Annotated in this window: 55 protein-coding genes and 1 other annotated feature (1 of these 56 cut by a window edge); of the genes, 12 read left to right on the forward strand and 43 right to left on the reverse strand. The window is 39.3% G+C overall.

Features of this window, described 5'->3' with window-relative positions:
* The 8 genes from DBT50_RS04960 to DBT50_RS04995 all read right to left on the reverse strand — a co-directional run.
* Positions 1-571: the 5' portion of a 5-methyltetrahydropteroyltriglutamate--homocysteine S-methyltransferase gene (locus DBT50_RS04960; protein ID WP_111853227.1), read on the reverse strand. It extends 566 nt beyond the left edge of the window; only the first 571 of its 1,137 coding nucleotides appear in the window; the start codon lies at positions 569-571; the stop codon falls past the left edge of the window.
* A 66-nt stretch (positions 572-637) separates the two neighbouring features.
* Positions 638-868: a binding site (T-box leader), on the reverse strand.
* 237 nt (positions 869-1,105) lie between these two features.
* Positions 1,106-1,792 (reverse strand): hypothetical protein, encoded by a 687-nt coding sequence (locus DBT50_RS04965; RefSeq protein ID WP_070560158.1) that lies wholly within the window; start codon positions 1,790-1,792, stop codon positions 1,106-1,108.
* Between the two features lie 12 nt (positions 1,793-1,804).
* Positions 1,805-2,539: a DUF5058 family protein gene (locus DBT50_RS04970; protein WP_070560156.1), complete on the reverse strand. Its 735-nt coding sequence runs from the start codon at positions 2,537-2,539 to the stop codon at positions 1,805-1,807.
* Positions 2,540-2,574: 35 nt separating this feature from the next.
* Positions 2,575-3,735 (reverse strand): ArgE/DapE family deacylase, encoded by a 1,161-nt coding sequence (locus DBT50_RS04975; protein WP_070560155.1) that lies wholly within the window; start codon positions 3,733-3,735, stop codon positions 2,575-2,577.
* 192 nt (positions 3,736-3,927) lie between these two features.
* Positions 3,928-4,398, reverse strand: a complete 471-nt coding sequence (locus tag DBT50_RS04980; RefSeq protein ID WP_013669735.1) for a superoxide dismutase family protein — start codon at positions 4,396-4,398, stop codon at positions 3,928-3,930.
* A 75-nt stretch (positions 4,399-4,473) separates the two neighbouring features.
* Positions 4,474-4,935 carry a hypothetical protein gene (locus DBT50_RS04985; protein WP_070560153.1) on the reverse strand — a complete coding sequence of 154 codons (462 nt, stop codon included), beginning with the start codon at positions 4,933-4,935 and terminating at the stop codon, positions 4,474-4,476.
* Between the two features lie 27 nt (positions 4,936-4,962).
* Positions 4,963-6,516, reverse strand: coding sequence for a vWA domain-containing protein (locus DBT50_RS04990; RefSeq protein WP_070560151.1), 1,554 nt, complete (start codon positions 6,514-6,516; stop codon positions 4,963-4,965).
* 40 nt (positions 6,517-6,556) lie between these two features.
* Positions 6,557-7,765: an ATP-binding protein gene (locus DBT50_RS04995; RefSeq protein WP_070560149.1), complete on the reverse strand. Its 1,209-nt coding sequence runs from the start codon at positions 7,763-7,765 to the stop codon at positions 6,557-6,559.
* A 177-nt stretch (positions 7,766-7,942) separates the two neighbouring features.
* On the opposite strand from DBT50_RS04995, the gene DBT50_RS05000 reads away from it, so the two are divergent.
* Positions 7,943-8,764 carry an HAD family hydrolase gene (locus DBT50_RS05000; protein ID WP_070560147.1) on the forward strand — a complete coding sequence of 274 codons (822 nt, stop codon included), beginning with the start codon at positions 7,943-7,945 and terminating at the stop codon, positions 8,762-8,764.
* A gap of 67 nt (positions 8,765-8,831) precedes the next feature.
* Positions 8,832-9,704 (forward strand): fructosamine kinase family protein, encoded by an 873-nt coding sequence (locus DBT50_RS05005; protein ID WP_083300514.1) that lies wholly within the window; start codon positions 8,832-8,834, stop codon positions 9,702-9,704.
* 4 nt (positions 9,705-9,708) lie between these two features.
* On the opposite strand, the gene DBT50_RS05010 is transcribed toward DBT50_RS05005, so the two are convergent.
* Positions 9,709-10,071 (reverse strand): YbaN family protein, encoded by a 363-nt coding sequence (locus tag DBT50_RS05010; RefSeq protein ID WP_070560145.1) that lies wholly within the window; start codon positions 10,069-10,071, stop codon positions 9,709-9,711.
* Positions 10,072-10,303: 232 nt separating this feature from the next.
* Between DBT50_RS05010 and DBT50_RS05015 the strand changes: the two genes are divergently transcribed.
* Both DBT50_RS05015 and DBT50_RS05020 read left to right on the forward strand, forming a co-directional pair.
* Positions 10,304-10,855 (forward strand): NADPH-dependent FMN reductase, encoded by a 552-nt coding sequence (locus DBT50_RS05015; protein ID WP_060778268.1) that lies wholly within the window; start codon positions 10,304-10,306, stop codon positions 10,853-10,855.
* Positions 10,856-10,946: 91 nt separating this feature from the next.
* Positions 10,947-11,585: an MBL fold metallo-hydrolase gene (locus DBT50_RS05020; RefSeq protein WP_070560144.1), complete on the forward strand. Its 639-nt coding sequence runs from the start codon at positions 10,947-10,949 to the stop codon at positions 11,583-11,585.
* A 63-nt stretch (positions 11,586-11,648) separates the two neighbouring features.
* Here the strand turns inward: DBT50_RS05020 and pip are convergent, their stop codons facing one another.
* The 6 genes from pip to pnuC all read right to left on the reverse strand — a co-directional run bounded on the left by pip (position 11,649) and on the right by pnuC (position 19,868).
* Complete coding sequence (gene pip / locus DBT50_RS05025) at positions 11,649-12,587, reverse strand: prolyl aminopeptidase (protein ID WP_070560142.1); 939 nt, start codon at positions 12,585-12,587, stop codon at positions 11,649-11,651.
* Between the two features lie 218 nt (positions 12,588-12,805).
* On the reverse strand, positions 12,806-14,953 hold the full coding sequence (locus tag DBT50_RS05030; protein ID WP_111853228.1) for a PTS transporter subunit IIABC: 2,148 nt from the start codon (positions 14,951-14,953) through the stop codon (positions 12,806-12,808).
* A gap of 181 nt (positions 14,954-15,134) precedes the next feature.
* Positions 15,135-15,578, reverse strand: a complete 444-nt coding sequence (locus DBT50_RS05035; protein ID WP_102722977.1) for a hypothetical protein — start codon at positions 15,576-15,578, stop codon at positions 15,135-15,137.
* A 65-nt stretch (positions 15,579-15,643) separates the two neighbouring features.
* The gene (gene mprF / locus DBT50_RS05040; RefSeq protein ID WP_318602785.1) at positions 15,644-18,127 is read right to left on the reverse strand and encodes a bifunctional lysylphosphatidylglycerol flippase/synthetase MprF; all 2,484 of its coding nucleotides are present in this window, start codon (positions 18,125-18,127) and stop codon (positions 15,644-15,646) included.
* Between the two features lie 122 nt (positions 18,128-18,249).
* Positions 18,250-19,155 (reverse strand): diacylglycerol/lipid kinase family protein, encoded by a 906-nt coding sequence (locus DBT50_RS05045; protein ID WP_224785456.1) that lies wholly within the window; start codon positions 19,153-19,155, stop codon positions 18,250-18,252.
* Between the two features lie 86 nt (positions 19,156-19,241).
* Positions 19,242-19,868 carry a nicotinamide riboside transporter PnuC gene (pnuC, locus tag DBT50_RS05050; protein ID WP_013669740.1) on the reverse strand — a complete coding sequence of 209 codons (627 nt, stop codon included), beginning with the start codon at positions 19,866-19,868 and terminating at the stop codon, positions 19,242-19,244.
* A 178-nt stretch (positions 19,869-20,046) separates the two neighbouring features.
* Between pnuC and DBT50_RS05055 the strand changes: the two genes are divergently transcribed.
* The 4 genes from DBT50_RS05055 (at position 20,047) to DBT50_RS05070 (ending at position 22,252) form a co-directional block, all read left to right on the forward strand.
* Positions 20,047-20,475, forward strand: coding sequence for a universal stress protein (locus tag DBT50_RS05055; RefSeq protein WP_102722974.1), 429 nt, complete (start codon positions 20,047-20,049; stop codon positions 20,473-20,475).
* Positions 20,476-20,490: 15 nt separating this feature from the next.
* On the forward strand, positions 20,491-20,925 hold the full coding sequence (locus tag DBT50_RS05060; RefSeq protein WP_102722973.1) for a universal stress protein: 435 nt from the start codon (positions 20,491-20,493) through the stop codon (positions 20,923-20,925).
* Between the two features lie 87 nt (positions 20,926-21,012).
* Positions 21,013-21,660, forward strand: coding sequence for an endonuclease III (gene nth / locus DBT50_RS05065; RefSeq protein WP_111853229.1), 648 nt, complete (start codon positions 21,013-21,015; stop codon positions 21,658-21,660).
* Positions 21,653-22,252 carry a 5-formyltetrahydrofolate cyclo-ligase gene (locus tag DBT50_RS05070; RefSeq protein ID WP_102722971.1) on the forward strand — a complete coding sequence of 200 codons (600 nt, stop codon included), beginning with the start codon at positions 21,653-21,655 and terminating at the stop codon, positions 22,250-22,252. The genes nth and DBT50_RS05070 overlap by 8 nt, the downstream gene beginning before the upstream one ends.
* On the opposite strand, the gene DBT50_RS05075 is transcribed toward DBT50_RS05070, so the two are convergent.
* From DBT50_RS05075 to DBT50_RS05100, 6 genes are all read right to left on the reverse strand, one after another.
* Positions 22,218-22,676 carry an aminoacyl-tRNA deacylase gene (locus tag DBT50_RS05075; protein ID WP_216403078.1) on the reverse strand — a complete coding sequence of 153 codons (459 nt, stop codon included), beginning with the start codon at positions 22,674-22,676 and terminating at the stop codon, positions 22,218-22,220. The two genes, DBT50_RS05070 and DBT50_RS05075, sit on opposite strands and share 35 nt — an antisense overlap.
* Entirely contained in the window at positions 22,669-23,526 is an 858-nt protein-coding gene (locus tag DBT50_RS05080) for an NAD(P)H-hydrate dehydratase (RefSeq protein WP_102722970.1), read from the reverse strand. The genes DBT50_RS05075 and DBT50_RS05080 overlap by 8 nt, the downstream gene beginning before the upstream one ends.
* Positions 23,527-23,623: 97 nt before the next feature.
* The gene (gdhA, locus tag DBT50_RS05085) at positions 23,624-24,970 is read right to left on the reverse strand and encodes an NADP-specific glutamate dehydrogenase (protein ID WP_102722969.1); all 1,347 of its coding nucleotides are present in this window, start codon (positions 24,968-24,970) and stop codon (positions 23,624-23,626) included.
* Positions 24,971-25,089: 119 nt separating this feature from the next.
* On the reverse strand, positions 25,090-25,602 hold the full coding sequence (locus tag DBT50_RS05090) for a ComE operon protein 2 (protein ID WP_102722968.1): 513 nt from the start codon (positions 25,600-25,602) through the stop codon (positions 25,090-25,092).
* Positions 25,603-25,852: 250 nt separating this feature from the next.
* Entirely contained in the window at positions 25,853-30,262 is a 4,410-nt protein-coding gene (locus DBT50_RS05095; RefSeq protein WP_111853230.1) for a MucBP domain-containing protein, read from the reverse strand.
* Positions 30,263-30,670: 408 nt separating this feature from the next.
* Positions 30,671-31,075, reverse strand: a complete 405-nt coding sequence (locus DBT50_RS05100; protein WP_370664338.1) for a pyridoxamine 5'-phosphate oxidase family protein — start codon at positions 31,073-31,075, stop codon at positions 30,671-30,673.
* A 158-nt stretch (positions 31,076-31,233) separates the two neighbouring features.
* Here DBT50_RS05100 and DBT50_RS05105 point away from each other — a divergent pair, with 158 nt between their 5' ends.
* Together DBT50_RS05105 and lexA are read left to right on the forward strand one after the other, a co-directional pair.
* The gene (locus DBT50_RS05105; protein ID WP_102722966.1) at positions 31,234-32,889 is read left to right on the forward strand and encodes an Rqc2 family fibronectin-binding protein; all 1,656 of its coding nucleotides are present in this window, start codon (positions 31,234-31,236) and stop codon (positions 32,887-32,889) included.
* Between the two features lie 147 nt (positions 32,890-33,036).
* Positions 33,037-33,648: a transcriptional repressor LexA gene (gene lexA, locus DBT50_RS05110; protein WP_013669601.1), complete on the forward strand. Its 612-nt coding sequence runs from the start codon at positions 33,037-33,039 to the stop codon at positions 33,646-33,648.
* Between the two features lie 84 nt (positions 33,649-33,732).
* Here the strand turns inward: lexA and DBT50_RS05115 are convergent, their stop codons facing one another.
* From DBT50_RS05115 to DBT50_RS05205, 19 genes are all read right to left on the reverse strand, one after another.
* Entirely contained in the window at positions 33,733-34,248 is a 516-nt protein-coding gene (locus DBT50_RS05115) for an adenine phosphoribosyltransferase (protein ID WP_102722965.1), read from the reverse strand.
* Positions 34,245-36,563, reverse strand: a complete 2,319-nt coding sequence (gene recJ / locus DBT50_RS05120) for a single-stranded-DNA-specific exonuclease RecJ (RefSeq protein WP_102722964.1) — start codon at positions 36,561-36,563, stop codon at positions 34,245-34,247. Before recJ ends, DBT50_RS05115 begins: the two co-directional genes overlap by 4 nt.
* A 39-nt stretch (positions 36,564-36,602) precedes the next feature.
* Positions 36,603-37,418 carry an SDR family NAD(P)-dependent oxidoreductase gene (locus DBT50_RS05125; RefSeq protein WP_102722963.1) on the reverse strand — a complete coding sequence of 272 codons (816 nt, stop codon included), beginning with the start codon at positions 37,416-37,418 and terminating at the stop codon, positions 36,603-36,605.
* On the reverse strand, positions 37,405-38,328 hold the full coding sequence (gene rnz / locus DBT50_RS05130) for a ribonuclease Z (RefSeq protein ID WP_070560115.1): 924 nt from the start codon (positions 38,326-38,328) through the stop codon (positions 37,405-37,407). Before rnz ends, DBT50_RS05125 begins: the two co-directional genes overlap by 14 nt.
* Before the next feature lie 10 nt (positions 38,329-38,338).
* Entirely contained in the window at positions 38,339-39,673 is a 1,335-nt protein-coding gene (obgE, locus tag DBT50_RS05135; RefSeq protein WP_102722962.1) for a GTPase ObgE, read from the reverse strand.
* 30 nt (positions 39,674-39,703) lie between these two features.
* Positions 39,704-41,797, reverse strand: coding sequence for a glycine--tRNA ligase subunit beta (gene glyS, locus DBT50_RS05140; RefSeq protein WP_102722961.1), 2,094 nt, complete (start codon positions 41,795-41,797; stop codon positions 39,704-39,706).
* The gene (gene glyQ / locus DBT50_RS05145) at positions 41,790-42,716 is read right to left on the reverse strand and encodes a glycine--tRNA ligase subunit alpha (RefSeq protein ID WP_060778291.1); all 927 of its coding nucleotides are present in this window, start codon (positions 42,714-42,716) and stop codon (positions 41,790-41,792) included. Before glyQ ends, glyS begins: the two co-directional genes overlap by 8 nt.
* Positions 42,717-43,020: 304 nt before the next feature.
* A complete protein-coding gene (recO, locus tag DBT50_RS05150; RefSeq protein WP_102722960.1) occupies positions 43,021-43,788 on the reverse strand; it encodes a DNA repair protein RecO in 768 nt (255 codons plus the stop codon).
* A 33-nt stretch (positions 43,789-43,821) separates the two neighbouring features.
* A complete protein-coding gene (gene era / locus DBT50_RS05155) occupies positions 43,822-44,733 on the reverse strand; it encodes a GTPase Era (RefSeq protein ID WP_102722959.1) in 912 nt (303 codons plus the stop codon).
* An 18-nt stretch (positions 44,734-44,751) separates the two neighbouring features.
* On the reverse strand, positions 44,752-45,177 hold the full coding sequence (locus DBT50_RS05160; protein WP_070560105.1) for a diacylglycerol kinase family protein: 426 nt from the start codon (positions 45,175-45,177) through the stop codon (positions 44,752-44,754).
* Positions 45,152-45,628 (reverse strand): rRNA maturation RNase YbeY, encoded by a 477-nt coding sequence (gene ybeY / locus DBT50_RS05165; protein WP_064292488.1) that lies wholly within the window; start codon positions 45,626-45,628, stop codon positions 45,152-45,154. Before ybeY ends, DBT50_RS05160 begins: the two co-directional genes overlap by 26 nt.
* Before the next feature lie 2 nt (positions 45,629-45,630).
* On the reverse strand, positions 45,631-46,620 hold the full coding sequence (locus DBT50_RS05170; protein ID WP_141745219.1) for a PhoH family protein: 990 nt from the start codon (positions 46,618-46,620) through the stop codon (positions 45,631-45,633).
* 155 nt (positions 46,621-46,775) lie between these two features.
* Positions 46,776-47,219 (reverse strand): GatB/YqeY domain-containing protein, encoded by a 444-nt coding sequence (locus DBT50_RS05175; protein ID WP_064292489.1) that lies wholly within the window; start codon positions 47,217-47,219, stop codon positions 46,776-46,778.
* 36 nt (positions 47,220-47,255) lie between these two features.
* Positions 47,256-47,429, reverse strand: a complete 174-nt coding sequence (gene rpsU / locus DBT50_RS05180) for a 30S ribosomal protein S21 (protein WP_060778297.1) — start codon at positions 47,427-47,429, stop codon at positions 47,256-47,258.
* A 157-nt stretch (positions 47,430-47,586) separates the two neighbouring features.
* Entirely contained in the window at positions 47,587-48,519 is a 933-nt protein-coding gene (locus DBT50_RS05185; RefSeq protein WP_102722958.1) for a nucleoside hydrolase, read from the reverse strand.
* A gap of 18 nt (positions 48,520-48,537) precedes the next feature.
* Entirely contained in the window at positions 48,538-49,494 is a 957-nt protein-coding gene (locus DBT50_RS05190) for an ABC transporter permease (RefSeq protein ID WP_111853231.1), read from the reverse strand.
* Between the two features lie 3 nt (positions 49,495-49,497).
* Positions 49,498-50,565: an ABC transporter permease gene (locus tag DBT50_RS05195; RefSeq protein ID WP_224785451.1), complete on the reverse strand. Its 1,068-nt coding sequence runs from the start codon at positions 50,563-50,565 to the stop codon at positions 49,498-49,500.
* Positions 50,558-52,105, reverse strand: coding sequence for an ABC transporter ATP-binding protein (locus DBT50_RS05200; RefSeq protein WP_102722956.1), 1,548 nt, complete (start codon positions 52,103-52,105; stop codon positions 50,558-50,560). Before DBT50_RS05200 ends, DBT50_RS05195 begins: the two co-directional genes overlap by 8 nt.
* A gap of 13 nt (positions 52,106-52,118) precedes the next feature.
* Positions 52,119-53,177, reverse strand: a complete 1,059-nt coding sequence (locus tag DBT50_RS05205; protein WP_102722955.1) for a BMP family lipoprotein — start codon at positions 53,175-53,177, stop codon at positions 52,119-52,121.
* Positions 53,178-53,442: 265 nt separating this feature from the next.
* On the opposite strand from DBT50_RS05205, the gene DBT50_RS05210 reads away from it, so the two are divergent.
* Complete coding sequence (locus DBT50_RS05210) at positions 53,443-54,384, forward strand: 2-keto-3-deoxygluconate permease (RefSeq protein ID WP_102722954.1); 942 nt, start codon at positions 53,443-53,445, stop codon at positions 54,382-54,384.
* Between the two features lie 124 nt (positions 54,385-54,508).
* On the opposite strand, the gene DBT50_RS05215 is transcribed toward DBT50_RS05210, so the two are convergent.
* Positions 54,509-54,952, reverse strand: coding sequence for a Fur family transcriptional regulator (locus DBT50_RS05215; protein ID WP_070560091.1), 444 nt, complete (start codon positions 54,950-54,952; stop codon positions 54,509-54,511).
* A gap of 99 nt (positions 54,953-55,051) precedes the next feature.
* On the opposite strand from DBT50_RS05215, the gene DBT50_RS05220 reads away from it, so the two are divergent.
* Positions 55,052-55,879: a pyruvate, water dikinase regulatory protein gene (locus DBT50_RS05220; protein WP_064292496.1), complete on the forward strand. Its 828-nt coding sequence runs from the start codon at positions 55,052-55,054 to the stop codon at positions 55,877-55,879.
* Between the two features lie 136 nt (positions 55,880-56,015).
* Here DBT50_RS05220 and DBT50_RS05225 read toward each other — a convergent pair whose 3' ends face one another.
* Together DBT50_RS05225 and sppA are read right to left on the reverse strand one after the other, a co-directional pair.
* Positions 56,016-56,630, reverse strand: a complete 615-nt coding sequence (locus DBT50_RS05225) for an RDD family protein (protein ID WP_111853232.1) — start codon at positions 56,628-56,630, stop codon at positions 56,016-56,018.
* A 1-nt stretch (position 56,631) separates the two neighbouring features.
* Entirely contained in the window at positions 56,632-57,657 is a 1,026-nt protein-coding gene (gene sppA / locus DBT50_RS05230; RefSeq protein ID WP_111853233.1) for a signal peptide peptidase SppA, read from the reverse strand.
* Positions 57,658-57,671 lie beyond the last annotated feature (14 nt).

The following is a 57,671-nucleotide window of genomic DNA, read 5'->3' on the forward strand; positions in this document are numbered from 1 at the left end:
AGCCTGCTTGGTAGAGGTCTTCAATGACTTGGCTATAGGCTTGGGTAATATCAGCTAATAAGTCGTCTAATTGGCTATAGATGGCCTGGGTATATTCCTTATTAAAGTCACGTAAAACTTCTTGCAAGAATTGAGCTGGTGCTGGAATAGTTTGCTTAACGTCAACATGATCAGAAGCATGTGATTGGGTAAATTTGAAATGATCCACAAAGGGATGATTATCACCAGTTATTTTATCAACAATTCGACTGGTTACCGCAAAGACTTGTTCTCCGGAGAATTGAGTTCCCGCTTCTACTTCAACACGATCAACGCCATTGAGTCCCCAGAAGAAGTCAAAATGCCAACTTTTACGGCGGAATTCACCATCCGTGATGGTCTTTAAACCAACGGCTTCTTCCTTTTTGATCAGGTCAATAATCGCTTGGTCTTCTAAAGTTTTAAGTTCTGAATATTCAATTTCTCCATTTTCAAATTTCGCTCTTGCCTCAATGAGCTCTTGGGGACGCAGAAAAGATCCCACATGGTCATAACGAAATGGTGATTGTTTTAACTGAGTAAATTCTGACATAATTAGCACTCCTTTTATTTTTAATTGATGTCATAAAAAAATCCCATCCCTGGAACAATAATCTTTCCTAGGGACGGGATAACCGTGGTACCACCCTGATTACTCCTCTATTTCTAGTGGAGTCACTTATACAATCTTTATCAATTGTTGCAAAGTAACGGTTGCTACCGTTTAGAAAGCCAGCACCTTCTAAAACCTCCGAGTTCATCTTCACTGATTCAATCGTTATTAGCTCTCATCCCTACTAATTTTCTGTAAACGCTTTGAATAAGCTACTCTTCTCATCACAGTTAATTTATTTATTTGTTTTATAGCATAGCAAGTCTTTGCCCTAAAGGCAAATCACTTTATCATCATTCTGGAAAGATGGACCGAAAGATCGATCACTATTGATTGGTTAAAAGCTTGATAAGTCAACAAATCATTGATTAAAATTCGGTTAATGATCATTAAACCCTATCTTATCAGATATATTTTTGATATCTATTGGCTATGGATGGTCGCAAGCCAAGAAGCTTATAAAGACATATCAGCTTATGATTGCTTATTCTTATCTAAAAAGTAAGCAACCGCAAATGAAATTACCATCGCAGAAATTAAGATATAAGATTGGTATTGACTATAGGCTGCAGGACCTAAAAATAAGAATAAAGCGGCCGTAAAAATTAAAGGGGCAATAGCTATCTTCTTATTATTCAGTAACTGAGGGACTGTTATGGCGCCAAAAAGGGCTGGCGTAATATGGTCAAAACCCGGTTTAAGGACAGGATGGTTTAAGATAGGCACTAGCCAGGAGCCAATTAAAAATACCCCAGCAGCTAAAACCACAATAGTCACCAGTGAAGAGATCCCCACACAAATGATGGCAATCACATCCCCTTTTTCGCTCCCTGGACTGACCCCAGCAATTTTTTGCCCGGCTACTGTAACTGGCATTTTCATGTTAGTAATGTTTCCGGTAATAGAACTCAAATACATGGCTCCAGAACCAAAAATGGGATAAAAGGACAAGTTCTCTACCACAGCCATGGGTAGAAAAATAGCGATTAAACTACTCCCGGCTGCTAAAGCCTTAGTAAAGGATAAACCTACTCCATACCAATAAGCCGTTCCTATCGGTACCATAAACATGGCAATTAAGGCAATTATACTGGTGAGCTTACCAAGTCGATTGATTTCTTGAGAAAATTCTTTTGAAGTGCGTGTTTTTTTATCATTCATAGGCTAAACTCCTTAAACTATTTGTGCTTGTAGGATGACGGCTCCCATCCCTACTATTAAAGCAACGGGTAGGGAATAATCTTTTAGGCTAGTCCAGCCAAAGCGCTTTGCTAAGAAATCGATGATTAAAGTAGTCAGTCCGGCGGCCAAAAAAGCCACAAGGGATGAGATATTTTCCGTATTAAATACATAAGGTGTCGATAAAGTAATCAACATTGCCGTAAATAAAGCGCCTGATACTAAAGCGACTATATTCGTATTATGGCTTTCTTCCTTAGCTTTTTGGGAGACTTGGTCTAGCTTACCCATAAAGAGGATGTTAAATAGTATCCCCCATATGATCCCAATAGTCATCACAAACATAATAATAATGAAGACTTCTGCTGTTAGGTTAGGGTCTGAAATGTCGGTAAGTCCTTGACTTTGGGCAGCAATATTAGCCGCCATTCCCTCATAGCCAGCTGAACCAACAATCGATAGACGAAGCCAAGGAAAGTATTTTCCTAAAGGCACAGATAAGGCTAGCATCATCACGATAATAGGCAGGGAAGGAACTACAGATAGCATGGCACTATTGGTCATCGCTCTTTTTAAAGTTTTCTTGGTCATTCCCAATTCCAGACCTCGATTATAGGCTTTCTTGATAAACAAGATCGCTTGAACGCTAACAATTAAAATGACTATGGCACACAGGATGAAAACGATCGAGCTGTTAGCAATTTCTAAGTAGTGAACTTCTTCATTCATAGGCAGTCCTCTTTCATTTCGCTAGGATAGGTATTTTATTTAAGGTAGTTTAGGGCTGTTTCTTTATAGATATCGACGAAAGCTAAAAATTTATCTAAGGAAACATATTCATTTTCTTGGTGAGCGACTGAGGGTTCTCCTGGCCCATAAACCGCTAAATCATAGTCTTCACCAATTTGACCGAAATTAGAAGCATCTGTTGCTCCACCGGTAACGGTCAGCTCTAATTCATGACTGACACTGGATTGGATGGCTTTAATTAAATCATTATCTTCTGTTGAGGTTGCTGGTGGATTGTCTTGAAGAAGATTCAATTCTAAATACCCCTCACTCTTAGCATTTAGCTCTTCGATACAGTCATTAATTATCGATAACACTAAATCATTGCCCGCTTCAGGAACTGTTCGGGTATTGGCTTTCATTTTTACTAAACCAGCCACACTATTGATCTGGGTTCCGCCCTCGATCACTGTATTGACATTTAGGGTCTTCCCTAGGTCAGCATTATAAGCAGATTCTGTATTAAAGTTTTCATCAAAACGTTGATTACTTAAGTTGATATAATCAACCATTAACTGCAAGGCATCAATCCCCACTTCTGGCATGGAAGAGTGAACAGTTTTCCCATGGGCAATAATTTCATATTGGATAGATCCTTTATGGGCATATACCACTGACTCACTTCCTGATGGTTCTGCAATTAAAAAGCCATCTGCATCATCTAAATAACCTGCTTCGACTAATTGTTTCGACCCATACATGCCAATTTCTTCACCAACCGTTAGGGCTAAGCGTAGGCAACCTTTAAAATTGGCGCCGGCTTCCTTTAATTCAATGGCAGCCAAAACCAAGTCAACCAAACCAGACTTCATATCTGAAGTCCCCCTGCCATAGATTTTTCCATCATGAATCTCTCCAGCAAAAGGCGGATAGGTCCAGTCACTATGGTCGCCTGCAGATACGACATCAAAATGCCCTGAATAGACCAAGACCTTTCCTTCTCCACCTTCACTACCATAGATATTGGCAATAAGTGAAGAACGTCCAGCTTGGTATTCAATAATTTCGCTCTCAATACCATACTTAGCCAGTAAGCGGCTAAAATATTCAGCGACTTCTGCCTCTTGATCATTTTCACTTTCAATTGCTAATACGTCGCGTAAAATTTGTAATTTTTCCTCATCCGTAAACAGCATAAGAATGCCTCCTTTATTATGTTACAAATTCTTATTCAAAATCGTTTATTTTTTTAATAATACCATAAAAAGGAAAAATTGGTTAGATATTCTTACATAAAAAATAGTTTAAAATGAATAAAATCTAGCTAAAAATAAAAAGAGCCCATGGTCTAACCATGAGCTCACAGTGTCTATAACCTACTTAATCGCTTATTTAGCTGGGAAGATTACGCCACCTAATTGACGACCACCAGCATCCCCTGTAGGTTGGGAAATATAGTCATCTGCACCAGTGTGTACAATTAGGGCTGTCCCGTTACCTTCATTATGAAGGGAATATTTAGCATCCTCTTTTAGAGAAAGGCCTTCAATTTCGTAGACTCCTTTAAAGTCACCACTAGCAGGAACTTCAATGTTTGGTAAGTCACCTAAGTGAGGACCATTTTCTGATTTTTTACCATGGTCAACACCTGTTGGGTTGAAGTGACTTTTTGCATCAGCAAATTCTTCTTCTGGAGATGCAGCACCATATTCGTGAATGTGCATTGCAAATTCACCTTCTGGTAAACCGTGAAAATCTACAGTAACTTTTACCTTACCGTCGCCTTCTTCAAAGGTAGCGGTACCTGAATCTTCACCTTTTTGATTAAGCATGTTAACAACAACTTTTTCATCTGACATATGCAAAACTCCTTTCCTCTTTAACTACTCTCATCATATCATTTTTATTTGATAAAGAACAAATAATATGCTTCATTACCACTCTTGACTGGAAAGATAGCGCTGGCGTTTATTTTCCAGTTCAGGGATATTTTCTGCCATAAAGTGATTCCAAAGTTTTTGGCTGTTACCGTGCCGGGCAATGATATTGTTATCTGACTTATTTTCACTATCACTTGCTTCCATACGAACTTGGTAGTCATCCCACACCACTTCGAGGAATTGGTCCAGATCTTCTACAGTAACATCATTATTTAGGCGATAATTATTGGCTTGACGTATCAAGGTTTCCTTTTGTCGGTCACTATCAAATGCAGCTAAATAGCCATGAATGACCATGTAGAAAGCAATTTCATCATTAATCCCTTTAAAATTGAATGCAATATTAATCCCTGCCTGCGCTAGCTCATCATAATTAATAGTTTTTACAAGTTCCAGATAGTGACCGAATTGACTTTTTAAGATGACTTGCTTTTTTTTACTTGACCCTAATGTCAAATTTCCCTCTCTCCTTTATGCCTAGCGTTAATGCTTTTGTTTAATTATCCGGTGATTATATTTTTCATCTTGGCGTAAGTATAATAATTTTCCTCCGCTATCGGTAGATAGTGGCGAAGGCTCCTTAGGGTCAGCTGTTGTCAGCACCCAGTACATGTTTTGATAACCGTAACGCTCAAAGCCATCATCGCCGTATCCATCAGTAAAATAGACAGACACTGAATTTCTATCATTAAAACCATTGTCGTGTAACCATTCAAAGGCGGGTGCAAAACTGGTTCCTCCCCGACCCTCAAATTGAAACTGGTCAACATTACTTTGATCCAGTTTATTAACACCGACCACCTGGGTATCTACTTGGACCACCCAAATATCAGTCCCTAAAGTTTTATTAATATTAGCAAGCTCTGCTAAGCTGTATGCTAAAGCCTCGGCATTTTGCGAAGCACTGGTATCAATGAAGGCCACTAATTGAGCGGCAGTGTCTAAAGTTCTTCCCGGTAGGTCGATCCGATAGGGTTGGCGGCGATTGACCCGGTTTTTGGAATAGCGATAGGGAATTGGTGCTTGACCTAAACCGCGCATGATAATGTCCTTCCAATTCAGAGAACGTTGCTTAAAGAGAACTTGAACTTTTTCTTTAATATTACCACTGAGGTGTTTACGCATTTCTTCATCCATATTTTCATAAGCCCTACGTACAATACCGTTGATAATTTTTCGGTGTAAGTCATTATTCTTACTCTGGGGAATAACAGGCTGCATGGAATGATTTTTCTTCATTTCATCATTTAATTGTTCTGCCGACTCTATTCGCAATTCCCGAGCTTTTTCAGGATCAAAATTTTTGCTGAGTTGACTATAGGTATCATTCATATCTCCACTGCCCTTCATCTTCTCAAAGGTTGACCATACCCGATCATGGCTATGGTGTTTGGGGTCATCGTGAGCAGCTTTCAACTCTTGATAGTAATATAAAGAACCCTGTTTCTCGTTAAGGGAGTTTTTAGACAGCAAATTCCTCATGCCCTCAAGGCTAGCTGCGTGGTCTGGGAGGTTATCGATGTATTGATTGACCTCAGTATCCATGGCCACGCTCATCATTTTGCCATCTTCTTCATTGAGGAAGGCCCAATCATAGTCAGTCAAATGATTAAAAATAATATGGTAACAAATTTGACGGATGCCAGCTAACATTTGCTTTGGGCCCTGATAGTACATGAAAAACAAGACCGGATTGACTGACAGGGTTAAGCTAGTTCCCTCAACACTGACATTCAGAGGCTTTGCCAGGTCTTCAGACATCCTGCGGTCCATCTGGTATAAAACTCCAGCAAAAAGAACGTCTCCAGCTCCTTGGTAAGAACGATTTGCCATGAGTTTAGCACATAAAAGACCAATAAATTCATCCATTAACTGAGTAAATTTATCATAGTCCTCCGACCATCCGAAATTCATATAGATGATGAAGGCATAATTGAGTTCACGAAAGAGCTGATTGATATCATCATAAAGAAGATCTGACTGCTGGATTTTATCTTCCTTTTCTTCCTGAGTCGGTTCGCTCTGCATTCGATTCATCGCTCTCACCTCTTTTATTCTTTTTCTAGTTCCGGAAATATTAGTCATTATCTTCTAAATCTGATCCACTAGCCATAGTGATGGCATAAGCTTTATCGATAAAGCGTTCGTCTTCACTTAGTCCTGCTCTTAATTCTTCTAAAGCACTCCCTGCTTCAGCTTGCATTAGGCGAGTGACTAAGGAATAGATTAAGTCGGGGTCAGCGAGTAAAAATAAATCAACATAGCGACTAAGCAAATCCGGATCCTTGATGTGCTTCTTATGGTCCAAGAGCGATTGAGTTAAATCTTGAATAATTCTTTTCTTCCTAATCGCAGGCATCTTTAAAAAACGTTCTTTAATTGATTCAGGTAAATCCGGACTATCTAAATCAATAATTTCTTTAGGACTAATGTAGTCCCCTTGGTGATTTTCTAGATAAGACAAGAAGACCTGTCCGGCCTCTTCACCAATACAGCCGTCGATCCCTTCAATTAAGAAGGCGAGTAAGTCATCATCTTCAATTTGTGTTGGATCAATCCCCATGGCTTCATAATCATAGAGCAAGTGGGATAAACGTTCATAGGCACGAGGAGTTGGGTTTTTATCACGGGTCTCATCAATAACAATGAAATATTGACGCCCTTCTGCTTGGAGATAGTCCTTGACTAGCGGATGAATGTTAGCCTGCCCCGACTCATTTTCCTGGTCAGCAAAGCTCTCTACCCAATGGTCTAAATTAGCTCCCATCCGAATGCGCATGGTCCGGTCATTAATAGCTAAATCACGTGCACTCGTTGCATAAGCGTTTCCTTCAAACCCCTCTGTATCGCTAGAAGGATTCTCTGCGGTAATAATAATGACATTATCAGGGAGCTGAATTCCCATTAGATGACGTTGTAATACCAAGTTCATGAGTTCGCTTTGAACCATGGCGATGGGACGGTTAAATTCATCTAAAAATAAGATCACCTTATGGTCAGGGTTTGCTTTGGCTTCATCCACTGCCCCTTGAATTTGGGGGTTGAGATAATATTCAATGCGGTTCTCTTTGGGGATGGGCATGGTTAAGTCCCCCGGTTGCAGTAAGGAACAGGTCATTTCATAAAACCCATAGCCCAAGTCTCGGGCTAAATTTTGTACCAGTTGCGTCTTACCGATTCCGCCGTGTCCAACAATATCTACTACAATATCTGATTCAGCTTTTAATAATAATTTCATTCCTTTGTAAACGGCTTGATAAGTTAGTCCTGGTGTACGATCGGCCATTTAAAAACCTCTTTCTTCTTTAATCTCTAAGGGATATTATAGCTAAAAGCCCTGCTTATTCCTATTGATGTGTTTAGCGAAGTTAACTTAAAGTGACTAAGAATATTTTTTAAGGGCATTGTGTGCTAGAGTTAAGGTAAATAAGAATCTAAGTGAAAGCAAAAGAAAGGAAAAATTATGACTGAAAGCTTTGAAGAAATCAAATTAGTTGCTAGTGACATGGACGGCACCCTCTTAAATGACCAAGGTAAATTGCCTAAGCAACTTGGCTCCTATATGGACGACTTGCAGGACCAAGGGATTATTTTTGGGATTGCTTCAGGGAAACCTTATTATGCTTTAGAAGCAGTCTTTAAAGACCGGATAAAAGAAATGGCCTTAGTCTGCTCTGGTGGGACCTTCGTTAGCTACCAGGAAGAGACTGTTTATAATTCAACCATTTCCAAGGCTGGTTATAGGAATTTAGTTCGTTTAATTAAAAAGGCTTCTAAAGGCATTCCCGCTCTAATTGCTAATGATAAGGCTTATTTTGATTACCAAGCAAAACCTTACTACGATGATTTTAGCGACTATGTAAAGATCGAATTTGTTGAGGATTTAAGTCAAGTAGAAGCTGAAGTGAATAAAGTAACTGCCTACTTCCCTGATTATGACAATAAAGACTACCTCAAAGAGTATCAAGAGCAAATTTCCGGCCCTTATACCGTGATGCCTAGTGGCGCAAAGTGGATTGATATCACTATGGAAGGCCAATCAAAGGGTCACGGCTTAGAAAAATTACTGGAAAAACTTAATTATTCTCCCCGTGAATTAGTCGTTATTGGTGATAGTGGGAACGATACCGAAATGCTCTCCTTAACCCCTCATTCCTTTGCCATGAAGAACGCAACTGACCAGGTCAAATCTTACGCCAACTATACAACCAGCCAAAGCAACAATGATCAAGGCGTTCTTGAGGTCTATAAAAAGGTACTTGCTGCTAAAAATGAAAGCAAGTAGCATAATTAAATATCATATAGACTATCGACTAATTTATGAATAAAATATAGCGAAAGGAGTCCTAATAATGACGAAAATTAACCGTCAATGGATCAGTCAATTACCAGTGAAGGACATTCAAAAGCTCCATCCTGTTGCAGGTGGAGACGTCAACGATGCTTATCGCATCGATAGTAGTAATGGTCCTTACTTCCTCCTGGTCCAAAAAAATACACCAGCTTCCTTTTATGACAGTGAGGTTGCTGGTCTTAAGGCCTTTGAAAAGGCAGGTATCACCGCACCAAAAGTGATCAGTCAGGGCGAAATTAATGGTGACGCCTATCTGCTCTTGACTTATCTTGATGAAGGCTTTTTAGGCGACCAAAAGCGATTGGCTGAATTAATCAGTAACTTACACCATGTCCACAGCGACAAGGGTCAATTTGGCTTTGACCTTGATTATCAAGGGTCCAGCTTAACCTTCTCAAATGCTTGGAATGTCTCTTGGTCTGACTTTTTCATTCAACAAAGGCTAGACCCCCTCCATGACTATCTGATGGACCACCAACTATGGCAAAAGGCCGAAAGTGATGCCTATCAAGAAATTCGCGCTATCATTATAGATAGCTTGAGCCAGCATAAGAGTCACCCTTCCCTCCTACATGGCGACTTATGGTCAGGTAATTTTATGTTTTTAAGCGATGGTCGACCGGCTATCTTTGATCCTGCCCCTTTTTACGGCGATCGGGAGTTTGATATCGGGGTCTCCATGGTCTTTGGCGGATTTAACCAGGATTTTTATCAATCCTATCAAGCCTTCTATCCCATGGCTGAAGGCTATGAATTCCGCTTAGAATTTTATCAGTTATATTTACTTATGCTACATTTGGCTAAGTTTGGAACGGTGTATTATGACAGTGTCGATGCTACTATGAGAAGAATAAAAGTAAAGGCTAAATAGGCCTTTACTCTTTTTTGGTAGGCATTTTGAAAAATAACCATAACCCAAATATTATACCTATGACAATAATTAGTAATCTGACAGGCTTAAGTGGGACAAAATAAATGGATATAGCCATTACGGTATAGGTAATGAGTATAATTTGTGCTTTCTTTTTTAAAGGAATCCCACCACCATCTTCAAAATCTGCTCCATAATATTGGTAGATTTTTGTACTTTTCAGCCATTGATCAAAGCGCTTAGAGCTACGCGCAAAGGCCCAGGCTGCTAATAGCATGAATGGAGTTGTTGGTAATACAGGGATAAAGGTTCCCAAGGCACCTAGAGCGAAGGAAGTCCAACCTAAAATGAGATAAAAATAACGCATTCTACCAGCTCCTTTAAAATATAGGTTATATCTATAATAACAGTAAAAGCGACTGAAGATAAGAAATAATCCATAACTATTATATTCTATTTATTTTCTCAATAGTGTAGACATTTTGCCAAATTCATTTTACAATAATTAAGAAAGCGTTTAATTTTTTAATCACGCTAAATATCAAATAATCAAATTGTTAAACAGGAAATCCCTGGCTTAGCGAAAGGAGTTTTTTTAATTGAAAATTGTCGGTATTATTGGTAACAATGCTTCTAAGTCTCATAACCGTCTTTTAATTGAACATATGGCCAATAAATTCGGTGACGAAGTTGAATTTGAAGTTGCTGAAATTAACGAAATCCCTCTATTTAACGCAGATTACATGGGGCAAGATGTTCCTGACGTGGTCAATGAATTAGCAGACAAAATTGAAGCTGCTGACGGCGTTGTTATTTCAACAGCTGAATATGACCACGCTATTACCGCAGCCCTAAAAAGTGTTATCGAATGGTTATCAAGTGTTCGTAAACCTTTCCAAAACAAACCTGTTATGATTGTGGGGGCTTCATTAGGTACCCTAGGTTCTGTTCGTGCCCAAGATAATTTACGTAACATTTTCACTTCTCCAGGTTTATATGCTAGAGTTTTCCCAGGTGCAGAATTTTTAATGGGACAAGCTGCTAACAAATTTGACGAAACCGGTCGCATGACTGATGAAGGAACAGATAAATTCTTAGATATGCTCTTCCATCAATTCCTTGATTTCGTTAAAGAACAACAAGAAGACTAACAAATTATTCACTTCTGTATGCCATAGCTGTTGGATTCCCAGCAACTATGGCTTTATTTTTATTTTTAGTATATATTCAGGAGGTCAACTTATGCTCATAGTATCTCGAGTCGTTACTGAGGTGTTGGAGGCTAATACCTATCTAGTCTATAACGAGCAAAATCAAGAAGCTCTAATTATTGATCCCGGTTCTTCAGCGGACAAAATTCGTGCGGAAATTCAAAAGCTACAGCTAAAACCCCTTGCTGTCTTAATTACTCATGGTCATTGTGACCATATCGGTGCCCTAGACGATATCCGGCAATACTATCAAATTCCGGTTTACATCAATCAAGCTGAGGCGCCTTGGTTGAGTGACCCCATGTATAATATGAGTCCCTTTATTGGTTTAGGTCACTTGACTTTTCAAGCGGCTGATTCTTACTATCAAGATGACCAAAAACAAAGTATCGGAAGTATTGACTTTACCCCTATCCATACACCGGGACATACTAAGGGAAGTACTTGCTTATTCTTTAATAATGACGACCAGCCTTTCATGATGACTGGTGATACCCTCTTTAAAGGAACGATCGGTCGAACCGACTTTCCGGGTGGAGATAGTCAAGCGATTATGCAAAGTATTCCACAAAAATTGTTTACTCTACCAGACCAGACCCTGGTTTATCCAGGACATTACGGGGCTTCTACCATTGCTGAAGAAAAATTAACAAATCCCTTTTTTAATTAAATAGAAAAGTACCCTTCAACGATCACTTATCCTTCTAAGTCATCTTGAGGAGTGCTTTTTCTTTTATTCCGCTAATTGGTCCATAATAGCAACGATCGTTTTTAACATTTCAGGATCGTAAGGGCTATGGCCACTGGCTTCTACCAGATGTAAATTAGATTTTGGACATGCTTGGTGGAGTTGATGGGCTGAACTTGGTGGGCAAATGACATCATACCGGCCTTGGACAATTTCCATCGGGATATCATTAAAGCGATGAACATTATTTAAAATATAATTATCTTCTTCAAAAAACATATGATTTTCAAAGTAATGCGATTCTAAAACGGCTGTTGCTTCTTCACTTGGACTAAGTTGGTTTTCTTCGGGAAAATGAGGCAATAAGGTCAACAAGGAAGATTCCCACTTGGTCCAATACCTACATGCCGCTTGATGAGCTTCTTTATCTCCCTGATGGATTTTTTGATAATAAGCATGGACGCAATTTTTTTGCTCCTCATCACTCAAGAACGACAGATATTTTTCGTAAGCTTCGGGATAAAATTTTGCTGCCCCACCTTCATACAACCAATCGATCTCTTCTTGACGGCCGAGAAAGATCCCTCTTAGTATCAATTGTTCCACCCGTTCAGGATGTAAAATGGCGTAGACCAAAGCCAAGGTCGATCCGTAAGAGCCCCCAAAAACAAACCAATTGTCATAGCCGTAGTATTCACGGATCAGTTCCATATCGCGAACGCTGTCAAAAGGTGTATTATTCTCGGTAGATAAAAAAGGCTTGCTCTTCCCAGTCCCTCGTTGGTCAAATAAAATAATATGATATTTTTCAGGATCGAAAAATAAGCGGCAACTTGGAGTAATCTCACTCCCAGGACCTCCATGTAGAAAAATAACTGGCTGGCCTTTTGTGTTTCCACAGTCTTCGACATACAACTTATGCTGATCGTCCACTTGTAAGTAAAAGCTTTGATTAACTTTTGTATTTTGATAACCTGCTTCCATTGTCTAACCCCTTTCCTAATAACTGCACTAACTTTCTCTTTATAATATACCCTAAAGTCTGTTCCGTCTATTAAAATAATTAAGTAAATTCATGAAGGAAGTAATGGTTTAAAACTTTTATGCGAAGCTCTGCCGAGCGATTAGTATATAAAAAGGCCTAGCAGTAGACGACTTGTTCCACCACTAGAACCTTTAGTTAAGTATTACTAATTAACACTCTATTCTTTATTCAATAAGGCTTCGCCGACCTTTTCGCCAGCTGTGACTTGTTTTTGATCAAGAACATCGAGGCTATGAACCCTATCACTATTGGTTAAGACAACCATAATGTCACAAGCTTTACCTTTGGCTTCGATACTTGCTAGGTCCATTTGAGCTAACGGCTCCCCAGCTTTGACACTTTGTCCTTCTTCAACCTGAATAGTAAAGCCTTCGCCTTTGAGTTCAACCGTGTCTAAGCCCATGTGAACGAGGATTTCAAGGCCTTCATCACTTTGGATACCAAGGGCATGCTTAGTTGGAAAGATATTTAAGATTTTCCCATTTACTGGCGCGACCACCTGGCCTTGACTAGGTTGGATAGCATAGCCGTCCCCCATCATTTTTTGAGAAAAGACCTCATCTTCAACCTTATCAATGCTAATGACCTCACCATCTGCAACCGCATAAAGTTCTACTGGGATACCATCTAAAATCGCTTGATCATTAATGACTTGAGCTGATCCCTTGAGATCTTCTGCTTGCTTCTCGTTCACGACTGTTGCGGCTGTTTTGGGGGCTTGACCACTTTCGATGAATTCAGTGACTTGGGTCTTAATGGTTGACACCGTAGTTCCATAGATGACTTGGACACTATTACCACGGACTACAACGCCGGCTGCGCCAGTGGCTTGTAGGGCTTCCTTATTAACCTCATCACCGTTTTTGACCGTTACCCGTAGGCGGGTGGCACAATTATCAACATCAACCAGGTTATCGGTACCACCCAATCCGCTAACAATTTGATAAGCTCTTTGGTCAGTTTCACTCAAGCCATTAAGCGCATTTTTGTTTCGGAATTCTTCTTTAGTATGTAATGAAGTATCTGCCTTTCTTCCTGGAGTATCCAAGTCAAATTTCTTAATAATCCAATGGAAGAGGAAGAAATAGACAATGGCGTAGATAATACCGATAATAACCACAGGAATCCAATGTGTTCTTGCATTGCCTGGCAAGACGCCGTAAAGAATAAAGTCAATTAACCCGCCTGAGAAAGTTAGTCCAACCCCTACTCCGGCAATATGAACTAAGACAGTAGATAAAGCAAAGAGAACACAATGTACCCCAAAATAAAGTAAGGGAGAGGCAAATAAAATAGTAAATTCAATCGGCTCCGTAATCCCCGTAACAATTGAGGTTAGGGATGCAGAAAATAATAACCCCTTGACCATGGTCTTCTTATCTGATCTAGCGGCACGATACATGGCGTAGGCAGCAGCTGGTAAGGCAAAAATCATCTCTGGAAATTGGAAGGCAAAGAATCTAGCTGCATCGGGAGAAATAGCTTCTCCAGCCTTTAATTGGGCAAAAATAATATTTTGGGCGCCCACAACAGTGGTCCCATCAACGACAGCAGTCCCTCCTACAGCGGTTTGCCAAAATGGTAAATAAAAAATATGATGCAATCCAAATGGAATTAAGGCACGATAAATATAACCGTAAAGGAAGGTCCCTAAGTGGCCAGTATTAGCGATAATCTGACCGAGATTAGCAATCCCAGCGGCAAAATACGGCCAGATAAAAGATAAAATAAGTCCACTAACGACTCCAGCAACTGCTGAAACAATTGGGACAAAATGAGTACCAGCGAAAAATGACAAGGCATCAGGGAGTTCGATCTTGTAATAACGATTATGTAGCCAAGCCACTAGACAGCCAATAATAATCCCACCAAAAACACCGAGGTTCATGGTATGTTCAAAGCCAAGTAATGATGTGATCAATCCTGGTATTTTTTCCAATTCTTCTAAACCACGGAGGTGGATGATGGAACTAGATAGTGAAGCGTACATCATAAAGTAGCCTACCACGGCTGATAAGGCTGCCACCCCTTTCTCGCTTTTAGCCAAACCTAAGGCAATAGATATAGCAAACAATAAACCTAGGTTATCAAAGACAACGGCTCCGCAGTCTCCTAAAACGCTTAAAATACTATGGAGCGGCATTCCCGGCGAAAGAATATTTTCTAAGTGATACATTTTCACAAATGTTTCACCTGTAAAAGAAGCTGATATACCTAGAAATAAACCAGCTAAGGGTAAAATTGAAATTGGTAACATAAAGGTTTTCCCTAAACGTTGCAAACTTTCAAAAAGTTTCTCTTTCATTGTTTTTTTCCTCCTTCTATCAATTGACAATTAAGAACACCCTAACTACTTTAATCATAAAATTAAGCCTTGTCAATAACCCTTTTGCTATAAAGCGCTTCCAATACCCTTGTTTGGTCAAAAAAAGAGAGTCAAGTTCCTTTTATGAAGATCTGACTCTCTTTTGCCTTTAACTAAAATTTTATTGACCTAATTTTTTGATGAGTTGTCCGCGTTCGTTATAGATATATTGGCGAGCCTTTTGGCTGTCATTCATAGCTACAATCAGGCGGTCACGATAAGGTTCGGCTAACTCATCAAAAAGATAATAATCGTCATCGACATCATATTTGTTTCTTTCCGCCTCAATTTGACCAGCTTTCCTTAGAGTATAGGATTTTTTTGGCAGCTGGCCATCTAATTGTTCCTCCTCAATCCGATAGACATAATTATCATCTTCGTATTGGATTTCTAAGGCTCCGGTATTAGTGCGAATAGTTTGGACATTGTCATATTTGTCCTTTTGTAACTCCCACCAAGCTTTAATCCCTGCTAAAGCCTCTTCTTCACTCGCAAAGGTCCCGTGTTCTTTGCGGACACCATCACGTTTATTTTCCCAGTATACGGTATAAACGGTTTGTGACATGATATCGCTTCCTTTCCTATCGTCGTTTCTATTAAGTGTAATCGAAATTCCTTAAAAAATAAACATTAATCCCTTGTCTTGTGGGTAATATCTAATAAACTAATTAAAATCTTGATTAAAGTGGTTTGATTAGGATAAATAATATAGCGGTTTTCCCACTCAGGACGGAATTTAGATTTATAGGCACGTAATCCTTTAAAGCCATAAAAACGATTACCAAAATCATATACCAGGTGCAAGGTCTTATCCCGTGGGCTAGCATAGGATTTTGTCCCTACATTAGCCAAAGCTGCCATTCCCAAAACAAAGCGGTGGTAGCCAAGGTCTTTGGCCCATTGCAATAACTGCAAAATTAGCATTTGCATGACATCCCCGGCATCATGACTGATATAACGCATTAAATCTATTGAAATCATGTCCTCCGATATCGGCATAATACTTGCAAAAGCATAGATCGCTTCTTCATCTCTTAAAACGGCAATCCGCTCTCTGGCTAGATAGTCCTCATAGAAAGCCCCCATGGAAAAGCTCATTTCTTCTCGCTTATTAAGCCACTGGTCAGAAATTTGCCTCAATTCATGGATAAATTTATCATTATAAGGCGGTTGGTAAACTTCAAAATAGAGCCCGGCCCGGGTCATATCATTGCGAACAGAACGCCGGTTTTTATTCTTCTTCCCTTCAAAAGTAAAGTCATCTAAATCAATAATCGCTGACTCCCCTATTTTCAAGGTAGCGTAGCCTAAACTACAAAAGGCATCCAGGTAATGAGGAGTGACCTCATAAAAGCCGACCGCCATATCCATATGTTCAGCATATTCCAAAAATTCTTCTAAGGCGCTAGGAAAATCCTGACTGTTACCAATAGGGTCACCCAAGGCAATTAAATTATCCGATGAGGGACGGTATAAAATAGCCACAGTTTGTTCAGTGTTAAAAAAGATCATCTTGTCTTTCAAATAGACTAAGTGGCTATATTCGCTCCCCCCATATTCAGCGATAAGCTGTTCGTAAAGATTAATTTCATCAAGGGAAGGTGGTAGGAAGTCCAGTCGTTCACTACGACTAAATAGCACTAAAATAGTCAACAAACTAGCAATCACCAGGTAGAAGAAAATATGTAAAGGATTTAATAAATAGACATGACGAGTGAAAGGCATATGTCTAAAGTGCCCGGTGATTAAAAAAATGATTAACAAAAGACCTGCACAGGCGAAAAAGCTAAGTAAAATATTCTTACGATTCAATGCCAAATGATTGCGAGTAAAGAGAAAACGGGACTGATAAAGTAAATAAGTCGATAGGAGTAAGAAGATCGCTTCCTCATAGTCTAAGCCCTTAATCATACAAGCAATGGCTCCTAGAGGTAAGAGAATAAGTGTCAACCATAATGCCCTTCTGATCCGCTTAAATAGGCCAAAAGATAAAATAAAGGCAGTACACCCGATTAAAAGGACCAAAAGAATGGAGACACTTTGTAAAGATCTGGGAATCAGGTATTTAAGTAAATGAATCCGCTCAGGAACGGCTGGTGAAATCACTGAAGAAATTAAAACCAAGCCGTTAACTGAGAGTAAAAAGGAAACAAAGCGAACGATCCACTTTCCCCATGCCTTTATCTTCATATCTTCTTCGAATAGTTTACTGGTAAACCAGTTATGGAAAACATAGAAACAAGCTAATAACCAGGGAATGACGTAGTAACATACCCGGAGGATAACAATCGCTGCCAAAACTTGATCGGGATTATAACCGGCATTTTGCATCATTAATAATACCGTCAGGTCAAAGGTCCCCAAACCTCCAGGAATAAAACTTAAAATCCCTACGACGTTAGCGAAGCTATAGACCATCATGGCAAATATCGGTGATAAATGCGGCATAAAAATTAACATTACAATATAAAAATAGGTAAAAGAAGCTACCCAGTCACACAGCGAAGCGGATAGGTAAGCAAATTTCTTCTTCCAAGTGATAGCTTCTAGGCCAAATTTTTCACCCAATTTTCTGGCTAAAGGCAACTTATCATAGAAAAAATACAAAGGCAGATAGAGTAAATAAATTACTGGAAGTAATAGTGAATAACCATCAATTTTTCCTGATAATAAGACGATTAATAATAAGACACCTAAGCCCAGAAAACTGGCAAACCAGGTTTCTAAGGAAATTTGTATGGCTTGCTTAGGCTTCAGACCATGCTTTTGATAAAAATTATTTCTGAGAGCAGCACCGGTAAAGCCGCTTAAGCCGATAAATTCATTAAATGCTTGGCTTATCCAGCCCATTTGTAAAATTTTATAGCTATGGGCAGTCACCGTGTAGTTACGGGTAGCGACATAGTCATACCACCCGTTAAAGCTAAAGCCTAATAATCCAAAGATTACTAAGGCCAGGCGTGTAAAGGCAGGTAGATCAGCTAAGGAATCAAAAAACAAGGACCAATTAATTGATCTTAACTCATTTTGAATAAGATAGCCGAAAAATAAGATCAGTAAAATATAAAATACTATTTTAATTATTTTATGATAGCGATTATAAATATCTTTCATAATTATAGGATGTTCCTTTATTTTTTTATAATTAAAATAGGAGTCATACTAGACTCCTATTACTTTTCCTTAGTATACACTAAAGCCTTATTAAATTGTCTTAAATTTATTTAAATTAGCCTTTATTGAACTGCTTGGGTCTTAGGAACGTAGAAATTAATGTGCTTTGGCAATAATTCAATTTCGCATGGGAGATAAGGCCCATCGTTACCATCAATATCGACCTGGGTTTCATTATCATCAGAATTCGTGATGGTTAACTTGGAACAGGCAAAGCTTTTGATCGAGTCATTATCTTCTAATTGACCAAAAAGGATATCCTTAAGGGCAGATAATTTTGACCCGGTTGATTCATCGGTTAAAATATACACTTGAAATTGACCGTCTTGTAAATTACTTTGTTCATTAGAGAAGACCAGATTTCCCACTTGGTTAGTTAATAGGACAAATACATGACTGGCTTTGCCTTCAAAACTTTCACTATCAGATTCAATTTTAATAGGATGGGTGTCATCTTTAGGTAGAGCTGATAAAATATTCTTCAGGTAAGCAAAGGAGCCAAATTGTGATTTCTCTTCGGAGCTGGTTCCTGTGGTTGCTTCAATTAACTTGCCAAAACAAACATAGTAGTTGAAATATTGATCATTACAGCGACCAATATCTAAACGATGGCTTTCTTCTAAATCTAAGTCCTCGATATACTGATCAATATCTTCAGAAATATTAAATAATTGGGCAAAAGTATTGTTGGTTCCTGCTGGGAAGAAACCTAAAGTGGGTCGGTAGTCCTGGCCGGCGAGCCCATTGACCGCTTCATTAATGGTTCCATCACCGCCAACAGTAAATAAAGAATCATAATGGCCTTGACAGGCTTCCTGGGCAAACTTCAAGGCGTCATTATCTCCTTCAGTCTTTTTTATATCGACTTGGTCAAACTTACCGTTGAGAAAATCAGCTAGTCGTTTACCGTATTCCTCGCCTTGGTTATCTCCAGACCCTGGATTGACAATTATCATAACCTTACTCATCATTATCCCCCTCTTTTTAACTATGGTAATTTAATTGTACAGATTATTTTGCCTATTTAACAGTCTAATCCCCTGTCTATGCTGGGCTAATTTTTCCAGTTAATAAAACCGCGGCAGGCATTGAGTGAAAAGACGAAATACATAATGGCCATTTGTGGTACCCCCTGCATGAGGAAAATATAAAGGGAAATAAGATTAGTGATTAACCATAAAATCCAGCTGGCCCGCTTTCTTTGCACCAATTGCATGTATTGAGCAATGATAGCTGTCGCATTATTAAATGCATCCCAGAAGATAAATACGCCACCGAGAAAATAAGAAACGGTTCCCAAACCAAAGAACCCCACTAAAACAGCGAAACCTACTAAACGCCAATTCGTCTTTTCGTCTACAATAAGCTCCCCGGATTCATCTTTATGATGTTGCCATTGTTGAAAACCAAAAATTTGGGTAAATAAATAATAAATGCTGGTAAACATGTCACCAAAGATCCGATTACGGCCAGCTACTATAGCAGCAGAGATATTTTGAATCGCATTAAAAATAAAATTTCCTTGCCACTTCTTTGCTAAACCAATAACCCCAATCAGCCCCATCCATGAAACCAAGTTGGGTAAATTAAACCAACCATTTTGAAAAGACCCCCAGGCTGTGATAGCAACTAATAAAATATCAGTGATTAAATTAAGACTTTGACGATATTCTTTTTTCACTCAATTGATCCTCCTATATATGTATTTTTATCGAATAATAGATAAACCTGTTAAATATCTTACCATGGAAAATTTACTCCTACTAGTCAAAGTTAGAGCCTCAGGCTATTATTGATTATAAGTGTTTAGATTGCTAAAATAATAATAAAGAAAACGTTTATATAAGGGAGGAATATTCATGTCAATAAAAAGAAAAATTTTAGTTGCTGTCGACGACTCTGACCAAGCTCGCGATGCTTTTGTTGAAGCGGTCACTGTCGCCAAGGCTAAGGAGGCCAATTTGTACCTGGTATCTGTTATTGACGAAGATATCTTATCTAACCGTGAAGAAAGTGATTATTCTCACAGCCTCGTCGGCCAACGGCAAGAGTTACTCAATAATTACCGTCAACTTGCCAAGGATCAATTTGACTTTGACCAAGTCAATGCTGAGGTCTTTGTAGGCGAGCCTAAACGACAAATCATTCACCTTTTAAAAGAAGATCCTGCCTTTGAATTGATTGTTGTTGGGGCAACTGGGAAAAATGCTCGAGAACGTCTCTTTATGGGCTCCGTTTCTCAATTCGTTGTTCGCCATTCCCCTGTTTCAGTGCTTATTGTCCGCTAGTAAGGAAGGTTAATTATGCCAAAGAAAAGTATTCAAAAAATAATGGTACCTATTGATGGTTCTGAACCAGCCAAGGCTGCCTTTGAACAAGCCCTTGAATATGCTCATATCTATCAAGCTAAACTCTATATTTTTAGTGTAGCTGCTGATTTCTTACGCTATGATTTTGATGACTTTAATTTAAAAGCCCATGATCATGAATTATGCGCCTACCAAGAATTATTAAAGAATTACCAAAAAGAAGCTCAAGAGGCCGGAATTACAGATATCACCATTGAAGCCCGCCCTGGAGATCCTAGAAAAGAAATTCTTGACTTTGCCGAAGAACATGACATTGATTTAATTATGATGGGGTCGACTGGTAAAGGCGTACTCGATCGTTTACTCATTGGGTCTGTTTCTGAGTATATTATGATCCATGCGGCCTGTGATGTTTTCATTGCTAAATAATTCCTGCTTAATAAAAAGAAGCTGGCCCCCCTGCCAACTTCTTTTTTTCGTAAAATTTACTTATATTTAATAGAAAAGGTGTTTTTATTGCTTTTAACTGATTCAGAAACCTTATCCGTTCTGAAAGAAATTATGGCCCTCTTTCCCGACGCTGGCCCAAGTTTAAACTTCAATTCTGTTTACCAATTACTCATCGCTGTGATGCTCAGCGCCCAATCCACTGATAAAAAGGTCAATGAAGTGACCCCTGATCTTTTTAACGCTTTTCCCACGCCTAAACACCTAGCGGAGGCCAGCCCTCAGGACATTGAACCCTCTATCAATCAGCTAGGCCTCTATCACAGCAAGGCGCGTTATTTGCATGCAATGGGTCAACAATTAATCGACAAGTACGGTGGTCAAGTTCCCGGTCAACGCAAGGATTTAGAAAGTCTAAGTGGTGTGGGGAGAAAAACAGCCAGTGTCGTCCTCAGTCTAGGCTTTGACCAGCCAGCCTTTGCTGTCGATACCCATATCAGTCGCATAGCAAAACATCATCACTTTGTCGATCCAAATGCTACGGTAAGAGAAGTGGAAAAACGAATTACTAAGGTCCTCCCTGCTAGTGAATGGAAGGATGCCCACCATGCTTTAATTGCCTTTGGCAGGACGATTTGTACTGCCCGTAACCCTCAATGCTACCGTTACCCGCAATTATTTCCCCACCAAGAAAAGGAGACAAAGCGAAATGACTGATGAAATCGATAGTAAAAAAAGCAGGCTACGTCAAAAAATCAAAACAAAACGCCAAGCCCTCCCCCAGTCTTATTATCATTGGGCAAATGAAATCATTAGCCATAAATTAGTCAATTTCCCGATTTTTTACCAAGCTAAGCGTATCTTACTTTTTTCCAGTCTGCCCTTTGAATTTAATACCCAAGAGCTGATTCGTTTTTGTTTTAAGCAAGGGATTCAAGTAATCCTCCCCCGAGTTCATGGAAAGTCACTTGATTTGTACTATATTGATGAATCAACCACTTATCAAAAAAGTAGGTATGGTATTTTGGAGCCTCAAGCTAATGGTCCCCAAGCTGACATTAGTATGGTTGATCTCATCATTTTACCCTGCTTAAGTTGTAACCGCCAGGGTCAACGTTTAGGTTACGGTGGAGGCTATTATGACCGCCTCTTGGCTGATTTTAAAGGAATAACTATTGTTCCTTACTTCGATAAACTAATGACCTCAGATATTCCTTACAAAGACTATGACATAAAAGCAGATTACATTATAAGTGAAAGTGGTATCTTTTCGACTAACGAATCAAATGATCAACTTTGCCCTGAGTAACTTCTATTAGAGCCTTAGGATCCAGCCCGATTTGTTTGCCCCGTTCACCGGCACTGACAAATATTTTCTCTTCCTTAAGACAAGAGTCATTGTACCAAGTACGATATTTTTTCTTCATACCTAAAGGCGAACAACCCCCCCGTACATAGCCGGTGAGGTCCAATAGTTCCTTAACATGGACTAATTCAACTCGCTTACTATTAATGACGCGGGCACATTGCTTAAGGTCAAGCTCTTGGTCAAGCGGTATCACAAATACAACGATTTCATGATCATGGCTCCTGGCCACCAAGGTCTTGTAGGACGATTTCCCTGCTTGTGGTTGAAAACTACCATCTCTATATGGAATGGTGGCTTCTTCATAAGGGATCTTGGCCTGGTCTAAGAGGCGCATAGCATTGGTCTTTTTATGTTTCTTACTCACGTTCTGCCTCCATCTCTTTCATGACTCTGGGTAAGAGATTAGCGATTTGACTAGGACGAACAATATATTGCTCTTGGTAAATGCGGTCTGCAATATAACTATGGAGAAAGGTCGCTGCCTTTAAAGCGGCCTCATGATCTGTATATTGGCCCATAAAGCCACAAACCATCCCAGTCAAGGTATCACCCATTCCACCGGTTGCCATACCAGGATTGCCGATAGCTAATTGATAAAATTTTGAATGGTCAGCAAAATATAAACGGCTAGGTGCTCCTTTAAGGACCAAATTCAGTTGATATTGGTTAACGAATGATTGAATTCCTTCATTATTGTGATAGGAAATTTCACCATGCGATAAGCGATCCCACTCCCCATAATGTGGAGTCAAAACGAGATATTTCGCCTGGGATAATTGGTCTAAGCCTTGGTCTTTTTGACTGAGAATAGAAATTGCATCGGCATCAATAACCAATATTTTGTCAGAAATAACTTGTTTAATGAGTAACATAATCTGGTTAAAGCGCGAATGGTCGCGACCAAATCCTGGCCCGATGCCAATCACATCAGCCTTTTCAATGGCCTTCTTCAAGCTATCTTGCCTACGCCAATCACTAACCATCACTTCAGGTAAAACGCTATGGATGGCAGGCCGGTTTACTGGATCGGTAAAGACAGTCGTTAGTCCTGCCCCACTATTGACACAAGCCATCGCGGCCATCTGAATTGCCCCACCCATGGACTGGTTGCCTCCGATCAAAACAATATTGCCGTAGTCACCCTTATATGAATTGGCTTGGCGCTTGGGAAAATGTTGAATAATTTCAGATTTATCAATTTCAACTTTCTCCATTTGCTCATCCCTTTCTCTTTGCCCAGTATAATTTGATTACGAAAAAGAGCGATTTTAATCATCGCTCTTTTTCAACAATATACTCTTTTTAAAAGGATTAAACAAGTCCTTGAGATAACATCGCTTGAGCAACTTTACTAAAACCAGCAATGTTTGCTCCTGCAATTAAGTTATAAGGGTCATTGGTGTATTTTTCAGCGGCTGAGGTCGCTTGTTGATAGATATTATCCATGATATCTTTTAATTTTTGGTCGACTTCTTCAAAGGTCCAAGATAATCTTTGACTATTTTGAGACATTTCTAAGGCTGATACAGCTACCCCACCGGCATTAGCTGCTTTAGCCGGACCAACGAATACACCGGCTTCGAGAAGGGTATCTGTTGCAGCTTTATCTAAAGGCATATTAGCACCTTCAGAGATAAATTTAACCCCATTCTTAACAGCTTGATCGGCACCCGGTTTTTTCAGTTCATTTTGAGTAGCACATGGCATAGCCACATCAACATCAATGGCGTGATCCCAAACTACCCCTTCGTAGTAGCTGGCACTTGGGCGTTCCTCGGCATACACCTTGATACGTTCACGTCTATTTTCTTTGACGTCTTTTAGTAAATCAATATCGATGCCTTCTTCATCTACGACGTAACCATTGGAGTCGGAGACTGTAAGGACAGTAGCGCCAAGTTCTTGAGCCTTTTCAGCAGCATAAATAGCCACATTACCAGCTCCAGAGATCATAATCCGTTTGCCTTCAATGGCTTCTCCCTTGGCAGCTAACATATTATTCAAGAAATAAACCGCACCATAACCCGTGGCTTGGGTACGTGCGAGTGAACCTCCATAAGTTAAAGGTTTTCCGGTAATCACACCATTTTGGAAACCATTTAGACGTTTATATTGGCCGTATAAGTAGCCGACTTCACGGGCACCTACACCAATATCCCCTGCTGGAACGTCCATATCAGGACCGATATATTTTTGTAATTCGGTCATAAAGCTTTGACAAAAGCGCATAATCTCTTGGTCAGATTTCCCCTTAGGATCAAAGTCAGAACCACCCTTACCTCCTCCAATAGGTAAGCCGGTTAAGCTGTTCTTAAAGATTTGTTCAAAACCTAAGAATTTTAAAATACTCTTGTTGACAGTTGGATGGAAACGTAGACCACCTTTGTATGGCCCAATTGCTGAATTAAATTGAACCCGAAAAGCGGTGTTAACTCGAGCCTTACCTTGATCATCCATCCAAGGCACTCTAAACTCAATGATACGTTCTGGAATAGCTAAAATTTGTAATAGGTTAGCCTCAATATATTCGGGATGTTCTTCAAAAACAGGTTCAACACTATCTACAAATTCATGAAGGACTTGTAAAAATTCTGGTTCCTGTTCATACTTCTTATCCCACAATTGACGTGTTTCTTGAAGATATTCTTTTGCGTTCATATTACATTCACACTTTCTATTGAGTATAGATATAAACTGATAAAACCTATTCCTATGGAGAACGATTAAATCATATGAAAATTATAGCAGATAACGGACTAGATGTCAGACAATTCTGATTATGAAAGCGAATTCTTTTCTTTGCTCTGTTTTTCCTTCTCACAATTGAGTAAATTTTGTTGATGAAGTTGATGGAAGAAGTCATCTTCTAACTGCCTTTTCCAGACCGTTACCCCGGTTTTTTGGTAGAGTTCCAGGGCGTAAGGATGATTATGGTAGTCATAGAGATAGGAAACTTTTTTTATTCCAGCTTGAATAATTTGCTTAGTACAAGGCAAGCAAGGAAAATGCGTCACATAGATTTCAGCGCCCTCAGTAGAAACACCAAATTTAGCGCACTGAATAATCGCATTCATTTCAGCGTGGATCGTGCGCACACAATGTCCATCTTCCAAGTAACATCCCCCTTCACTACAATGGGTCTCTCCGCTGACAGAACCATTATAGCCTCCAGCAATAACACGATTATCTCTAACGATCACAGCGCCCACCATCAAACGGTCACAAGTGCTCCGCATCGATAAAACCAAGGCTTGTGATAAAAAATACTGATCCCAAGGTATACGCTTCATGACTATCCCCCTATTTCTTGATACCCTCATTATACCAAAGCTTAGAGTCTTGAAAAGAAATGAAAACGTTAAATATCAAATTATGCTTCTTGTAAAATTGCTATAAAAAGTAAAGAAAAACCCTCCTAACTACTCGAAGTATAGTTGGGAGGGCTTGCTTTAACTAGACATATTTCTATTTGAAACTTCGCTTAAAACGAATTACTAAGTATAAGTAGTCACTAAATAAAGTATCTGTAAAAGTAAAAAATTAAATCTTTCTTTTCTTAAAGACTCTAACACCTACTAGAGTAAGAGCTAGCCCAAAAACTGATGTCAGTGAAGATGAGCCGATAGACCCAGTCTTAGGTAAACTAGATGAAACATTCGTTGGTGTAGTAGCTAACTGAGTATAATCACTTGGATTATCAAAAGAAGCGTCTCCTTCTTTTTCACTTTCCTTAGCTTGTGTGTTCTGAGTAGAAATTTTCTTGCTGGTTTCTGGTAACACTTCTACTACCTTGTCAACTGAATCTACTTTCTTAGCCTTCTCATTCGTTTGGCGGCTATTATGTTCTTGAACAGGTTTTTTAATATCCTGTAACTTCACATAGATATAGGTGACTTCTTGCTTGATATTCTCGATGTATTGGCCTTGCGTACTCTTACCTGCCTTATCAAAGTGTGCTCCATTCTTAGCTTCCACTTTCACTAAGCGGTAACCGGACTTATCTTTTTTAGAAGTGATGTATTGTTCAGTTGATTTTCCACTAGTTTCTGGAATATCTACTAGCTCATCAATTGAAACAACTTTTCCTTCTTCATCAACTGTTTGATAGATATGGTGTTCTTGGAAGATTCCTTTTTCTTCTACTGGTGCTTCTTCTTGAACTCTTTCGTAGATATAAGTCACTTCTTGTTTGGTATTTTCAACATAGTTGGCTTTGGTTTCAGCACCATTCTTGTCGAATTGGCCACCATTTTTTGCTTCAACTCTAGCCAGTTTATAGCCAGCTTTATCCTTCTTAGAAGTGGTGTAAGTTTCATCGGATTTTCCTTCAGTAGTCTTACCGTCCTCTTTTGAATCTTCAGAAAACACATTTCCGTTCTTATCAACAGTTCTATAAATATGGTGTTCTTGGAAGGAGCCTTTCTTCTCAACTGGTGCTTCTTCTTGAACTCTTTCGTAGATATAAGTCACTTCTTGTTTAATGTTGTCAACGTAGTTGCCTTTAGTTTCGGCACCGTTCTTATCAAACTTGCCGCCATTCTTACCTTCAATTTTAACCAGTTTATAGCCAGCCTTGTCCTTTTTGGAGGTAGTGTAGTGTTCAGAAGATTTTCCTTCAGAAGTTTCACCATCGGTGACTTCATCGGTTGAAAGGATATTTCCATTTTTATCAACGGTTCTATAGATATGATGTTCTTGGAAGGAGCCTTTTTCTTCTTGAACTTTTTCATAGATGTAGGTGACTTCTTGCTTGGTATTGCCTACGTAATTGGATTTAGTTTCAGCACCATTCTTGTCGAATTGGCCACCATTTTTTGCTTCAACTCTAACCAGTTTATAGCCAGCTTTATCCTTCTTAGAAGTGGTGTAAGTTTCGTCTGATTTACCTTCAGTAGTCTTACCATTTTCTTTGGAATCTTCTGAAATCACATTTCCGTTCTTATCAACAGTTCTATAAATATGGTGTTCTTGGAAGGAGCCTTTCTTCTCAACTGGTGCTTCTTCTTGAACTCTTTCGTAGATATAAGTCACTTCTTGTTTGGTATTTTCAACATAGTTGGCTTTGGTTTCAGCACCATTCTTGTCGAACTTCCCACCATTTTTACCTTCAACTTTAACCAGTTTATAGCCAGGCTTGTCCTTTTTGGAGGTGGTGTATTGATTATAAGATTTTCCTTCGCTGACCTCACCTTGGGTAACCCCATCGATTGAAAGGATGTTACCCTTCTTATCAACTGTTCTGTAAATGTGGTGTTCTTGGAAGCTACCCTTAGTTTTTTGAACCCGTTCATATACATAGGTGACTTCTAATTTCTTGTCGGAAATATAGTTACCTTTAGTTTCTTGACCATCTTTGGAGAACTTTACCCCAGATTTCTTGGAATCTTCGTTACTTGGAGTAACGGAAACTAGTTTGTAACCATCCTTGTCTTGTTTTGAGGTAGTATAGCTTTGGTCAGATTTACCAGTTGTCACTTCATTATCTTTTCTGTCCTCAGTCGAAATCACATTACCCTCTTCATCTACAGTGCGGTAAATGTGGTGTTCTTGGAAGGAACCTTTCTTCTCAACTGGTGCTTCTTCTTGAACTTTTTCGTAGATGTAGGTGACTTCCTGCTTGGTGTTGTCAACGTAGTTTGCTTTGGTTTCAGCACCGTTTTTATCGAATTGACCACCATTTTTACCTTCAACTTTAACCAGTTTATAGCCAGGCTTATCCTTCTTAGAGGTGGTGTAAGTTTCATCGGATTTACCTTCAGTAGTCTCACCATCTTCTTTGGAATCTTCTGAAATTACATTCCCGTTTTTATCTACAGTTCGGTAAATATGATGTTCTTGGAAAGAACCCTTTTCTTCTTGAACTCTTTCGTAGATGTAAGTTACTTCTTGTTTAGTGTTGTCAACATAATTACCTTTGGTTTCCGCACCGTTCTTATCAAACTTGCCACCATTTCTGCCTTCAACTCTAACCAGTTTGTAACCAGGCTTGTCTTTCTTAGAAGTAGTGTATTTTTCTGAAGATTTCCCCTCAGTAGTCTTACTGTCTTCTTTAGAATCTTCGGAAATCACATTGCCGTTTTTATCAACCGTTCTGTAGATATGGTGCTCTTGGAAGGAACCTTTTTCTTCTTGGACTTTTTCATAAATATAGGTGACTTCTTGTTTAGTGTTGTCAACATAGTTGGCTTTGGTTTCGCCACCATTCTTATCAAACTTACCACCATTTTTAGCTTCTACCTTAACCAGTTTGTAGCCAGGCTTATCTTTCTTGGAGGTAGTGTAAGTTTCTGAAGATTTCCCCTCAGTAGTCTTACTGTCTTCTTTGGAATCTTCAGAGATCACATTGCCATTCTTATCTACGGTTCTATAAATATGGTGTTCTTGGAAAGAGCCTTTAGGTTTATTGATTCGCTCATACCAATAAGTGATCTCTTTCCCTGCAGGTTGCCAGCCGCTAGTCCAGTAGGATAATCTTTGACCTTTTGGCATATCGTTAAATTTATAACGCGTTTTTCCATCATTAGAGAATGATAAAATTCCTTTGTTATCTTTCCATAAGAAATTGACACCGATGTACTTAGCATCTGACTTCACCCCTGCCACTGATGAAGCGATTGGTTCTGAAACATATACTTGGTAATCATTTTCTTGCACTTTTCCTTTGTTTACTAGTTCAACGACTTTTTTATCAACCGTCTTATAGTTTCTGATTGGAAGTTTAACTCCTGTAGCCTTATCCCACATTTCAATGACAATATCACCATTATCATTAACCACTGTACGACGAACAACAAATTTTCTAGAAACACTAGCTGCGTTATTATCAATCGTATTGACTATTGAAAAACCCTTACCGGCCCAATAAGTACCATTGATCTTACCTTCAGGATAGTTGGATGCTTTGACCAAACGATAATCGTCTTTATTAAACTCTTTATAAAAACGTTCTTTCGAACTGTTAGTAATATAGCTATCTCCTACAAAAGCAGGGAATTCTTGGGAAGGAGCTAATTGTTTTTTCGTTCCAACTTCTAAATAATTGACCAAAACCTTTGTCTTATGTGGCAATGATTGGTTGTATTCGTCATGGGCCCCATTATGGTATTCGTATTTATCAGGAATAACAGTTTTAACTGCTGCTGCATACAAACTCTTCGCAGAATATTTATTTGTCCGCTTCCAATCTCTGGCACGGTCAAATACTAAATATTCTCCGTTTTCATCCACTTTGAATTTTACTTTAGGTAAGTTGGCCTTAGAGAAGTTTGCATCCTGACCAAAGAGAGGAAGGGGTATCTCACCATTCTTATCTAATTTATAAGTATTAATCAGCTTCTTATTCTTGTCATAAACACTTCCTTCATATTTATTTGTCTTTAAATTAGTGTTCACAGCAATGTAATAAGCATCTTTCTCTCCCGATTGATCCGAGAGAGCGAAAACATTTGTGACACGTTTATCTGCATCATCTGCTTTTACAAAACCGACTGTTTCAGGTAATTTTGCGGGGCTTACCTTGTTATATTTTATAGGATCTTCATCATACTTAAGTTCTGTGCCTTCCACTTCAGGATCCCTTACAAAGTGCGTGACTTTTAAATTGGAATCACTTGCGGTTGGCATAGGATCTTTAGCGTTTGTAGGCGCTGCTGTTTTAACTTCTTGAGATTTTTCAGCTTTGTTTAGAGAATTTTTATTAGTGTCTATATTTTCTGGCGCTCCACCAGCATTATAAAAACTCACTTTATCAGGTAAGTTCTCATTTTTTTCACCAGTTAAAGACGGAGCTTCTTCCTCTCTAGCGTGGCTAAGTGTATTGTCAGTATTAGAAATTTCGTCCGCATAAACAGGCCCTCCTTGAGCAAACAAAAGAGTAGCAATTAATACAGAACCAACACCCACAGATAATTTTCTGATAGAGAATCGCTGTCTTTTTTCATAATTATTCATATTTTTGTTATTCTCCTTATAATATTTATAAATTATGATTATATTATACACAATTAGGGTGTTTTTAAAAGCGGTTTTATAAGTCTTTGATGTTAAAATTAAAAAAATAATACACCGTAAGGAGCCTATCGCTTCTATGTGATTTTGTACAATTTATAAGGCATACATTCTAATCCAGGGAATACTATTCCTAAGTTATAAATGTGATTTTTTTATCGAGTTTTTTATATTATCTATTCCCTATGGTAAAAAAGAAAGCGCTAGAACTCTGGTGAAAGCTTCTAGCGCAAAATATAATTTAAATTCGATCGATCTTGTTTAGTATAAAATTTTTCACGTTCTTTTTGTCAAAATAATAGCCAATAAAAAAGACTGTGATAGGCTCACAGTCTTTTCGAACGTTCTTAATTATTCACCAAAAGAAAATTCTTCTTTAACGTGATTTTGAAGGTGTTGGTATGAACCTTCGCCTTCATATAATTGGAAGGCTTGAACGGTTGCACGTTCTTCTTCATCTGGGTAAACATCTTGTACAAATGGGTTGTCTTTCAAGATTGCTTCAAGATGTTCTTTACCAATTTCACGAACAGTACCTTGTAAACGAATCACTTCAATGCCGTCTTCTTTTAACATACCAGTAATCGCAATTTTAGGATTATTGGTTAATTGTTTATAGAAGTTAGTGGTAGGAGCAGTCATGAAGAATACCCCGTGTTCATTCGCTACACCAACATTAGCGTAACGTGCATCTGCTTCTCCGTCTTCATTAACTGTTGAGAAAACACACGCTCCAATATTTTCAAGAACATTCATATAATCTTTTAATTCCATATAATCATTCCTTTCTCATTACTTTATCATCATTATAGCATAATTAAATTATAAACAAAAAGATAAGGCTTACAATCAAGGTTTTTAGTAATTCCTGGGCTTCTTTGTTATAATAATAAGCTAGGAAAGTAGGTGATTCCATGTCTTATGATGGACTATTTATTCATGGACTTATACAAGAATTAAACGCTTGCTTGGCCGGGGGAAGAATCTCAAAGGTGCAACAGCCCTACGACCAAGAAATTCTTCTTACCGTTCGGTCAAATCGCAAAAATTATAAATTACTACTCGCAGCGACGCCACAAGCTCCCCGCGTTCAGCTTACTAATCACCAATATAGCGTGCCAGATACCCCACCTAATTTTTGTATGTTTTTACGTAAACATATTGATGGAGGAAAGATTATCAATTTCAGTCAATATGAAAACGACCGCATAATTATTATCAGTATTGAAAGCAAAAATGAATTGGGGATTAGTGAACCCTATAAACTCATTATCGAAGTCATGGGTAGACGCAGTAATATCCTAGTTCTTAATCAAGATGGTAAAATTGCCGACCTCATCACAAAAATAGATATTAGCCAAAACCGATTCCGTACCCTCCTACCAGGAGCTATTTACTATCTGCCTCCACAAGGAGATAAGGTCAATCCTTTCAGTATCTACCCCAATGAATATAACCTCAAGGCTGACGCTAAAGAGATACAGAAAACCTTTATGGGATTTGGCAAAGATAGCGCGATAGAATTAGCCCAGAGACTGACTGAATCCCAAGATCAAAGTGCGACTTTTACTGCCTTTCTCAATGCTTTTGACCAATCCCAACCAACCTTGAGTCAAAATGACGGTCAGGTCACTGCGACGGCTTTCCCCTATCAAAGCCTAGGCGGAATGCAAACCAGTTACGAAACTTTTACCCAGCTCCTCGATGACTACTATGAAAGGAAAGCTCTCTTTTCTCGGGTCAACCAGGTGAGTGAACAAATTAGCCAGGTTGTTGCTCAACGGATTAAGCATAATCAACGTAAATTAGCTAATCTTAAGCAAGATATGGAAAAAAGTAAACAAGCTGAAGACTATCAAATAAAAGGTGAAATTTTGACCACTTACCTCTTTCAAGTAGAAAAGGGAATGACTAGTATCCAATTACCTAACTATTACGCTAATAATAACCTCATCGATATCGCACTCGATCCCTTACTAGAACCTTCCCAAAATGCCCAAAAATATTTTCAACGCTATCGCAAACTAAATACGGCAAAACAGCATATTGAAGAACAAAGCCAAATTGCCCAAGCAGAATTAGATTATTTAGAAAGCGTTCAAGATCAAATTGAAATTGCTGAACCCAATGAATTAGAAGATATTCGTCAAGAACTTATCCGTGAAGGCTATATTAAACAACAAAAACATAATCACCATAAGCGCAAGAAACCTTTAAAACCGAGACAGTATCAAACCAGTTTAGGAAACACTATCCTTGTTGGTCGTAATAATACTCAAAATGATGAACTAACCACAAGACGGGCTAATAAAAACCACTACTGGTTTCACGTTAAAGATATTCCAGGCAGCCATGTGATATTAGAAACTGACCAGCCTAGTGATGAGGAAATCATCGAAGCAGCAACATATGCCGCCTATTTTTCTAAATACCGGCAAGCCAACAATGTCCCCGTGGACTATACACAGGTCAAACATGTTAAAAAACCTAATGGTGCTAAACCAGGCTTTGTTAATTACTTTGAGCAAAAAACAGTCTTCGTAAGTCCCGATGCCCATTTACAAGCTTAATCAAGCATGAGAAACGAACGCACGTTTGCACAAAATTTCGAGCTATGCTACAATAAAAGCACGAATGTGAACCGCTTGAACCATTTTTATAGTAGATAAAAATGAAATGACTCGGATAATATATATGGAAAGTTTCGGTGAAACAATATGAAAGAAAGACCCCTACAAGTCTTACAATGCATTTATGATAGTGTAAAAAATCAGGGCTATCCCCCTACAGTTAGAGAAATATGTGACCAAGTAGGGTTAGCATCTACCTCAACTGTTCACGGCCATCTTAATCGCTTGGAAGCAGGTGGTTATTTATTCAAAGATTCTACCAAACCCAGAGCCTTGGAAATTACCCATAAAGGTTTAAAGATGTTAGGCGTGGACCAACCCGGTATTCCTATTATCGGTACGGTTACTGCTGGACAGCCTATCGATGCCTATGAAGACGTTGACGGCTATTTCCCCACCCCACCAAGTCTTAATAGTCAAGATGGCGAATATTTCATGTTGCAAATTCGCGGAGAAAGTATGATCGAAACCGGTATCCTTGATGGTGACTATGTCATTGTTCGCCAACAAAGTTCGGCATCTAATGGTGATATTGTTATTGCTATGACAGATGATGACGAAGCTACCTGTAAACGTTTCTTCAAAGAAAATGGTCACTTCCGCCTCCAACCTGAGAATGCCAGTTTAGAGCCAATAATTCTTGATGACGTCACCATATTAGGTAAAGTCGTTAGCCTTTACCGTGAACATACTTTTTAAAGTAAAAACCGCTCTTTAAGTCATTTACACTGACTTAAAGAGCGGTTTTATTTGGATTATAAGTTTTATAGTATCTTGATACCATTATTCATAATTAATGAGGGACAGAATATCTAAATCATTGATTAGTTGACGACCTTTAAGGTTTTCTAATTCAATAATAAAGGCAGCGCCAACGACTTCCCCACCAAGTTCTTCAACTAATTTTTTAGTGCCACGAATGGTCCCACCAGTGGCCAAGAGATCATCAACAATGAGGACTTTTTGCCCAGGTTGAATAGCATCTTTATGAATTTCAATAGTATTACTTCCATATTCTAAATCATATTCAATGCTGACTTTTTCACGAGGTAATTTATTCTTTTTGCGGGCAGGAACAAACCCCTTGTTTAAAGCATAAGCTACTGGACAGCCAACGATAAAGCCCCTAGCCTCTGGACCTATGATCACATCTGCTGATTTTTCACGAGCAAAATCTGCAATTTTATCAACTGCATATTGAAAAGCTTGAGGGTTCTGGAGTAAAGGCGTAATATCTCTAAATATAATGCCTTCCTCAGGGAAATTAGGTATATCCTTAATGTAGTCTTTTAAGTTCATAAATTATCCTCCTGGAAAAAATACCGAGTTAAATTTTCAATGGTTTCATTTAAAAGAAAGTTTTCTTTTTCAATTTGCTTTGCCCAATTTTTTAGGCTGGTTGACTCTTTTAAATCGATCTTATTCTGACCTGGTCGAATACGATAAATCTGACCATTTTGTTCTAAAAGCTCTGCTTCAACTAAAACTTTTAACAATAAGTTAAGAAGAGGAAGCGGTAGCTTTAAATACCTAGCCAAGTCTGCCTTTTTTTCGGTCAAATCAAGTTCTTTATAGAAAATGAAATAACGATAAAGCAGAGCAAATTGATCGCGATTGGGCATACCAATTTTTCTTGCTGATATCGGACTATATGAAAATAGATAAATTGTTTCTATATTCTCATTATGAACGAAGTCTCTTAGCTTTTGCAAATTTTTTGGTAGTTCAAAAATAACTAACTGGCTATAATGTTCCCTGCTCTGCTTCAAGTCTTCTTCCCCTATTAAACAAGCTTGACTAGGAATCTGCTCCTTATATTGAGCGATTAAGGACTTGCTTTCAAAATAATAATAACTTTGGGGAAGGGAAAAAATAAGGTCAGGATTTTTTTCTCTTCGCCAGTCAACGATTATTTCTTGGTCGCTAGCCATATCGAGTAAAATAGCTTGTGGCCGACTTTTTCCCTGCCAGGTATTAATGGATGCTTCGACAACCAGATCAACACTTTGACCAGCCTGTAAATAATTAGCCAAATTTCCCTTCTGAAAACCGATAACTTCTAGCTGTTGATTTTCCTTAGTCAAAGAAAATTTTAAGGTGTTCTTATCTTTTCCTAATTGCTGAGGCGCAGAGATCGATTCATTTTCAATTAAAAATATAGGTTTGGGATTAGCTGTACCAAATGGTTTTAAGCGATTAAGCTCCTGAATATTTTCTAAGGTCAATTGATCGGCAGTAATCTTGGCGTCAATTGTTAAAGGAATCTTCCCTTGTAATTGCTCTTTGAAAGGCTCAACTGCCTGATAGATTGCCGCTTTCCAAGCTTCAAATTGGTCTTCAGCAATGGTCATACCAGCTGCCATGGCATGTCCCCCACTCTTAGGGGCATATTCCTTTGCAGCTTGGAGAAGCTTGAAGAGGTTGATTCCTGCAACTGAACGACCTGACCCCTTATATTCTGCCTTTTCAGCATTAAAATTTAAAATGATACTAGGCCGCTGATAGCGCTCTACCAGTCGACTAGCCACAATACCTAGAACCCCCTCATGCCAATTGGAATGAGATAAAATGATAATTTCTGGTAATTCTTCCCACTCTTCGACTATCTGAATCGCTTGCTGACTAACCTGGTCAACAATTGCTCGTCGTTTTTGATTGGTCGTTTCAATGGTATTTACTAATTCCTGACAATAATCTGGGTCGAAACTCGTGAGTAGTTCAACTCCTGGTTTAGCCGAAGCTAAGCGACCTAAGGCATTAAATCGTGGAGCTATGTTAAAGGCAATAGTTTCTTCATCGATATGGTTTAGATCAATGTTTTGACTTTTCATTAAAGTCATTAGACCGATTCTTTCACTATGAGCCATAATCTTTAAGCCTTGCTGAACAATGCTGCGATTTTCATCCTCTAAACGGACCAGATCAGCGATTGTTCCAATAGCACAGACATCCAAATATTCAACTGGTAAGCCACCAGTCATCGCTTGGGCTAACTTAAAGGCTACTCCAGCTCCACATAGATCATCAAAGGGATAATTCCCCTCAGGGTGTCTGGGATGAACAATAGCATAGGCATCAGGTAAAGTGTTTCCAATTTCATGGTGGTCAGTGATAATGACATTAACGCCAGCATCTTCGGCATATTTCACTGCCTCATGACCGGCAACACCATTATCACAGGTTAGAATTAATTGGACCCCTTGCTTAATGTAGTAGGCATACACTTCCTTATTGGGGCCATAGCCATCCACAAAGCGGTCTGGTAAGTAATACGTTACGTTAGCCCCTATAGATTCTAAAAGTTCATAAAGAATCGTGGTTGCTGTAATTCCATCGGCATCATAGTCGCCATAGATTAATATAAGCTCATTATTTCTAACAGCTTCTTCTAAACGATCAATGGCCTTTTGCATATCATGGAGTAGAAAGGGATCATGAAAATGAGGCTTTTCACTCAAAAAATCATTAATTTCCTGAGAGTTTTGTTTCCCTCTCTGAAAAAGTAAATCGACAAGGAATGGCGACAATTGAGTTTCCTTAATCACTTGCTCTTTTTCTAAATCCAATTGATCAAAACTTGGCCTTAATTGCCACTCATAATTTGCCTTTAGCATAGCTAACCCCTTTCTTTAGCATCTTGATGTCTCTTGCCCTTAACGTGATTTTATCCGAGCCATGGTCCAATGGATCAAACGGTAGCCTAAGGGAATCGAAAGCGACAAGATCTTGTTTAAGTAGGCATAGTAATTAGGGACAACAACTTCCATCTTGTTCCTTTTTATCCCCTGGCAAATCGCGTGGGCAACTTCTTCTGCTTCAACCGTGAAGGTATCAACTGCCTGAATAAATTGTCCACTCGGATCTGCCAGGTCAAAAAAGGCGGTCTTTACTGGACCGGGTAATACAGTCATTACCTGGATAGGCGTTGACCATAACTCTTGTCTTAATCCATTTGCAAAGGCTAATAAACCAGCCTTACTTGCTGCATAGCTAGCATTGCCAGCGGTTTGAATACGCGCGGCAATTGATGCCAATATCACCAAATAGGTCTTACTTAAGTCTTGGTCTAGCATGGCAATGGCGACGCGTTGACAAAGATAGATAGCGCTTATCAAATTGGTATTGATCTGTTCCAAAGTGTGTGCATCACTTTGTTGAATCACCCGTTCAAAATAGCCTAAACCAGCACTATGAACAACAATCCTTATGGAATAATGCTCAAAGGCATAGCGGACCAACTTGTCAATTGACTCTAGATCATTTAAGTCAGCTGGAAAAATATCTACCGCTTTTGCACCAGCCTCTATGCATAGCTGCTTACTTTCTTCCAAGCGTTCCTGGTGCCTAGCGGTTAGTAAGAGTGAGTAGCCTGCCTTAGCCAAAGCAATTGCAGTAGCGCGACCAATCCCACTAGAAGCTCCAGTAAGCAAGGCCCACTGCCCTTGCTTAGCCTTATTACTTAATGGCATAGCTATCAAAATCCTTCACTACTTGGCTAGCAGGGAATATTTTTTCGGCACCTTTTTGCAATTCTTTAGCCATTGCCCCCACATAGCGAGCCGAAATATGGGTCAGGTAGAGCTGTTTAGCCCCGGCTTTTTTGGCCACCATGGCGGCCTGGCTAGCAGTGGAATGGTAATAATCATGGGCCATTTTTTCTTCACCAGCTTCAAAAGTCGCTTCATGAACCAAAACATCAGCATTTTGGGCTAAATCAATCCCAGCCTGGCAATAGCGGGTATCCCCATAGATGCTGACAATTTTTCCGCGCTTATCGGGTCCAAGGAAGTCTTTTCCTTGGAGTTCCCTACCATCTTCCAATTGAATGGTTAAACCAGCCTTTAATTGGCCTAAGAGCGGACCATTTGGTACCCCTGCTTCCCGGGCCTTATCAATTAATAATTCACCTGCTGAATCGGCTTCCTCTACCCTAAAACCATAACTAGGAACAATATGGTCTAAAGTCGCATATTTAACCGTAAATTGCTGGTCTTTAAAGGCAATCCCAGATTGGTCTAATTCCTGGTAATAAATTGGATAGGTTAGGCGGGTTTTAGATATCCCTAAAGAGGTTTGAACGTATTTTTTCACACCTTTGGGGCCATAAATGGTTAAGGGAACATTTTCACCGCCTTGGAAGCTACGGCTACTTAAGAAGCCTGGTAACCCATACATGTGGTCACCATGGACATGGGAGATAAATATTTTAGTTACTTTTCTGGGTTTCAAAGTTGTTTTAAGAAATTGTTGTTGACTGCCTTCCCCACAATCAAACATCCACATTTCATTGCGTTCGTCTAATAGTTTTAACAGGGTACAAGACACATTACGGGCCTTGCTGGGTACTCCTGCACCAGTACCTAAAAAAGTTAACTCCATAAATATTCACCTAATCTAAAAATTCAAATTCATAGTCTAACAAGCGCACAATATCGCCTGATTTGGCTCCCTTTTCTCGCAAAGCTTCGTCGACACCTTGTTTTTTCAAGCGACGAGCAAAGCGCATAGCACTTTCATCATATTCTAAGTTGGCCATCTTGAAATCTTTTTCTATGCGTCTACCGGAAAGGATAAAGGTACCGTCACTATCCCGGTTAATATAGAAGTAAGGTTCCTCTTCTTCAATTTGATAGTTGACGTTTTCCTTTTGATCTTCTGCTGCCTTTTCTGCCTCTTGAGCCTCTCTTCGTTCGGTTTCTTCATCGATCAATACAGCCGTATGGTCCATCAATTCGTTAATCCCCGCATGGGTGAAGGCAGAAATAGGATAAATTTCAGGGACGTTTAAGTCAGGATAATTGTCTGAAAAGTAAGTGCTTAACTCCTCTTTAAATTCTTCTAAATATAAAACCGCCTCGGGAATGTCCATCTTATTTGCAACGATAATCGTCGGTCTAGCAATCAAGTTCTCATCATAATTACTGAGTTCCTTATTGATTTTGACATAATCCTCGAAAGGATCCCGGTTTTCATAAGCTCCCATATCAACCACATGTAAGATAACTTTTGTGCGTTCAATATGACGTAAAAATTGCATACCTAGGCCAATGCCCTCTGAGGCTCCTTCAATTAAACCGGGGAGGTCAGCTAAGACAAATTCCTCATGGTTTCTTGTCGTTACCACACCTAAATTAGGATTAATAGTAGTGAAATGATAGTCCCCTACCTTAGGCTTCGCTGCACTGACCACAGATAGCAAGGTCGACTTCCCGACTGATGGAAAACCGACTAAACCCGCATCGGCTAAAAGTTTTAATTCTAGCTGTAAGGTTCTTTCTTGGCCAGGTTCCCCATTTTCAGCGATTTCTGGGGCAGGATTATTATGAGTGGCGAATTTGATATTACCACGTCCGCCACGACCTCCCTTAGCAACTATGAGCTCCTGACCGTCATCCACTAAATCGCCAATCAAGTCACCAGTATCAAAGTCGCGAACTGTTGTTCCAGGAGGCACCGGGACGACTAAGTCATTTGCCCCACGTCCATAACGGCCCTTGGTCATTCCATTTTCTCCTGGCTTGGCCTTAAAGTGACGATTGTAGCGGAAATCAATCAGGGTTCTTAAGCCTTCATCCACCTTGAAAATGACATCACCGCCACGACCACCATCACCACCAGCGGGGCCTCCATCAGGGCGGTATTTTTCACGGAGAAAGGCAACTAAACCATCGCCTCCCTTGCCGGCTTGAACCCATATTTTGGCATAATCATAAAATGTTGACATGGTCCCCCTCCTTTCAAATTTTTTATATTATTACTTAGCTTGTAAGGCTTGAACATTATAATGCTTAGTGATTGCTTGGTCAATTAGAGTTAGCAGTGCTAAGCGGTTGTTGCGGATATCTTGGTTATCCGTAAAGACCATGTTATCTTCGAAGAATTGAGTAATTAGCGGTGTTAAAGCAGTGATTTCCTCATAAGCTTCTTCTACCCCTTCGTCCAATCTTAAATTCGAAACTGCTTGGTAGAGATCCCCTTCCGAATCATTTTCAAATAAATCTTCATTAACGAGGGGAAGTTCAACCTCTTCTTGGCTAACTTTAAGGATAATATTATTGATCCGTTGCCATGCTTCGACATTATCTTTATAGTCCTCGTCTTCTTTGTGAGCATTTAATAATTCAGCAGATTGGATAATGGTTAATACATCGATATATTTAGCTTCTCTAGCGGCTTGAGAAATATCAAAGCGAATTCCCTTGTCAGCCAGGTTATTCTTAAGCCGGTCAGATAAGAATTGGATAATGGCCTGACTCAATTCGACTTGCTTATCTTGGTCAAAGTCATAAACCTGGTCAAAGATATCTTTCAAGGCTTGATGCCATTCTAAAGGTAAGTGTTCAGCTTCTAAAATCGCTAAAATCCCAATCATTTGCCGTCTTAAAGCAAAGGGGTCGTTGGAACCAGAAGGAATTTTTCCAATAGCAAAGAAAGAAATAATTGATTCTAATTTATCACTAATGGCAAAGAGCAGGCCTAGCGGGCTTTGGGGAAGCTCACTCGCGTTACCACTTGGTAAATAGTGTTCACGGATTGCTGTGGCTACTTGGGGGTCTTCTCCCGCTTTTTTAGCATAAATTTCCCCGATAATTCCTTGCAATTCACTAAATTCATCTACAATTTGAGTTACCAGATCAAATTTATAGATAGAAGCGGTACGGTCGATTTCTTGAGTAAAGTCAGTGGCTAATTGACCGGCAAAGACTTCATGCATGGCCCAGTTTTCATAGAGATAGTGAGCAATTTTTCCGGTTCTTTCCATTTTTTGTTTCATAGAACCGATCTCCGCATGGAAAGTCACATCAGTTAGCTTTTGAGCGAAATCATCAATAGCATGCTTTTGGTCTTCTTTTACAAAGAACATGGCATCTTCTAAACGAGCCACTAGCACCTTTTCGTTCCCATTTTTAACGGTTTCGATATGGTCATGGTTACCATTTCTTAAAGCAATGAAATGAGGCAATAACTTACCTTCTTGGTCTTCCACCGCAAAATAGCGTTGGTGTTCCCGCATACTTGTAATCAAGACAGGGGCTGGAAGAGATAAGTATTTTTCATCAAAATCTCCTACAAAAGCCGTTGGATATTCAACAATTTGGGTCACTTCTTCGAGTAGATCTTGATCAAGTGGAACCTGATAATTGTTTTCTTTGGCAAGGGCTTCAATTTGTTCCTTAATCATTTCTTTTCTCTTATCTTGATCAACAATGACAGCTGCTTTTTCCAGGCTTTCTTCATAAAGACTAGCATGACTGATTTCAACACTTTCATTATGGAGAAAACGATGACCGCGAGATAGATTGCCAGCTTCAACCGCTAAGACATTAAAAGGAATAACCTCTTTATCTAATAGGGATACAATCCAGTGAACCGGACGGATGTAGCGGAATTCGTGAGAATCCCAATGCATAGAGACCGGGAAAGTCATGTCACTGACACAAGTTTTTATTTCTGGCAATACCTCTTCAACATTGAGTCCTTCAGAACGTACGGTAACGTAGGCATAGTCTTCACCTTTTAATTCTTTAAAATAGATATCATCAACAGTGAGCCCCTTGCCACGCGCAAAACCCATAGCCGCCTTGGTCCAGTTCCCAGCTTCATCTTGGGCAATTCTTTTGGCCGGACCCTTAGCTTCTTCTTCAAAGGTACTTTGGCGGTCAGCCAATTCTTTTACTAAAACCGCAAAACGTCTCGGGGTAGCAAAAGTTTCAATCGAACCATAGCTTAAACGATTTTCATCAAGAAAGTTTTCGACCCGTTCTTGAAATTGCTCACTGATGCTACGAACATATTGGGCTGGCATTTCTTCTAAGCCAATTTCAATTAAATAGCTGTGATTATTCATGCTTACCGTCCTCCTTCAAATAGCTTTGGGCTTCTTCGCGCGATAATAAAGGGAAACCTAATTCTTTACGTTTTTCGACCATTAGACGTGCTACCCGTCTTGCCATGTGGCGAACCCTAGCCAAGTAGGCCGCACGGTCGGTCACTGACACAACGCCCCGAGCATCCAACAAATTAAAGGTATGTGAACATTTGAGGATATAGTCGTAGGCTGGGTGAACTAGGCCGTTATCGATTTGTTGATTGGCCTCTCTTTCATAGGCGTCAAAATTATTAAATAACATCTGTGTATCCGCTTTTTCAAAGGAATAAGTCGAATGTTCAAATTCAGGTTGTTTAAAGATTTCTCCGTATTTCACGCCCCGAGACCATTCCAAATCATAGACGGAATCTACTCCTTGAAGGTAGGAAGCAAGTCTTTCAATCCCATAAGTGAGCTCAGAAGTGGTCGGATAACAATCTAAACCACCCACTTGTTGGAAATAAGTAAATTGAGTGATTTCCATTCCATCTAACCAAACTTCCCAACCTAAACCAGCACAACCCATGGATGGGTTTTCCCAGTTATCTTCAACAAAACGAATATCATGCTTCAATGGATCGATCCCTAAGCTCTTGAGACTTTCGATATAGAGTTCCTGAATATTATCAGGATTTGGCTTCATGACCACTTGGTATTGATGATGTTGGTAAAGACGGTTAGGGTTTTGACCGTAACGGCCATCGTCGGGACGCCGTGAAGGTTCTACGTAACATGCATTCCAAGGTTCTGGTCCAATAGCTCTTAAGAAAGTATATGGACTCATGGTCCCTGCACCTTTTTCGGTATCATAGGCATTTAACACTAAACATCCTTGATTAGACCAGAATTGATGCAAGGCAAGAATCATTTCCTGAACGGTTTTGGCAGTAGTTGTCATCTGACTTCCTCACTCTCATTTTTATTTCAAATCTGAAATTGACAATAGACTAATTGCTGGTTTTTTGCTAGCAAAGAAAAACCCTATGTATACAAAAAGGTATACATAGGGACGATGGTTTCGCGGTTCCACCCTACTTCTAGCTCAGGCTAGCTCTTTTTTATTAATGCTCTAGTACGCCCTTCCAAGTGTTATCCGGCCTTTTCTCACTATCAAGGCTCACTTTGCAGATAGAAGACTTGTACTCCTTACTAGTTATCACATTAGTATATTATCATACTTATGATACTTCACGACTTCTAAGCTAGTCAAGCGGATTGGAAAAATTCGCCAATTTATCGATAAAGCTTTTGCTTTTCAGGTGCAAGCCCACATATTCATCATATAAATCATCGATTGCTCGGCGAATCATGGCTTGACTTTGGCTATTTAACTGAATGCTTTGTAATTTGGAAAAGTTGATTTGACTGAACAGTTTGATGAAATGTGCCGCCCGGGCCGGCCAATGGAGCCTTCTGGGATCCCTATCGAAATGCTCTTGACACAATAAGCCATCATAAGCGATGGAAAAATCAAAAATCCCCTGGTCCTCTTGGCAGATTTGACAAGCATGTAGTTGGGGCATGACCCCAAATTTAGCCAAGAGCTGAACTTCTAAAATATTAGAAATGATGGCAGGATTAAAGCCTGTTTCAATCTTATCTAAGGCCTGTTCAAGTTGAGTAAAGAGTACCTGGTCGACTTCTCTATCCGGCATAGAGGCGTCCACTAAATGGCAGAGATAGCTGGCATAAGCCATCGCTTCTAAATCACTCATGGTATGCTTGGGAAAAGTCATCGATTTGACTTCTTTAAGAAAGGAAAAACCCCGGTCATTGATCGTACCAATATATTCCGCCCTAACAAAGGCAAAGCTAGGTTGCTTTAACACATTGTTAGGTTTATGAATATTACGAACAAAAAACATGCGCTTGCCATAGGGTTGAGTAAAAATCTTAACCAGCAAATCTTTTTCCTTATAGGGCCTTTGATAGAGAACAATCCCCGGAAAAGTAGCTTGATTGATGGTCATATTCTCACTCTTTCTAGCGACTCCTAAAGTTTATTAGTAATCAGTTTTTGGGCGGTAGCCAAAATCATTGAGCAAATTACGTTTATCACGCCAATGGGGTTGGACTTTTACCCACAATTCCAGAAAGGCCTTAGAACCGAGCAAGGTCTCTATCTCACGACGGGCATTGGATCCAATTTTCTTAATCATTGAACCATTTTTTCCGATAATGATGCCCTTTTGGCTCTTTCGCTCAACAATAATATTGGCATAAACATGGACTTTGTTATACTCATCTTTTTGCATTTTGTCTACGGTTACCGCTACCGAATGGGGAATTTCTTCTCGGGTTAATTGCAAAATTTGTTCCCGAATCATTTCACTGACAACAAAATATTCAGGGTGGTCAGTGACTTGATCCTCAGGGTAATATTGCGGACCAAGTGGCATTTCCTTGGTTAACTCCTTGAGCAATTGGTCCACATTATCCCCTGTTAAAGCAGATAAGGGAATAATTTGATCAAAGATATCCTTATTTGGGATACTTTCTAAATAAGCCGCCAAGTCTTCCTTGTCTAATTGGTCGGTTTTATTCACTGCTAAGATCTTGGGCGTATCGTAAGCAGCAATTTTTTCCATAATGAAACGGTCACCTGGGCCAATTTTTTCAGTGGAATTGACAAGCATTAAAATGACTTCAACCTCATCCAATGCAGAATAGGCACTTTTAACCATGTATTCCCCTAATTCATGCTTAGGTTTGTGAATTCCTGGGGTATCGATAAAGACAATTTGGACCTCATCGGTGGTATAAATGGCATGGATTTTGTTGCGGGTAGTCTGGGCCTTGTCACTCATAATGGCTACTTTTTGACCAATAATATGGTTAAGTAGGGTCGATTTCCCCACATTGGGACGTCCTACAATGGCTACAAAGCCTGAATGATAATTATTTTGATTGAACACAAGTAGTCCTTTCTAAATTTAAAAGAGAAGTGCTAATAGATAAGGCGTGAAAATAATTATACCAATCACTACCGAAAAAATAGATGTGAGCAAGACTAAACCAGCAGCCACATCCTTAATATGTTTTGCAATCGGATGATATTGGTAGTTGGTGGTTAAATCGACCATCCATTCAAAACAAGTATTAATCATTTCACAAGCCATAACCATAAGACAACAAAAAAGCAAAATGATAAATTCTAAGCGCTTAATTTTGAGCAAGAGTGCTAAACAAACCACTAAAAACAGTGAGGCGGTTTGGAATCGAAAATTACGTTCATGTTTAAAGGTGAATACGATTCCTTCACTAGCAAAGCCGAGTGACCGAATAAAAGACCGGTTTTTGAAGCGCTTATTCTTATAGTCTTCCTTGAGCTCTTTATTCTCTTTTGAGTCCATAGGCATCCAAAATCTCTCTTTGTAGGCCAAACATTACTTTTTCATCTTCTGGCTCGATATGGTCATAACCGTTCAAATGCAAAAAACCATGACAAGCTAGAAAACCTAGCTCCCGTTCTAATGAATGATTATATTCCTCTGCCTGACGTTTAGCCGTGTCTAAAGAAATAATCAAATCTCCTAATTCATAAGGCAAATCTTCTGGCCACTCAGCAATAGGACTATCGCCTTCGCTTTCATCGTTGATGGCAAAACTAATCACGTCTGTTGGCCGGTCTTTCCCCCGGTAATCCCGGTTAATGGCGTGGATTTCATCATCGTGGACAATAGTCGCGGACATTTCCGTTTCTCGATTCAGCTCAAGTCGTTTTGCTGCTGCATCTAAGACCCCTAATATAATATTAACTTGATTTTCGCTTAGTTCTCCTGTTTTATCCTTGAATAAGACAGATAACATGCCTATTCACCTCCATGTTTCCTTTGTTCAGCTTCTTTATCATAGGCTTTAATAATTGCTGAAACCACTGGATGTCTGACGACATCATCGGTATCAAAATAGACAAAACGGATGTTATCAACACCCTTGATAATGTTTTCGGCATCAGTAAGTCCTGACTTTATTCCTCTAGGGAGATCGATTTGAGTTTTATCGCCGTTGACAATCATTTTTGACCCGAAACCTAAACGAGTCAAGAACATTTTCATTTGCGCCTTAGTCGTGTTTTGTGCTTCGTCTAAAATCACAAAAGCATCGTCTAAGGTCCTACCGCGCATATAAGCTAAGGGAGCAATTTCAATGACCCCTCGCTCCAACAATCGTTCAGTATGGTCAGCACCATAGATAGTATATAGGGCATCATAGATAGGTCTAAGGTAAGGATCAACTTTTTCTTTTAAATCCCCTGGTAGGAAACCCAAACTCTCACCAGCTTCAACTGCAGGACGGGTGAGTATAATACGTTTAACCTGGCCCTTTTTTAAGGCAGAAACGGCCATAACTACTGCTAAAAAGGTTTTCCCCGTTCCGGCAGGTCCGATACCAAATGTTAGTGGGTTAGCCTTAATAGCATCAATATATTGTTTTTGCCCAAAAGTTTTAGGTTGGATAATCTTGCCATCATAGCTTTTTCCAATTGCCTGGTCATATAAGTCGATAAAAGTATCGAGTTGACCATTATTAGCCATTTTGATGGCTGTAATAATGTCACGTTCTCCAATCGTTTTGCCCTTATTGATCAATACTTCAAGAGATTGAATAATTTCTGCTACTGTTTCAATCGTATCACTAGCGCCAATGAGTTCTAATTTATCACCACGAGCATTGATTTGTAAAGTATAGGATTCTTCGATCAAACGCAAATGCCGGTCATGGATTCCATATAAAGTTAGAGCTATCGCTGGATCCTTTAATTGAATGGTCTTAGTAGTCAGTGACTGTGTCAAAAGCAATCTGCCCCCTTTTAATTGATAAGATTAGTATAGCAAAAGGCGTTTAAAAAATCGAATAATGAAACAGAACTTCTGCCTTTCATTCAGTAGAAGAATTACAGAGGCCTTGCCCATATAAAAAGGAGTTGGATCAACGCTCCAACTCCCCTATACTTCTATGATAGCAAGGATTTTGCTACTTTTTGAATTTGATTACCATCCGCTTGACCTTTCAGTTTAGCTACGGCTGTGCCCATAACTTTTCCGAAGTCTTTCATTGAACTGGCACCTACTTGATCAATAACTTCCTTAACTGCTTGGGTAATTTCTTCTTCAGAAAGTTGTTTTGGTAGGTAGTTTTCAACGATTTCTATTTCTTTAGCGGTTTGGTCAGCTAAGTCATCTCTTCCAGCTTCATGAAATTCATTCACAGAATCTTTTCTTTGTTTCAATTCTCTAGATAAGATGCTTAGTTCTTCATCATCCGTTAACGCTTCTTCTTTGTCAATTTCGGCTTTTTGTAAAGCGCCCTTTAACATGCGAATAACGGATAAACGGAATTTATCTTTAGCTTTCATGGCTTCTTTCATATCTTGATTTAATTGATCAATTTTTGCCATGAGGCGCCTCCAATCTGTCCTTTAGGTTATGCACGATTAGAATTTACGTTTACGAGCAGCTTCCGATTTTTTCTTACGGCGAACTGATGGTTTTTCATAATATTCACGTTTGCGTGCTTCACGTAAGGTGCCGGATTTTGAAACCGAGCGTTTAAAGCGACGAAGAGCGTCATCAATAGATTCGTTTTTACGAACTACAGTCTTTGACATGGTATATACCTCCCCTCGTTTCATCCTTACCATTTCCTCCACTTTAGGAAATGTACAAAGTTGATTATAACGAATAATCGAAAGTCAGTCAATCTTAACTTTAATTAAAGTAAGGGTCAAAAGCTAAGTTATTGGCATAAAGTATAAATTTTTTTAATTATTGCCAAGCTAAATTAAAAATTGTTTGGAAAAATTCCGCATGTTTGACATCATAAACCACATCGACTAAACGACCATTTTCGTCCTCATAGGTCTGCCCTTGATTAATCCCCTTGGTGGCGACCTTGGCCTTTAAGGCATGCTTCTTTGTCAATGAAGGATCAATATAGGAAATGGCTGTCAACACATCCCAAAGATAATAAGTCGAATTTGAGACTTGGTGAACTAATGGGGGCACTAAGGCATAGCAGTTACCTAGAAAATCAATCCCTAAATTTTTCCGTTCTTTAGCCCAAGCCTGACGTATCGGTATTGTTAGAGGAACCTTTTCGGTACTTTCTAAGGCAACGATATCAATAGGGAATGCTTCTTGAAATACCCGTTCGACTGCCTCTGGATCCCAAAAAGCATTCCATTCAGCTGAACCATCATGCTCAGGTTCGAGGACATTACCCTTTGCTTGAAAGGCGCCGCCCATCCAATATAATTTATTAATTTTAGTAGCAATACTTGAATCAGTATCTAGTGCTAGCGCTAAGTCAGACAAAGGACCTGTAAAGACAAGATCAATAGCTTGGTCAGCGGATTTAAGAATATCAACCAGTTGCAAGTGGGCCGCTTGATCAACTATTAATTTTTGACTGATTTCATATTCATTTAAAACGGGTAAGGCATCTACAGTAAAGGCATGTTCACGCCATTCCTTAGGAAAAGGATTCTTAGGTCGAGCCACTGAGGGAGCGATTTTGATTGCTTTACCTGGCGCAAAACGGTTCAAGATCTTCTCAGATGCAGATAAAGCCGGTTCTAAATAGCAATCACCTGGAACCACACCCACACCCTGGATTTCAATATCTTTAGCCTGACTTAATAAAAATAATGCTACTAAATCATCAACTGCACCGTCGTGATTAAAATATATTTGTCGCATTAATATCCTCCTTTTCATTTATTTACTCTTTACATAGGTTACTCCATTGGCTTTAGGGCCAACCGATTTACCTATAAAGAAAACCACTGTCACTAAGGTAATTAAATAAGGTAATATTTGCAACCAAAGATCTGGAATTCCTGATAGCCCAGGAATATAGTTACTTGCATAGCCTAGAGCTTGGGCAAGTCCAAAAAATACCGCTGAGAGAGTCGCACCAATCGGGTGCCAATGTCCAAAAATCATGGCTGCTAAAGCCATATAACCTTGACCAGAAATAGTCGTCACAGCAAACTCATTAGCAATCGCCTGAGACTGGATGGCGCCACCGATGCCTCCCAGAAAACCTGAAATCAAAACTCCAGCATACTTCATCGCGTAAACATTTATCCCTAAGCTTTCAGCGGTTAGAGGAGACTCCCCTACTGAACGTAAACGTAAACCGAAGCGAGTCTTAAATAAAACTAGCCAAGCGATAAGCGCGAGGAAAAAACTAAACCAGGCAACTGGAGGAGTATTTACAAAAAGAATCGGTCCGATTAGGGGAATTTTACTGAGAAATGTAAGGGTTCGATTAATAAAAGGAACAGCCAAAGGTCCGGTTTGTGCTGAACCTGTAAGTGCACGGCATAGAAAGACAGTTAAGGCTGGAGCAGCCAGATTTAACACCGTTCCTGATATGGTGTGGTCAGCGCGCAAATGAATAGTCGCTACTGCATGGAGAGCAGAATAAATCAGGCCAAATAATCCGGCGATGATTAAGGAAATCCACGGGGACCAAGAGCCAAATTGAGGGGCTAGGAAGAAATTCGATAAGGCACCAGAAAAAGCACCAATGACCATAATCCCCTCTAAACCAATGTTCACTACACCGGATCTCTCAGAAAAAGTACCGCCAATGGCTGTCAAGATTAAAGGGGCTGCGTATAACAAAGCATTAGAAACTAATAATTGTAGCATATCAATTAGTGACATTTTTTACTCCTTTCCCTTGACTTGTTTAATGGCTTGCAACTTATTTTTTGCCCAATCAACAATGTAGGCTGTCCCGACAAAAAAGATTATACATGCGATGACCACTTGGGCCATTTCATCAGGAACCCCTGCACTATTGGGCATAAAACGCGATCCCACATTTAGAATACCAAAGAGTAAAGCTGATAGGAAAATGCCTAGTGGATGATTCATTCCTAACAAAGCAACAGCAATACCATTAAACCCTTCACTAGGAAGTGTTCCTTGAATCGTTATCCCTTGAAAAGTCCCTAAGCCAGTAATCACACCACCAACACCTGCACATAGGCCAGATAAAGTCATGGTTAAGATAATATTTTCTTTAATTGACATTCCAGCGTAACGACTAGCTTCCGGATTTAGGCCAATCGACCGGGTTTCAAACCCTTTTATAGTTTTATTTATATATAAGTGGTATAAAGCCATAAAAATAAAGGCAATAAATATTCCTAGATTTAACCGTGAGCCATTACTTAATTCACTGAGCCATTTTAAAGATAAACTAGCATTTTCAGTCATTTCCGGTGTTTTCAATTGGCTTCCCAAAGGGCCTCGGATAATCCAGTTGGTAAGATACAGGGCAATATAATTCAGCATAATGGTGGTAATCACTTCATTACTGCCACGCCAAGCTTTGAAAGCGCCTACTAAACATCCCCAAAAACCTCCAGCAAAAGCTCCTACTAGAAAGCATAGTGGGACTAGGGCTATTCGCGGTAAATCGGGGTTGGCTAGGGCAAACCAAACGGAAGCAATCCAACCTAATAAGTACTGACCTGGAATACCAATGTTAAAAAAATTAGCCTTAGCAGCTAGAGCAAATGATAAACCAGTAAAAGTTAAAACGGTCGCTTCACGAAAGGCCTCTCCTAAGAAATAAGGACCAGTGATCACTTTCCCGATCATCGCTTGGTAAGCAAGGATCGGATTGTAACCGAAGAATAGCATAATTAAAGCCCCAACAAAAAATCCTAGAACAATCGATAACAAGGAAATAATTAAGGCATAGGACATCTTTTTACTATTATTCACCGTTCTCACCTACTTTTTCTAATGTGTCAATTGATTCTCCAGCCATCAATAAACCTAATTCGGTTTCGTTGGTCTCCTGGCTATCCACAATACCAGTAATTTGTCCCTGATGAATAACAGCAATACGATCAGATAAAGACATCAACTCATCCAATTCTTGGCTGACTAAGAGAATAGCCTTCCCTTTACCTCTCTCTTCCAATAATCTTTCATGAACCTCTTCAACCGCGCCAATATCTAATCCTCGAGTAGGCTGAGCAGCAATCAAGACTTTGGGGTGGTTTTCAAGTTCACGGGCAATAACAATTTTCTGTTGGTTTCCTCCAGATAACTGACTAGCCTTTGCCGAAATATTAGGAATAGCAATATGGTACTTATTGACTAGGTCTTTAGCATTATTTTCAATCACATCAGAGCGCATTAACAAATTTTTACTAAAGGGTTTTTGATAGTAATTACGTAAAATAAAGTTATCAGAAATAGGCATTGCTAAGATTAAGCCGCGTTTATGGCGATCTTCAGGAATATGTCCCATCCCCTTTTCAGCGATCTGGCGAGTATTATCATGGGTAATTTCTTCTCCATCTAAATAAATATGTCCCAGAGTCGCTTCACTTAATCCGGTTAAAACATCGATCAATTCACTTTGACCATTACCATCAATACCAGCGATTCCCAGTATTTCGCCCGCAAACAAGTTTAAATTGACCCCTCTTAGGATCGGTTGATGACGTTTTTCCAGGACTAGATCTTTTATCTTTAGGACTTCATTACCTAGCTGGGAAGCTTCTTTATTTACATGGATTTGCACCTTACGACCTACCATCATATCGGCGAGTTCTTGTTCACTGACCTCGTCCACATCAACGGTGGCAATTTTTTTACCACGACGAATAATGGTGCAACGGTCTGCAGCAGCCTTGATTTCACTTAACTTATGAGAAATAAGAATAATTGCTTTTCCTTTAGCCGCTAAATGACGTAAAGTTTTTATCAATTCAGTGATCTCTTGCGGGGTTAAGACACCAGTCGGTTCATCTAATATCAGAATATCAACATCCCGGTAGAGTAATTTTAATATTTCAACTCTTTGTTGCATACCTACAGAGATGTCTTTAATTTTCGCTCTTGGGTCAACTTTTAAATCATACTTCTCACTGAGTTCACTGACAACTTTTTCACTATCCTCTTTCTTTAAAAAGCCATGCTGGGTGATTTCAGCACCCAGCATAATATTTTCAGTCACAGTAAAATCATCAATAAGCATGAAGTGTTGGTGAACCATGCCGATCCCCTTTTCATAGGCAATTGCTGGTGAGCTAACCGTCACCTGTTCTTGGTTGATAAGAATCTCGCCACTAGTTGGGGTCAATAAACCTGTCAAAATATTCATCAAGGTTGATTTTCCTGCCCCATTTTCGCCCAATAAAGCATGAATTTCACCTTGCTTAACATTAAAGGAAATATGATCATTTGCAGTAAAATCGCCAAATTTTTTACTGATATCTTTAATTTCTAATGCTAAATTCTGTTTTGACACGATATTCATCCTTCTATTTTAAATCAGCAAGCTTTTCAGGTACGGTAATTTTGTCGCTCTTGATGCCTTCACGCGCTTCATTAACAGCTGCCTTAGCTTCTTCATCTAAGTTAGTATCCACTAAGTCAACTGCACCTTCTTTAACACCATTAAATTGACTTTGTCCACCAGGGAAGTCTCCTGACATGGATTGGTCAGTAACCTTAGCGATTGTCGTACCGATGAGTTTTAAGGTAGAAGCAAGGGTAAAGTTCCCTTGAGACCATTCTCCTTCACTCGATTGGTCACGGTCACAACCAATAATCCAAAGGCCCTTTTCCCCATTTTCCAAGCGATTGCGGGTTTCAGTAAAGGCACCGTTCCCGGTTTGTCCTGCGGCTGTAAAAATGATATCAATGCCGTTTTGATACATTGAAGAAGAAATTTGTTGACCACGGGCAGCATCGCCAAAGGAATCCGCATATTGAACATCAACCTCAACTTCAGGCTTAGTATCTTTTACCCCTTGTTTAAAACCAGCTTCAAAACGTTCAATGCCTGGAATTTTCATACCGCCAATAAATCCAACTTTATCTTTCTTAGTCGATTTTGCAGCGGCGACACCAGCTAAATAAGCCGATTCGTTATCTTTGAAGGATAATGAAACCACATTAGGCAGATCAACTTGTCCATCGACTAAGCCATAGTGTTGGTCAGGATTGGTTTCTGCTATTTTTTGGATTGGCTCAACCATAAAAGAGCCAATACCAAATACGATATTATAATTATCAGCTGTTGCAGTCGATAAGTTAGGAATGAAATCTGCTTCTGAATGTGATTGATAGAATGAACGCGCATTTTCAGAAAAGCCATGATCCTTGGCCCATTTTTCCATTCCTTCCCAAGCTGACTGGTTGAAGGAGCGGTCATCTATCCCATTCCCATCAGTAACCATGGCAATACGATATTCATCACTAGCTGATTTGTCACTAGTCGAAGATCCACTGGTACCGGCATTTTGACCTTGACAACCAGCAAGCGCTAAACCTGCTAAAGCACCAATAACTAAAGTTTTAACTTTCTTTCCGAACATTTTGCACCTCTCTAATATAAAAAGTTCGTTTTAACTACAAAACAAGTATAACTCAGATTATAGCATAAAACAACATTTTTACGGACGAATTTATAAAAACGTTTAATATAGTTCGCTTTTTACATAATATAAATATCAATACGCTCTTTTATATTATTTAATTGTAAATTTCATTTTTATTATCTTGTAATTAAAAAAAATAGGCTTATAATTGACTTTAATGCGCAATTAAACCTATTTATCATTAGCTATAAGGAGTTATTTAATGTACGATTTTATGAAGAAAGTTCCTGGCGGTCTCTTACTGGTCCCTATGCTTATATCAGCATTATTTTGTACCTTTGCCCCCGGTATTTTTGAAATTGGTGGGGCTACGCAAGCTATCTTTACTGCCGATGGTTTGAATTACATTATCGGATTTGCTTGCCTTTGCTCGGGAGCTTCTATTGATCTCTCTCATTTAAGTGTGGTCTTAAGAAAAGAAGGCGTCCTTATCTTAGTAAAGGTCATCATTAATATTGTTTTAGGACTTTTGTTTATTCAATTCTTTGACATGGATGGGATTTGGGGAATATCAGCCATTGCTTATATTGCTGCTATCGCCTCCACCAATCCTTCTTTATTCTTAGCCTTGGAGAGTGATTATGGGACTAAGGATGACATCAGTGCCTTTGGGTTAGTTGGCTTGTTATGCACCCCAGCTTACCCTATGTTAGTTTTTAGTATTTCTCAAACCACTGCCATTAATTGGACCCCAATTATCTCAACCATTATCCCTGTCATCGTTGGAGCAGTACTAGGCAATTTAGATCCTAAGATGCGGGATTATCTAGCACCTGGAGCAGCAATTACCCTCCCCTTCATGGGCTTTGCTTTTGGGGCTAACATTAATTTAATCGACGCCATCAAAGCAGGACCACAAGGCGTGCTCTTAACCATTCTCTTCTATATTCCTATGGTTCTTATTATGGTCTTAGTTGAACGTTACCTCTTAAAAGAAGATGGGGTCACCTCATTAGCCATGTCTTCAATTGCTGGGATGTCTGTTTCAGTTCCTGCTATTATTGGTGCAGTGATTCCTAGCTATCAAGAATTTGTCGCTCCGGCTACTGCTCAAATTGCTTTTGGGGTAGTTATCAGCTCGATTATTACTCCAATTATTGCCCGCAAACTTTATCGTCCTAAAGAAATGGATCAAACGCCTTAGGCTAAAGTCTCCTAAGAAAAATATCACTACTAGAATTAACTAAAAAACTCAGTCTCCTATCTAATCCTTTCTGCCTTGACTGGCAGAGAATTTGATAAGGAGACTGAGTTTTTCTTATGCTTTATTAAGACTGCTTTTCGCTTTCAGCTAAGCAGTCAGGACAGAGCCCAAAAAGTTGAAAACTATGCCCGTTAATTTCATAGCCAGGAAGCTGTTGGCTATAGTAGGATAAATCACCTAAACGAACGGGAACGGTTTTCCCGCAGTGGTTACATACGAAGTGATGGTGGTGACCTAAGATGGGATCACAATGTTGACGGAATACCATCTCCCCATCAATTTCATTTTCTTCTAATAGATCATAATCAGTAAATAAGCGCAAATTCCTGTAAATCGTATCAAAACTTATATTAGGATGGTCTTTTTTCATGGCTTGTTGGACATCCTTGGCTGATTTAAAATGATTAATATCTTGGTCAAAAACCGCTAACATATCCGCCCGTCTTTGCGTATACTTATAACCTAAATCATTTAATTGGTTCATAGCATTTTTTACAAATTCAGACATAGAGACCCCTCCCAATTTAATTTATTATAGCATGCATTTGCTTTATGGCCATGTTATAATTTGTTTTAAAACATAATGGATGAAATAGGATGTGTAATAATGACTGAAGAAAAACAAATTAAAGATTTTTATTTACTATCTGATGCAGTCGGCCAATTAACAACTGATCTCTTAGATAGTGTAATGGTACAGTTTCCTGATGTTGAAATCAATATAAAGAGCTTTCCTTTCATTCTTCATGAGGACTCGCTAATCCCTGTTCTGGAAGCGGCTAGAGACAATCAAGCCCATGTCGTAGTGAGCTTTGTTAAAGAAGACCTTCACCAAACCGCTGCTCGCTTTTGTCAAGATCATGGGCTTTTTTATTATAACGTCCTTCATCCCATTATTGAACTGATTGGTGAAGAATCTGGCACGCCTTCTACCCAAAAGCCCGGCCAGCGTCATAAATTAAATGACCAATACTATAAACGTATTCAAGCCCTTGAATTTGCGGTTCAAAATGATGATGGGCGTTACCCTAACCGTTTTGAGGAAGCGGATATCGTTCTATTAGGTATTTCGCGTACCAGTAAGACTCCCCTCAGTATCTATCTGGCCTTCCAAGGTTATAAAGTAGCTAATTTACCTTTAGTCCCAGAAGCACAACTCCCTGAAGAAATTTTTAAAATTGAATCCAATAAAATCATCGGCCTCACCAATGATATTAATGTACTAAATAAATTTCGTCGTGAACGCATGCGTAGCTATGGGGTGGATGAATCAGGGCTTTATAGCGCCGATGACCGCATTGAAAAAGAATTAGCCTATGCCAATGAGGTTTATGAGCGTCTGCAATGTCCCATTATCAATGTTGCTGACCGTAGCATTGAAGAAACAGCTACCCTTATTCTTATGTTCATGAACTTCAAGCCTCAACAAAAATAAGGTGACAAATTTTCTAGGCAAATATACTTTGAAAAGAGGTTGCGACCGATACATCGCAACCTCTTTTGTATATTCCCATAAGGAGTTAATTGATGACACACTTGCTAATCACTCTGATTGGCATACTTCCTATAACTTAACTTTTGGAAGGACTAGGATAATTAATTAAGTCCATTTGGCTGAGAGACAGCACCCGTGTGTCGGTAAAAAAGTCGATAAAGTTTTCGCGTTTAGGCGTGAAAACAATAACTAGGGCTAGAATTGGGAACTGGCGCAGGATAACTTTCCCTAAACCTTCACGTATCAGGCAGGTTCCCAATGATAAACGACTTTCATCAGCCTTAACAACTCTTAAGCGACAGAAAAATTTGCCTAAACTTTGTCCATTAAGGAGATAAGTCGACAAGGTAAAATATAAAACCCAGATAAAATTAACCGCTAGGAAATTCACTAAATCGCCTTGTTCAAGTAAGTCTCTACTTAAAAATAGACTGGCAAGTGCTAACAGGATACTTACTAAGGCTTTAATAAATAGATAATCTAAGCAATAGGCCAATAAACGTTGCCAAAAATCTCCATAAACCTGGCGAGGCAATTGATCAACTGACTCAGAATAACTAGGAAAACAAGTGGTCTTATAGCCCTCTTCTGGAGCCGATTTATTTTCTAAGCTACCTTGGTAAAGTTCATCATTTAAGCCAGAAATATCAATATTTTGCTTATTATCTGTTTTTTTCTTTTTACCAAACATCTTATTCACCTCCGTAGAGATAATATGGACGTGGAGCTTGGTCAGTTAGTTCCTTAACCGCTTCAATTTCATTAGCTGGTGTATCTGCTTTCCATAACTTACTCAAAGGAATAGCTTGGCTAAAGCGACGAATTAACCTGCTAAATTGTTGTTGGTCTTCGTCAGTACTTACTAAGTAAACCCGGCCACCTTCTAAATCGTGGTCAGCCTTTAAGGCCTCTAAGGCATCTTGACGGTAACCAATGGCATCAATCAAGTGCTTATCCAAGGCTTGTTGGCCTGAATAAATGCGCCCGTCAGCTAATTTACGGACTTCATCCTCATTCATTCCCCGGCCCTCGGCTACAATTTTTACAAAGCGATCATAGGATTCTTTTAAAATATTATTGATAATTTCCCGGTCTTCATCACTAGGGTCTCTATACATCGATAATAGGTCCTTATGGTCTCCCGATTTAAAGACTTCAGGTTTAATACCATGTTCCTCTAGTAACTTACTGATATTAAAAGTGGAAAGAATGACACCGATTGACCCAGTAGTCGTTTCCGTATCAGCAAAGATCTTATCTGCAGCCATTGAAATCATATATCCCCCGCTAGCGGCCATGGACTTCATGCTGACGTAGATAGGAATTTGGCGACTTTCCTTCAAGTCCTTTAAAGCTCGGTAGAGCTCAACACTCTCGTAAACGGCTCCACCTGGGGAATCAACTTCTAGAAGCAAAGCTTTAACTTTATTATCTTCTTTTATTTTTTTAATAGCAGACAGGGTTCCTTGGTGATCATAGCTTTGATTAGCTGAAAACAAAGAGTTTTGATCTCCCGTATCAGCGATAGTCCCATTGACCTGGAGGACGGCAATTTGAGAATTGCTATCGCCCTCTTCGATGGTTTTATCACTAGCAAAGAATTTATTTGAGATCGCATCATCCAAATCAGCTTCTTTCTCACGCACAGCTGCACTTTGGACACCAAAGAATAGGATTAGTGCGGCCACAATGACAACGATCCAGCTTTTTTTATTCATTTTCCTCACCTTTT

Source organism: Aerococcus tenax (genome assembly GCF_003286645.3).
Lineage (GTDB): Bacteria > Bacillota > Bacilli > Lactobacillales > Aerococcaceae > Aerococcus > Aerococcus tenax.

Bases quoted from the DNA above. Each gene is read 5' to 3' on its own strand.
- DBT50_RS05045 (WP_224785456.1), bottom strand. From the start codon at position 19,155: ATGAGTAAGGTTATGATAATTGTCAATCCAGGGTCTGGAGATAACCAA.
- DBT50_RS05175 (WP_064292489.1), bottom strand. From the start codon at position 47,219: ATGGCAAAAATTGATCAATTAAATCAAGATATGAAAGAAGCCATGAAA.
- pip (WP_070560142.1), bottom strand. From the start codon at position 12,587: ATGGAAGCAGGTTATCAAAATACAAAAGTTAATCAAAGCTTTTACTTA.
- DBT50_RS05000 (WP_070560147.1), top strand. From the start codon at position 7,943: ATGACTGAAAGCTTTGAAGAAATCAAATTAGTTGCTAGTGACATGGAC.
- DBT50_RS05205 (WP_102722955.1), bottom strand. From the start codon at position 53,177: ATGTTCGGAAAGAAAGTTAAAACTTTAGTTATTGGTGCTTTAGCAGGT.
- DBT50_RS05225 (WP_111853232.1), bottom strand. From the start codon at position 56,630: ATGTTTGGTAAAAAGAAAAAAACAGATAATAAGCAAAATATTGATATT.
- DBT50_RS04995 (WP_070560149.1), bottom strand. From the start codon at position 7,765: ATGGCCGATCGTACACCAGGACTAACTTATCAAGCCGTTTACAAAGGA.
- recJ (WP_102722964.1), bottom strand. From the start codon at position 36,563: ATGCTAAAGGCAAATTATGAGTGGCAATTAAGGCCAAGTTTTGATCAA.
- glyS (WP_102722961.1), bottom strand. From the start codon at position 41,797: ATGAATAATCACAGCTATTTAATTGAAATTGGCTTAGAAGAAATGCCA.
- DBT50_RS05160 (WP_070560105.1), bottom strand. From the start codon at position 45,177: ATGCCTATGGACTCAAAAGAGAATAAAGAGCTCAAGGAAGACTATAAG.
- DBT50_RS05115 (WP_102722965.1), bottom strand. From the start codon at position 34,248: ATGAACTTAAAAGACTACATTAAGGATATACCTAATTTCCCTGAGGAA.
- DBT50_RS05215 (WP_070560091.1), bottom strand. From the start codon at position 54,952: ATGTCTGAATTTGTAAAAAATGCTATGAACCAATTAAATGATTTAGGT.
- sppA (WP_111853233.1), bottom strand. From the start codon at position 57,657: ATGAATAAAAAAAGCTGGATCGTTGTCATTGTGGCCGCACTAATCCTA.
- gdhA (WP_102722969.1), bottom strand. From the start codon at position 24,970: ATGAACGCAAAAGAATATCTTCAAGAAACACGTCAATTGTGGGATAAG.
- mprF (WP_318602785.1), bottom strand. From the start codon at position 18,127: ATGAAAGATATTTATAATCGCTATCATAAAATAATTAAAATAGTATTT.
- DBT50_RS05010 (WP_070560145.1), bottom strand. From the start codon at position 10,071: ATGCGTTATTTTTATCTCATTTTAGGTTGGACTTCCTTCGCTCTAGGT.
- DBT50_RS05095 (WP_111853230.1), bottom strand. From the start codon at position 30,262: ATGAATAATTATGAAAAAAGACAGCGATTCTCTATCAGAAAATTATCT.
- DBT50_RS04965 (WP_070560158.1), bottom strand. From the start codon at position 1,792: ATGAATGATAAAAAAACACGCACTTCAAAAGAATTTTCTCAAGAAATC.
- DBT50_RS04970 (WP_070560156.1), bottom strand. From the start codon at position 2,539: ATGAATGAAGAAGTTCACTACTTAGAAATTGCTAACAGCTCGATCGTT.
- ybeY (WP_064292488.1), bottom strand. From the start codon at position 45,628: ATGTTATCTGTCTTATTCAAGGATAAAACAGGAGAACTAAGCGAAAAT.
- DBT50_RS05005 (WP_083300514.1), top strand. From the start codon at position 8,832: ATGACGAAAATTAACCGTCAATGGATCAGTCAATTACCAGTGAAGGAC.
- DBT50_RS05080 (WP_102722970.1), bottom strand. From the start codon at position 23,526: ATGGAGAAAGTTGAAATTGATAAATCTGAAATTATTCAACATTTTCCC.
- DBT50_RS05035 (WP_102722977.1), bottom strand. From the start codon at position 15,578: ATGTCACAAACCGTTTATACCGTATACTGGGAAAATAAACGTGATGGT.
- DBT50_RS05185 (WP_102722958.1), bottom strand. From the start codon at position 48,519: ATGCGACAAATATATTTTAATCACGACGGTGCAGTTGATGATTTAGTA.
- DBT50_RS05090 (WP_102722968.1), bottom strand. From the start codon at position 25,602: ATGAAGCGTATACCTTGGGATCAGTATTTTTTATCACAAGCCTTGGTT.
- DBT50_RS05190 (WP_111853231.1), bottom strand. From the start codon at position 49,494: ATGTCACTAATTGATATGCTACAATTATTAGTTTCTAATGCTTTGTTA.
- DBT50_RS05100 (WP_370664338.1), bottom strand. From the start codon at position 31,075: ATGAATGTTCTTGAAAATATTGGAGCGTGTGTTTTCTCAACAGTTAAT.
- DBT50_RS04990 (WP_070560151.1), bottom strand. From the start codon at position 6,516: ATGAATCGAATGCAGAGCGAACCGACTCAGGAAGAAAAGGAAGATAAA.
- DBT50_RS05210 (WP_102722954.1), top strand. From the start codon at position 53,443: ATGTACGATTTTATGAAGAAAGTTCCTGGCGGTCTCTTACTGGTCCCT.
- DBT50_RS05020 (WP_070560144.1), top strand. From the start codon at position 10,947: ATGCTCATAGTATCTCGAGTCGTTACTGAGGTGTTGGAGGCTAATACC.
- DBT50_RS05070 (WP_102722971.1), top strand. From the start codon at position 21,653: ATGACTGATGAAATCGATAGTAAAAAAAGCAGGCTACGTCAAAAAATC.
- DBT50_RS05030 (WP_111853228.1), bottom strand. From the start codon at position 14,953: ATGAAAGAGAAACTTTTTGAAAGTTTGCAACGTTTAGGGAAAACCTTT.
- glyQ (WP_060778291.1), bottom strand. From the start codon at position 42,716: ATGACAACTACTGCCAAAACCGTTCAGGAAATGATTCTTGCCTTGCAT.
- DBT50_RS05220 (WP_064292496.1), top strand. From the start codon at position 55,052: ATGACTGAAGAAAAACAAATTAAAGATTTTTATTTACTATCTGATGCA.
- DBT50_RS05105 (WP_102722966.1), top strand. From the start codon at position 31,234: ATGTCTTATGATGGACTATTTATTCATGGACTTATACAAGAATTAAAC.
- obgE (WP_102722962.1), bottom strand. From the start codon at position 39,673: ATGTCAACATTTTATGATTATGCCAAAATATGGGTTCAAGCCGGCAAG.
- DBT50_RS05125 (WP_102722963.1), bottom strand. From the start codon at position 37,418: ATGCCATTAAGTAATAAGGCTAAGCAAGGGCAGTGGGCCTTGCTTACT.
- DBT50_RS05055 (WP_102722974.1), top strand. From the start codon at position 20,047: ATGTCAATAAAAAGAAAAATTTTAGTTGCTGTCGACGACTCTGACCAA.
- recO (WP_102722960.1), bottom strand. From the start codon at position 43,788: ATGACCATCAATCAAGCTACTTTTCCGGGGATTGTTCTCTATCAAAGG.
- DBT50_RS04980 (WP_013669735.1), bottom strand. From the start codon at position 4,398: ATGTCAGATGAAAAAGTTGTTGTTAACATGCTTAATCAAAAAGGTGAA.
- lexA (WP_013669601.1), top strand. From the start codon at position 33,037: ATGAAAGAAAGACCCCTACAAGTCTTACAATGCATTTATGATAGTGTA.
- DBT50_RS04975 (WP_070560155.1), bottom strand. From the start codon at position 3,735: ATGCTGTTTACGGATGAGGAAAAATTACAAATTTTACGCGACGTATTA.
- rpsU (WP_060778297.1), bottom strand. From the start codon at position 47,429: ATGTCAAAGACTGTAGTTCGTAAAAACGAATCTATTGATGACGCTCTT.
- DBT50_RS05060 (WP_102722973.1), top strand. From the start codon at position 20,491: ATGCCAAAGAAAAGTATTCAAAAAATAATGGTACCTATTGATGGTTCT.
- rnz (WP_070560115.1), bottom strand. From the start codon at position 38,328: ATGGAGTTAACTTTTTTAGGTACTGGTGCAGGAGTACCCAGCAAGGCC.